This window comes from Sporolactobacillus nakayamae (genome assembly GCF_900113325.1).
Classification (GTDB): domain Bacteria; phylum Bacillota; class Bacilli; order Bacillales; family Sporolactobacillaceae; genus Sporolactobacillus; species Sporolactobacillus nakayamae.
Map to the genome: position 1 here is coordinate 1 of NZ_FOOY01000020.1, position 57,671 is coordinate 57,671.

General features: G+C 41.0%; 57 protein-coding genes, 1 pseudogene and 1 riboswitch (1 of these 59 running past the window's edge). Of the genes and pseudogenes, 28 read left to right on the plus strand and 30 right to left on the minus strand.

What is annotated here, in order from left to right:
* Positions 1–348: 348 nt before the first annotated feature.
* Genes BM003_RS12770 through BM003_RS12785 form a run of 4 tightly spaced genes read right to left on the minus strand, consistent with a single transcriptional unit; the run spans position 349 to position 4,630 of the window.
* Positions 349–936: a cob(I)yrinic acid a,c-diamide adenosyltransferase gene (locus BM003_RS12770; RefSeq protein ID WP_093673687.1), complete on the minus strand. Its 588-nt coding sequence runs from the start codon at positions 934–936 to the stop codon at positions 349–351.
* Between the two features lie 27 nt (positions 937–963).
* Positions 964–1,767: an ethanolamine ammonia-lyase subunit EutC gene (gene eutC, locus BM003_RS12775; protein ID WP_093673689.1), complete on the minus strand. Its 804-nt coding sequence runs from the start codon at positions 1,765–1,767 to the stop codon at positions 964–966.
* Between the two features lie 41 nt (positions 1,768–1,808).
* Positions 1,809–3,173 carry an ethanolamine ammonia-lyase subunit EutB gene (locus BM003_RS12780; RefSeq protein ID WP_093673691.1) on the minus strand — a complete coding sequence of 455 codons (1,365 nt, stop codon included), beginning with the start codon at positions 3,171–3,173 and terminating at the stop codon, positions 1,809–1,811.
* A 17-nt stretch (positions 3,174–3,190) separates the two neighbouring features.
* Positions 3,191–4,630: an ethanolamine ammonia-lyase reactivating factor EutA gene (locus BM003_RS12785; protein WP_093673693.1), complete on the minus strand. Its 1,440-nt coding sequence runs from the start codon at positions 4,628–4,630 to the stop codon at positions 3,191–3,193.
* Between the two features lie 343 nt (positions 4,631–4,973).
* Between BM003_RS12785 and BM003_RS12790 the strand changes: the two genes are divergently transcribed.
* Positions 4,974–6,590, plus strand: coding sequence for an amino acid permease (locus BM003_RS12790; protein WP_093673695.1), 1,617 nt, complete (start codon positions 4,974–4,976; stop codon positions 6,588–6,590).
* An 85-nt stretch (positions 6,591–6,675) separates the two neighbouring features.
* On the opposite strand, the gene BM003_RS12795 is transcribed toward BM003_RS12790, so the two are convergent.
* Genes BM003_RS12795 through BM003_RS12805 form a run of 3 tightly spaced genes read right to left on the minus strand, consistent with a single transcriptional unit; the run spans position 6,676 to position 9,401 of the window.
* On the minus strand, positions 6,676–7,182 hold the full coding sequence (locus tag BM003_RS12795) for an ECF transporter S component (RefSeq protein WP_093673697.1): 507 nt from the start codon (positions 7,180–7,182) through the stop codon (positions 6,676–6,678).
* Between the two features lie 7 nt (positions 7,183–7,189).
* Positions 7,190–7,942 carry a DUF4430 domain-containing protein gene (locus tag BM003_RS12800; RefSeq protein ID WP_093673699.1) on the minus strand — a complete coding sequence of 251 codons (753 nt, stop codon included), beginning with the start codon at positions 7,940–7,942 and terminating at the stop codon, positions 7,190–7,192.
* The gene (locus BM003_RS12805; protein ID WP_093673701.1) at positions 7,932–9,401 is read right to left on the minus strand and encodes a prenyltransferase/squalene oxidase repeat-containing protein; all 1,470 of its coding nucleotides are present in this window, start codon (positions 9,399–9,401) and stop codon (positions 7,932–7,934) included. Before BM003_RS12805 ends, BM003_RS12800 begins: the two co-directional genes overlap by 11 nt.
* 13 nt (positions 9,402–9,414) lie before the next feature.
* A riboswitch (adenosylcobalamin (AdoCbl) riboswitch) is annotated at positions 9,415–9,528 on the minus strand.
* 181 nt (positions 9,529–9,709) lie between these two features.
* Between BM003_RS12805 and BM003_RS12810 the strand changes: the two genes are divergently transcribed.
* The 7 genes from BM003_RS12810 (at position 9,710) to BM003_RS12840 (ending at position 16,354) form a co-directional block, all read left to right on the plus strand.
* A complete protein-coding gene (locus tag BM003_RS12810) occupies positions 9,710–10,498 on the plus strand; it encodes a DeoR/GlpR family DNA-binding transcription regulator (protein ID WP_245734269.1) in 789 nt (262 codons plus the stop codon).
* Between the two features lie 392 nt (positions 10,499–10,890).
* On the plus strand, positions 10,891–11,979 hold the full coding sequence (locus tag BM003_RS12815) for an ABC transporter substrate-binding protein (RefSeq protein ID WP_093673703.1): 1,089 nt from the start codon (positions 10,891–10,893) through the stop codon (positions 11,977–11,979).
* Entirely contained in the window at positions 11,969–12,802 is an 834-nt protein-coding gene (locus BM003_RS12820; protein ID WP_093673705.1) for an alkaline phosphatase family protein, read from the plus strand. Before BM003_RS12815 ends, BM003_RS12820 begins: the two co-directional genes overlap by 11 nt.
* On the plus strand, positions 12,803–13,636 hold the full coding sequence (locus BM003_RS12825) for an ABC transporter permease (protein ID WP_093673707.1): 834 nt from the start codon (positions 12,803–12,805) through the stop codon (positions 13,634–13,636).
* Positions 13,633–14,421 (plus strand): ABC transporter permease, encoded by a 789-nt coding sequence (locus BM003_RS12830; protein WP_093673709.1) that lies wholly within the window; start codon positions 13,633–13,635, stop codon positions 14,419–14,421. The genes BM003_RS12825 and BM003_RS12830 overlap by 4 nt, the downstream gene beginning before the upstream one ends.
* A 59-nt stretch (positions 14,422–14,480) precedes the next feature.
* Positions 14,481–15,497 carry an ABC transporter ATP-binding protein gene (locus BM003_RS12835; RefSeq protein WP_093673711.1) on the plus strand — a complete coding sequence of 339 codons (1,017 nt, stop codon included), beginning with the start codon at positions 14,481–14,483 and terminating at the stop codon, positions 15,495–15,497.
* A 62-nt stretch (positions 15,498–15,559) separates the two neighbouring features.
* Entirely contained in the window at positions 15,560–16,354 is a 795-nt protein-coding gene (locus BM003_RS12840) for a PHP domain-containing protein (protein WP_093673713.1), read from the plus strand.
* Positions 16,355–16,495: 141 nt separating this feature from the next.
* Here BM003_RS12840 and BM003_RS12845 read toward each other — a convergent pair.
* The 3 genes and pseudogenes from BM003_RS12845 to BM003_RS12855 all read right to left on the minus strand — a co-directional run.
* Positions 16,496–16,744: pseudogene (locus BM003_RS12845) on the minus strand (IS3 family transposase); the annotation flags it as partial.
* 208 nt (positions 16,745–16,952) lie between these two features.
* Positions 16,953–17,174, minus strand: coding sequence for a hypothetical protein (locus BM003_RS12850; RefSeq protein ID WP_093673715.1), 222 nt, complete (start codon positions 17,172–17,174; stop codon positions 16,953–16,955).
* The gene (locus tag BM003_RS12855; protein WP_093673717.1) at positions 17,167–18,396 is read right to left on the minus strand and encodes a DUF4062 domain-containing protein; all 1,230 of its coding nucleotides are present in this window, start codon (positions 18,394–18,396) and stop codon (positions 17,167–17,169) included. Before BM003_RS12855 ends, BM003_RS12850 begins: the two co-directional genes overlap by 8 nt.
* Positions 18,397–18,561: 165 nt before the next feature.
* Between BM003_RS12855 and BM003_RS12860 the strand changes: the two genes are divergently transcribed.
* Both BM003_RS12860 and BM003_RS12865 read left to right on the plus strand, forming a co-directional pair.
* Entirely contained in the window at positions 18,562–18,822 is a 261-nt protein-coding gene (locus tag BM003_RS12860) for an AbrB/MazE/SpoVT family DNA-binding domain-containing protein (protein WP_093673719.1), read from the plus strand.
* Positions 18,819–19,220, plus strand: coding sequence for a type II toxin-antitoxin system death-on-curing family toxin (locus BM003_RS12865; protein WP_093673721.1), 402 nt, complete (start codon positions 18,819–18,821; stop codon positions 19,218–19,220). The genes BM003_RS12860 and BM003_RS12865 overlap by 4 nt, the downstream gene beginning before the upstream one ends.
* 286 nt (positions 19,221–19,506) lie before the next feature.
* Here BM003_RS12865 and BM003_RS12870 read toward each other — a convergent pair whose 3' ends face one another.
* Positions 19,507–20,613 carry a hypothetical protein gene (locus BM003_RS12870; protein WP_143128468.1) on the minus strand — a complete coding sequence of 369 codons (1,107 nt, stop codon included), beginning with the start codon at positions 20,611–20,613 and terminating at the stop codon, positions 19,507–19,509.
* A 374-nt stretch (positions 20,614–20,987) separates the two neighbouring features.
* Here BM003_RS12870 and BM003_RS12875 point away from each other — a divergent pair, with 374 nt between their 5' ends.
* Genes BM003_RS12875 through BM003_RS12895 form a run of 5 tightly spaced genes read left to right on the plus strand, consistent with a single transcriptional unit; the run spans position 20,988 to position 25,745 of the window.
* Positions 20,988–22,937, plus strand: a complete 1,950-nt coding sequence (locus BM003_RS12875) for a BglG family transcription antiterminator (RefSeq protein WP_093673725.1) — start codon at positions 20,988–20,990, stop codon at positions 22,935–22,937.
* Between the two features lie 10 nt (positions 22,938–22,947).
* The gene (locus tag BM003_RS12880; RefSeq protein WP_093673727.1) at positions 22,948–23,397 is read left to right on the plus strand and encodes a PTS sugar transporter subunit IIA; all 450 of its coding nucleotides are present in this window, start codon (positions 22,948–22,950) and stop codon (positions 23,395–23,397) included.
* The gene (locus tag BM003_RS12885; RefSeq protein ID WP_093673729.1) at positions 23,398–23,691 is read left to right on the plus strand and encodes a PTS sugar transporter subunit IIB; all 294 of its coding nucleotides are present in this window, start codon (positions 23,398–23,400) and stop codon (positions 23,689–23,691) included.
* A 7-nt stretch (positions 23,692–23,698) separates the two neighbouring features.
* Entirely contained in the window at positions 23,699–24,973 is a 1,275-nt protein-coding gene (locus BM003_RS12890; RefSeq protein WP_093673731.1) for a PTS ascorbate transporter subunit IIC, read from the plus strand.
* Between the two features lie 28 nt (positions 24,974–25,001).
* Entirely contained in the window at positions 25,002–25,745 is a 744-nt protein-coding gene (locus BM003_RS12895) for an SIS domain-containing protein (protein ID WP_093673733.1), read from the plus strand.
* Positions 25,746–26,221: 476 nt separating this feature from the next.
* On the opposite strand, the gene BM003_RS12900 is transcribed toward BM003_RS12895, so the two are convergent.
* Genes BM003_RS12900 through BM003_RS12915 form a run of 4 tightly spaced genes read right to left on the minus strand, consistent with a single transcriptional unit; the run spans position 26,222 to position 30,670 of the window.
* Positions 26,222–27,583: a four-carbon acid sugar kinase family protein gene (locus BM003_RS12900; RefSeq protein WP_093673735.1), complete on the minus strand. Its 1,362-nt coding sequence runs from the start codon at positions 27,581–27,583 to the stop codon at positions 26,222–26,224.
* A gap of 27 nt (positions 27,584–27,610) precedes the next feature.
* The gene (locus BM003_RS12905) at positions 27,611–28,906 is read right to left on the minus strand and encodes an MFS transporter (RefSeq protein ID WP_245734271.1); all 1,296 of its coding nucleotides are present in this window, start codon (positions 28,904–28,906) and stop codon (positions 27,611–27,613) included.
* 42 nt (positions 28,907–28,948) lie between these two features.
* Positions 28,949–29,974, minus strand: coding sequence for a zinc-dependent alcohol dehydrogenase (locus tag BM003_RS12910; protein WP_093673737.1), 1,026 nt, complete (start codon positions 29,972–29,974; stop codon positions 28,949–28,951).
* Between the two features lie 42 nt (positions 29,975–30,016).
* Positions 30,017–30,670: a class II aldolase/adducin family protein gene (locus tag BM003_RS12915; protein WP_093673739.1), complete on the minus strand. Its 654-nt coding sequence runs from the start codon at positions 30,668–30,670 to the stop codon at positions 30,017–30,019.
* 218 nt (positions 30,671–30,888) lie between these two features.
* On the opposite strand from BM003_RS12915, the gene BM003_RS12920 reads away from it, so the two are divergent.
* Positions 30,889–32,811: a sigma 54-interacting transcriptional regulator gene (locus tag BM003_RS12920; protein ID WP_093673741.1), complete on the plus strand. Its 1,923-nt coding sequence runs from the start codon at positions 30,889–30,891 to the stop codon at positions 32,809–32,811.
* A gap of 184 nt (positions 32,812–32,995) precedes the next feature.
* Here BM003_RS12920 and BM003_RS12925 read toward each other — a convergent pair whose 3' ends face one another.
* Complete coding sequence (locus BM003_RS12925; RefSeq protein ID WP_093673743.1) at positions 32,996–38,116, minus strand: phosphodiester glycosidase family protein; 5,121 nt, start codon at positions 38,114–38,116, stop codon at positions 32,996–32,998.
* A 347-nt stretch (positions 38,117–38,463) separates the two neighbouring features.
* On the opposite strand from BM003_RS12925, the gene BM003_RS12930 reads away from it, so the two are divergent.
* Complete coding sequence (locus BM003_RS12930) at positions 38,464–38,760, plus strand: hypothetical protein (protein ID WP_093673745.1); 297 nt, start codon at positions 38,464–38,466, stop codon at positions 38,758–38,760.
* Between the two features lie 96 nt (positions 38,761–38,856).
* Here the strand turns inward: BM003_RS12930 and BM003_RS12935 are convergent, their stop codons facing one another.
* Positions 38,857–39,561, minus strand: coding sequence for a hypothetical protein (locus BM003_RS12935; protein ID WP_093673747.1), 705 nt, complete (start codon positions 39,559–39,561; stop codon positions 38,857–38,859).
* Positions 39,562–39,721: 160 nt separating this feature from the next.
* The gene (locus BM003_RS12940; RefSeq protein ID WP_093673749.1) at positions 39,722–40,816 is read right to left on the minus strand and encodes a glycosyltransferase; all 1,095 of its coding nucleotides are present in this window, start codon (positions 40,814–40,816) and stop codon (positions 39,722–39,724) included.
* A 439-nt stretch (positions 40,817–41,255) separates the two neighbouring features.
* Between BM003_RS12940 and BM003_RS12945 the strand changes: the two genes are divergently transcribed.
* A complete protein-coding gene (locus BM003_RS12945) occupies positions 41,256–41,567 on the plus strand; it encodes a hypothetical protein (protein WP_093673751.1) in 312 nt (103 codons plus the stop codon).
* A 462-nt stretch (positions 41,568–42,029) separates the two neighbouring features.
* Here BM003_RS12945 and BM003_RS12950 read toward each other — a convergent pair whose 3' ends face one another.
* Entirely contained in the window at positions 42,030–42,305 is a 276-nt protein-coding gene (locus BM003_RS12950; RefSeq protein ID WP_143128469.1) for a hypothetical protein, read from the minus strand.
* A 32-nt stretch (positions 42,306–42,337) separates the two neighbouring features.
* On the opposite strand from BM003_RS12950, the gene BM003_RS12955 reads away from it, so the two are divergent.
* Positions 42,338–42,928 carry a sigma-70 family RNA polymerase sigma factor gene (locus BM003_RS12955; RefSeq protein ID WP_093673755.1) on the plus strand — a complete coding sequence of 197 codons (591 nt, stop codon included), beginning with the start codon at positions 42,338–42,340 and terminating at the stop codon, positions 42,926–42,928.
* Positions 42,929–43,401: 473 nt separating this feature from the next.
* Here BM003_RS12955 and BM003_RS12960 read toward each other — a convergent pair whose 3' ends face one another.
* Both BM003_RS12960 and BM003_RS12965 read right to left on the minus strand, forming a co-directional pair.
* Positions 43,402–43,959, minus strand: coding sequence for a hypothetical protein (locus tag BM003_RS12960; protein ID WP_093673757.1), 558 nt, complete (start codon positions 43,957–43,959; stop codon positions 43,402–43,404).
* 4 nt (positions 43,960–43,963) lie between these two features.
* A complete protein-coding gene (locus BM003_RS12965) occupies positions 43,964–44,200 on the minus strand; it encodes a hypothetical protein (RefSeq protein WP_093673759.1) in 237 nt (78 codons plus the stop codon).
* Positions 44,201–44,259: 59 nt separating this feature from the next.
* Here BM003_RS12965 and BM003_RS12970 point away from each other — a divergent pair, with 59 nt between their 5' ends.
* Complete coding sequence (locus tag BM003_RS12970; protein ID WP_093673761.1) at positions 44,260–44,727, plus strand: sigma-70 family RNA polymerase sigma factor; 468 nt, start codon at positions 44,260–44,262, stop codon at positions 44,725–44,727.
* Between the two features lie 162 nt (positions 44,728–44,889).
* Here BM003_RS12970 and BM003_RS17870 read toward each other — a convergent pair whose 3' ends face one another.
* Genes BM003_RS17870 through BM003_RS12980 form a run of 3 tightly spaced genes read right to left on the minus strand, consistent with a single transcriptional unit; the run spans position 44,890 to position 46,866 of the window.
* On the minus strand, positions 44,890–45,150 hold the full coding sequence (locus tag BM003_RS17870) for a hypothetical protein (protein WP_218143263.1): 261 nt from the start codon (positions 45,148–45,150) through the stop codon (positions 44,890–44,892).
* A 30-nt stretch (positions 45,151–45,180) separates the two neighbouring features.
* Positions 45,181–45,546, minus strand: a complete 366-nt coding sequence (locus tag BM003_RS17875; protein WP_218143264.1) for an RloB domain-containing protein — start codon at positions 45,544–45,546, stop codon at positions 45,181–45,183.
* Between the two features lie 3 nt (positions 45,547–45,549).
* Positions 45,550–46,866 (minus strand): AAA family ATPase, encoded by a 1,317-nt coding sequence (locus BM003_RS12980; RefSeq protein ID WP_093673763.1) that lies wholly within the window; start codon positions 46,864–46,866, stop codon positions 45,550–45,552.
* A gap of 168 nt (positions 46,867–47,034) precedes the next feature.
* Here BM003_RS12980 and BM003_RS17405 point away from each other — a divergent pair, with 168 nt between their 5' ends.
* Entirely contained in the window at positions 47,035–47,331 is a 297-nt protein-coding gene (locus tag BM003_RS17405; RefSeq protein WP_143128470.1) for a sigma-70 family RNA polymerase sigma factor, read from the plus strand.
* 189 nt (positions 47,332–47,520) lie between these two features.
* A complete protein-coding gene (locus BM003_RS17710) occupies positions 47,521–47,688 on the plus strand; it encodes a hypothetical protein (protein WP_177184789.1) in 168 nt (55 codons plus the stop codon).
* Positions 47,689–47,947: 259 nt separating this feature from the next.
* Here BM003_RS17710 and BM003_RS12990 read toward each other — a convergent pair whose 3' ends face one another.
* Positions 47,948–48,979 (minus strand): glycosyltransferase, encoded by a 1,032-nt coding sequence (locus BM003_RS12990; protein WP_093673767.1) that lies wholly within the window; start codon positions 48,977–48,979, stop codon positions 47,948–47,950.
* A gap of 173 nt (positions 48,980–49,152) precedes the next feature.
* Positions 49,153–49,656, minus strand: coding sequence for a hypothetical protein (locus BM003_RS12995; RefSeq protein ID WP_093673769.1), 504 nt, complete (start codon positions 49,654–49,656; stop codon positions 49,153–49,155).
* A 460-nt stretch (positions 49,657–50,116) separates the two neighbouring features.
* Here BM003_RS12995 and BM003_RS13000 point away from each other — a divergent pair, with 460 nt between their 5' ends.
* The 6 genes from BM003_RS13000 to BM003_RS13030 all read left to right on the plus strand — a co-directional run bounded on the left by BM003_RS13000 (position 50,117) and on the right by BM003_RS13030 (position 56,059).
* Positions 50,117–50,422, plus strand: coding sequence for a hypothetical protein (locus BM003_RS13000; protein WP_093673771.1), 306 nt, complete (start codon positions 50,117–50,119; stop codon positions 50,420–50,422).
* Between the two features lie 442 nt (positions 50,423–50,864).
* Positions 50,865–51,458 carry a sigma-70 family RNA polymerase sigma factor gene (locus tag BM003_RS13005; RefSeq protein ID WP_093673773.1) on the plus strand — a complete coding sequence of 198 codons (594 nt, stop codon included), beginning with the start codon at positions 50,865–50,867 and terminating at the stop codon, positions 51,456–51,458.
* 1,321 nt (positions 51,459–52,779) lie between these two features.
* On the plus strand, positions 52,780–53,373 hold the full coding sequence (locus BM003_RS13015) for a sigma-70 family RNA polymerase sigma factor (RefSeq protein ID WP_093673777.1): 594 nt from the start codon (positions 52,780–52,782) through the stop codon (positions 53,371–53,373).
* A gap of 295 nt (positions 53,374–53,668) precedes the next feature.
* Positions 53,669–55,159 (plus strand): T7SS effector LXG polymorphic toxin, encoded by a 1,491-nt coding sequence (locus tag BM003_RS13020; protein WP_093673779.1) that lies wholly within the window; start codon positions 53,669–53,671, stop codon positions 55,157–55,159.
* A gap of 17 nt (positions 55,160–55,176) precedes the next feature.
* On the plus strand, positions 55,177–55,707 hold the full coding sequence (locus BM003_RS13025; RefSeq protein ID WP_093673781.1) for a hypothetical protein: 531 nt from the start codon (positions 55,177–55,179) through the stop codon (positions 55,705–55,707).
* 49 nt (positions 55,708–55,756) lie between these two features.
* Positions 55,757–56,059 carry a DUF4176 domain-containing protein gene (locus tag BM003_RS13030; RefSeq protein WP_093673783.1) on the plus strand — a complete coding sequence of 101 codons (303 nt, stop codon included), beginning with the start codon at positions 55,757–55,759 and terminating at the stop codon, positions 56,057–56,059.
* Positions 56,060–56,136: 77 nt separating this feature from the next.
* Here the strand turns inward: BM003_RS13030 and BM003_RS18120 are convergent, their stop codons facing one another.
* From BM003_RS18120 to BM003_RS13045, 4 genes are all read right to left on the minus strand, one after another.
* Positions 56,137–56,268, minus strand: a complete 132-nt coding sequence (locus BM003_RS18120; RefSeq protein WP_281242910.1) for a hypothetical protein — start codon at positions 56,266–56,268, stop codon at positions 56,137–56,139.
* A gap of 66 nt (positions 56,269–56,334) precedes the next feature.
* A complete protein-coding gene (gene hxlB / locus BM003_RS13035; protein ID WP_093673785.1) occupies positions 56,335–56,883 on the minus strand; it encodes a 6-phospho-3-hexuloisomerase in 549 nt (182 codons plus the stop codon).
* A 5-nt stretch (positions 56,884–56,888) separates the two neighbouring features.
* Complete coding sequence (locus BM003_RS13040) at positions 56,889–57,545, minus strand: ribulose-phosphate 3-epimerase (protein ID WP_093673787.1); 657 nt, start codon at positions 57,543–57,545, stop codon at positions 56,889–56,891.
* Positions 57,538–57,671, minus strand: the 3' end of a protein-coding gene (locus BM003_RS13045) for a KpsF/GutQ family sugar-phosphate isomerase (protein WP_093673789.1). Its footprint extends 478 nt past the window's final position; only the last 134 of its 612 coding nucleotides appear in the window; the start codon falls outside the window, past its right edge — the gene reads right to left on this strand; it ends in the stop codon at positions 57,538–57,540. The genes BM003_RS13040 and BM003_RS13045 overlap by 8 nt, the downstream gene beginning before the upstream one ends.

The window sequence follows — 57,671 nt, forward strand, 5'->3', positions numbered from 1 at the left end:
CACCATCACTGGCATGATTGTTCCTGTGGGAAATGCCTTCCCTCTTGTCGGGAACCCTTGTAAGACCTCCCCGGGTAAGAACGACCGCTTTCCTTCCATGTGGCTGCTGCATATACTGTTTGAGATTCGGGCAGTATTGGACTTCACCTTGTTACGCAGGCTTATCCGTCTCTATTCAGCCTTAGTATGCAGTTCTTGTTCATCAGCCCAGAAGTTTGCCTCCGGCTTCCTTCAGATTCCACCTCACGATGGACACCCTTGCCTTTGGCTAACAGTTCCTACTGCCAAGCCTGTAGCGGACTTTCACCGCCTAGCTGTCGTCCATGCCGGGCGCACATAAAAAAAGCTTTAAACTCCAGTCCGGAATTCAAAGCTTAGTTTCCAATTCACAGCCTCCTTATCGTCCTTTTTTATATCTTCAACTTTATTAATCACATTAGCATACCTGGCAGCTGCAAAAAGATAGTCGGATAGTCGATTGACATAAATGAGCACAGCAGGATTGATTGACGATTCTTTTTGCAAGGCAACAATCTGCCGTTCCAGCCGGCGGGTAACCGTTCGTGCAAGATGCAAAACAGCAGCCATTTTACTGCCGCCAGGAAGAATAAATTGCCTGATTTCCGGCGAACGGGCACTGTATAAATCAATTTTCCGCTCCAGCAACTGCACATGTTCCTCAGTAAAAATATAATCAGGATGATTTAGAGCAGTGGACAGATCATGACCGGCATCAAAGAGACATTGCTGAATTTCTTGCAGCTCAGGAACAAAAAATGAATCAAGATCATTGCAGCAAGTGATTGAATAGCCGAGCCACGCATTCAGTTCATCCATCGTCCCATAGGCATCCACTTGCCGGTCAGCTTTTGAACCCCTGCTGCCGCCAACCAATTGCGTCATCCCTTTATCGCCGGTATTCGTGTAGAGTTTGATCTCGGCCCATCCTTTCTCAATCTCGTTTCAATTGCGATTTTCTGCTGCTTTTAAATCGAGACCGGATTTTTTATAGTTCAACATTTTGTAGAGGAGCTCACTAATGTATGCGCCGGCCTCGACGGGGGGAATGCCTTGAGCATGGATGTTTGAAACCACCGTACGTCTCATCTCCGGCATCCCCATGGTCGGCTTGTAAGCAATATACGCACTCATGGACTGCGCAGTGGCCAAGCCAGGTCGTTCGCCAATCAGCATACATACGACATCCGCATTGGTGAGTTCGCCAACCTGATCCATCACGCCGACCCGGCAGTATTTCACAAAGATGTGCTGTGCACAGTCCAAGCCGTAATAATTCAAACCTTGTTTGATCGACGGAATGATTTCCTTAATATTTGCCTCAATTGCGGCGGAGCTGAGCCCATCACCAATGACCAGCTGAATTTTAGGACGATTGGTAATATGCCGCTTAATTTTTTCTTCATATTCCTTTGAAAATCGACGTCCCAAATCCGGGCGTGTCAGATATTCATCCTTCGAACAGCATTTGGTTTGGATGGCAATAAAACGCATTTCTTTTATTAAATCAGGACTCACATAGGAAAAAACAGAATCTTGGGCGGCCGCATGATCTGCTCTGAATCTTAAGATCGATTGCGTTTTATATCTGGGACCACAGCGCCAGAGACCAAGTCTTGCCGGCGTGAATGCCTTCATTTTCATGTACCCCTCCAAATAATGCGGATCCGGTACTAAAAGCTGTTCTCGCAAATTGATTTCTGAGATATCGCTGAATATCCCCCTCGACTGATTACTATCCTTTTCCATAAGCTCATCTCCTCACATTCATTCAAAGTCATCACTTAGAGTCATTCAAGAAAAATAGACGCATCGCCGGCGCGATCTGTTAATTGTCCGTTTTCTAAAATGCCGATTTTTTCCATCCATGTTTCAAATTCTCGAATCGGATGCAGATTGAATAATTCACGAATCGTTGCCGTCTCCTGGAATCCTGTTGATTGATAATTCAGCATCACATCATCGGCATGCGGGACCCCCATGATATAATTGCATCCGGCCGAAGCAAGGAGAACGGTAAGATTTTCGGCATCGTTTTGATCCGCTTTCATATGGTTCGTGTAGCAAACATCGCAACCCATGGAAAGACCTGTCAGCTTACCCATAAAATGATCCTCCAGACCGGCACGAATGACTTGTTTTGCGTCATACAAGTACTCCGGACCAATAAAGCCCACAACCGTATTGACAAGAAAAGGATCAAATTCCCGGGCAAATCCGTAACATCTGGCCTCCATCGTCACTTGATCGGCTCCAAAATTTGCTTCAGAAGACAATTCGGAGCCTTGACCGGTTTCAAAATACATGACATTCGGTCCCCATGCTTGTCCCTGTTCGTTTGCGAGCTGTCTCGCCTCTGCGATCAGGCTATGATTAATACCGAATGCAGTATTGGCTTTTTCAGACCCTGCGATTGATTGAAAGATCAAACCGGCTGGAGCTCCTTGTCTGACCGCTTCCATTTGCGTGGTAATATGGGCGAGCACAGAGGTCTGCGTCGGAATCTCCCATTTGCTTCGAAATTCTTCAAATTTATTTAAAATGTTCCGTACACTTTCTACCGAGTCATTGACGGGATTAAGACCGATCACTGCGTCGCCGGATCCCATACTCAGTCCCTCCATCACCGAAGCCATAATTCCATTGATGTCGTCAGTCGGATGGTTGGGTTGGAGCCGTGAAGAAAAAGTTCCGGCGCGACCGATCGTTGTATTTGCAGTTTTTTCAATATCTATCTTTTTCGCAGCATAAATTAAATCCATATTCGTCATCAGCTTACAGACAGCTGCAACCATCTCAGCAGTCAACCCTCTTGACAGACGTTTGATTTTGATATCCGTTGCGGCGTAAGAGAGCAGCCACTCGCGCAGCTCTTCAACCGTCCAATTCTTAATTGATTGAAAGATTCGCGTATTCACACCATCAATAATTGTCCGTGTAACTTCGTCTTCATCATAGGGGACAACTGGGTTATTATATAGATCATTGAGTGTGAGCTGGGCAAGAACGATTTTCGCTGCAACACGTTCTTGTGCGCTCTGAGCAGCGACACCGGCCAGCTGATCACCGGATTTAACTTCATTTGCTTTTGCTAAAACCTCTTTAATCGAATCGAACGTATACAGCTGCCCCGCCAACATTGTCTTCAAACTCATGAAACGGTCCCTCCTAGTTAATTGAATAAAAGCGTTTTGACACTGACTGGCAAAACGGTCGTACCGGGAACCGGTGCACCAATATCCACATAGTCGCCATGGTTAGCCTTGATTTTATCAATACAAATATATGGATACCCTGGCGGCAGATCGTGGGCTAATTGATGCCCCAACGCCTTGGCAATATCATCTTCCGTAATGACAATCAATGGCAGATGATGCGCGAGTAATTCATGAGCACCGGATACAATTTGTCTCGCACAGTGCTGCAGCTGATGGAAGGTCGGACTTTTTAATCCAGTGATATAAATGGCAACATTCGAGCGTTCTCCATCGGTATGAAAGATATCCATCCGATTTTTTAATTGATCAGTAAACTCAGGAGCGTTGGGATCCTGCTTCTCGATCGTTAATTTTATAATCGGCAAATTTCGAACGGGAAGCGCATCTTTTGTGTAGGAAATCGTACTTCCGCTAACCGTGATTGAATAGGCACCTGCTCCGATTACAGTCGCTCGAATCGTTTCCTGCGCAGGTAGCACATCTTTGTATTGTTCTATTTTTGAATGGCGCAACCGAGATCCCAGCAGTAAACCGATATCTCCATACGCAAATGGCTGCGCGTCATCAGCGTGTCGCATACACTCCGCCACACCGCCAGAGAATGAAACAGATCGAATCTGACCGGCATCAAGTTGAGTGAAATGATGGTTTGTAATGAATAGATCGAAAAAGTCGCTTTTCTCACCTATCCCTATACTGTTTTCCAATACTTGGACAAGGACATCAATAATTGGATTGAGCCCTTCTGCTGATTTCAGAACAGTCCCTTCACTAAGATCGAGATTTAATTGATGAACAAGCTGCTGAATTTTCGGTGCAAGATAGCTGATTTGCAGTGTCTCGGGATCAACTTTAATTAATCGTCCGCCAATATCAAAGCAGGCGGTGTCAAGAACCTGATCACCGTCCAGAGCAGCAAGATTGGTGGTTCCGCCGCCAATATCCAAGTTGATGATCGGGACTTTTCGATCAAATGAATAGTTTCCCGCTCCTGATCCTTTAGCCGCTAGAATCCCTTCCAAGTCCGGTCCGGCGGTCGCCACCACAAAATCGCCGGCGTCTTGACTGAGCGTCTCTATCACGCGATCCGCATTTTCTTTTCTGGCAGTCTCACCCGTGATAATGACCGCGCCTACTCCAATGGATTGCTTACTGATCCCCGCCTTCATATACTGTTTGCGGACAAATTGTGCAATGCCGTTGTAATCAATTTGGTAACCGCGCAAAAGCGGAGTAAAGATGATGTCACTTTGATAAATAATCTCTTTCTTCGAGATGACGATATCGGGTACCGAAAAGAGAGATGCTTTATTTTGGATGGTTAATCTAGAAATAATTAATTGTGTCGTGGATGTCCCAATATCGATACCAACACTCAAAACAGCTCGTTCCAATGCTTGATCATCCTTCTCCCGGTTTCTGAATAAATAGGTTGCAGAAAGATTAAGATGTGCTATGATTTAATACATGTTAGGATTTCTCACTTTTAATGTTCATTTTAACTCTTTTATCTGCTATTGGAACAAATATTAATGATTTTTTTGAAATCAATGTAAGGTGATGCGACAAGAAAACGACTATCGATGCTCATCTCAGCTTTTCTTCTCCGACTTAATCAGTGAAGGATTTCATCTAAGAAATAATTCCACATTTAAAATTCGGAATTTTTCGTATTTTTTCGGTGTTTCTTTGTACTGCAGTGTCATGATTCATTTCATAATAAAGGAGATCATTTTTATGTTGTTACTTGGAATTGTGGTTAACCTACTCCTGCTCATTGTCATGTTCGCCATTATACTTAAAGCGAACCGATCCATCGTCAGCGCTCGATCAAAGAACGCTCCATCAGAAGACCTGAAATCATTCGGCTATAAACAAGAATTATTGCGTGATATGGGCGGTTTTTCAAACTTCGCCGTCTCCTTTTCGATCATTTCTATTCTAACCGGTGCGGTCACACTATATGGCTATGGATTCAATCAAGGCGGACCCGCGATCATGGGTGTCGGTTGGCCGCTGGTCACCCTTTTCGTTCTGTTCATTGCTGCAGCGATGGCGGAACTGACCTCATCCATTCCAACTTCAGGAGCGATTTATCATTGGGCTTCCATCCTTGGTGGCCCGAGATGGGGCTGGTTCACCGGATGGCTGAACATTATTGGTCAGGTAACGATTGTCGCAGGCATTGATTTCGGCTGTGCAGGTTTTGCTTCAGCGCTGCTTTTCGGTAATCCGACCCATGTTCAGACGCTGATCACTTATGCTGTAATCTTAGCGATGCATGCAACGTTTAACCACATCGGGATCAACGTTGTTTCCAAATTAAATTCATTTTCAGCCATTTATCATATTATCGGCGTGTTTATCATCATTGGTGTACTCACCGCATTTGGTCCGCACCACAATGTCGGCTATCTGTTCAATGCTGGTTTTTCAACGGTAACTAGCGGAAGCACCCCTTATTGGTTTGCATTCCTCGTTGGACTTCTGCAAGCACAATGGACGCTCACCGGCTACGATGCATCGGCCCATACCAGTGAGGAAACGATTGATCCGAAAGTCAGAGCACCCTGGGGCGTTTATCTCTCCGTAGCCATTTCTGGAATTTTTGGCTTTATTCTCCTTGCCATTGTTACGATGTCCATTAAAGACCCGTCTGCTGTTGCTCAGGCCGGCAATAATGCGTTTATCGTCGCGATTCAGCAAGCTGTCGGCGGTTGGTTCGGTCAAGCGATGCTTTGGATGATCACGATTGCAATGTGGTTCTGCGGTCTTTCCTCAATCACTTCCTCGTCACGTATGATTTTTGCATTCAGCCGTGATAAAGGATTGCCGTTTTCTCACATCTGGGCTCATGTTTCTAAAAAGTTCTATACACCGAACAATGCAATCTGGCTCGTTGCCTGCATCGCTTTCATCTCTGCAATCTTCAATAATGTTTACGCTGTAATTACTTCATTAAGTGTAATTGGTCTCTACGGTTCCTATTTTATTCCCATCTTTCTTAAACTCCGGGCAAAAATCAAAGGCGCTTGGACCACGAAAGACGACGGACCGTGGAACCTAAAAAGTTGGAGCAACCCAGTGAGCGTGATTGCCTGTATCTGGATTGTTTTTCTCATCGTCTTAATGACCATATCCCCAAGTGATGTGGCCATCACAAACACCTACACACTGCACTATGCAACAGGAAAAATCTTTATTTCCGTGCTTATCCTTCTGACCATTTACTTTTTCGCCTATGCAAAAAATCATTTTGAAGGACCCCATCTCGGTTCCTATGCGGAAATCAGCGAGCGGCTCCGAAAAAAAGAAAACCCTGCTGTTTTCTCTAGAGATACGGTACAACATTAAAGTTCACGTAACGTGAACGAACAAATAAAAAGTCATTCTGCGTGAACATCGTTCACCAGAATGACTTTTTTGTTGAAAATCTAGATTAGATCTTCAATTTTTTCTTTTCCGCTTCCAGCAGTCGAATTAAGACCGGGGACAAAACCAGATAGAACAAAAAGTTGCCGACTGCATGATACGTATCAAAAGGCAGCCCCATCAGCCAATAGGCAATGAAACTAGGCACGCCGCCGATTAAGACGTTCAGTGAGACCAAAAAGCCAAATAAATAGCCGCAAAATCCGGCATACACAGCCATGATCAGCATCGGAACTTTTTTGTGGACGTGGGATAAAAACCCTGATGCTAAACCAATCACACCCCAGGCAAGAATCTGCATAACCGTGAAGAAACCAATGCCCAAGACCAAATCAGAGCCAATTGCCGTAAGAAGAGCTAAAGTAAGACCAAAGCGAGCGCCAAAAACTAGGCCGGTAATAATAATAATGACTGTTGACGGTTGTACATTGGGAATGGCCGTCATATAAATTCTGCCGACAATACTTAGGGCAGCGAGCAGAGAAATCAATGCGATTTTTCTTGTTAACAACATGATCTCTTCACTCCCTGTAAATCCATTTCACAAGATCACCGGCATGCAGTTTAAAAATACCTGCCGACACATTCGGTTCTTTGCCATTCACCTCATAAGTCCATCCACTCTGAGCCGATTGATCACCGGCACGTTGACCATCGATACTCTTAACATACGCAGTGGGACCAAAGCCTGAATAATCGAGTTCGATATGGTTATCGTCCATCAGCTGCTTTAAGGCATCAAATGCCGTCATCCCATCTTTAAAAACAACTTGACCGGAATGACTACGGTGATCATAGCCATTGACTGCTACCGTGACCATTTTCTGCTGGTCGTTTTCCGAATGACTCGGCGTACTCGATGCATCAAGGGAACGCGAATCAGAAGCGTTAGTATTTTTCTGCTCAGATCCCGCGGTAGACTCTGTTGCCGCTATCGCTGCTTTTGACTCCGATCCAGCATTTGAATCACCTTCAAGATCAGATCCATCTTTGGAAACAGACTGCGCGGCGTTAATTGAATCGATTGCAGCATTCACTGATGAAGTGCTGTCTGTACCGCTTTTGGAATTCTTTTCTCTCGAATTCTTATGTTTCGTATCGTTCGTAGGTTGAGCTGGCTTCTGTGCAGTTTGATCTGCTTGCGCCGCGCCATCAGCTTTTTTTACATGAGTAACCGTTACGGTTTGGGTTTGAAAACCACCAGCAATGAATGCAGTGCCAAATATGATCAAACCAATCGAGACGATCAGTACGATGATTTTATTAAATTTCACGACGAACACCGCCTAATCGATAATAGACGTAGAGACCGATCATACCCAGCAAAATGAAACCTGAGCCAAAATAGAGATGAAAAGGGTTCAACTCATGCGTTTGCTTGGTTGTTGTGACCTGCTCTAGTGATTTTTTTGGCTCTGTTTTTGTTTGATGCTGTTTGGGTTGATTCGTTTCTAATTTTTCAGTATCGGTCTTCGATTTACTTTGTGAGACTCGATTAGGAGCATTCGCTTTTGAGCGTTCAGCGTCGGCCTTCGATTCATTCTTCGCAGTCAATTGAGACACCAAGTTTGCCTTTTCCTTAGCTGTGCTTCCCCCTTTTAATTGGTCGCTTGCCGGCTGGACCGTTTCCTTTTTATCCACGGAAGGCCGTGCTGATGATATCGGCTCAGTTGGTGATTCAGTTTGAGCAGTTACGGACTTCGTACTCGTCGAAGAGTCTTGAACAACAGCATCGCTTTTTTGTGACTCCTGGCTTGATGTGTTTTCTTTCGCTGGAATTTTTTCTGCATCCAGATTCAATTCGCCTGCAGAAGTATCGCTACTCGGGATCATGGTTGCTTCTCTAAAATTAAAGAGCTGATCTCCGTTAGCAAATAAAGAATATGCGGCAAGCGCTTGAAGCACTTGTTCATTAGAGAATGGGTCGTCACTCTCGCTGAACGCCGCCCATTTGTATCCGCCGTTTGACTTATATTGATCCAAACTATTGACGGGATTATGCCCATTTTTATCAAAATCACCTGATGTCGGATCAATCCCCAATGAAGAAAGGGCAATAATCACTTGTGCAGCAGAGTTTGAATTCGGAGAATAGTTGATAAATCCACCGTCCGCCTGCTCAGCGCTTCTCAAATAGTTAATCGCTTTGTCAATAGAAGGCTTAGCTTGATCCGGGTAACGGGATAAGGCTGTTAAAACCATGCAAGTGGTGTCCACATCGGGGTCGCCATTAGGATCCCCTGCCCAGCCCCAGCCTCCGGAAATCGTTTGAAGCGGGAGGAGTTTATCAATGAATTGATCAGGAGTCCATAGCGCGTCGCTAGGAATGGTATAGTCATCGCTACCTAGCACCATCAGCGCATAGGTAAAATCCATCAGCGATTTAATGGAGGAATCAGTATAAATTGATTGGATTAGATCATGATTTTGAAAGTTCGTCGGATCTTCGCCAAGGGCTTGAACCACCATCGCGGTTTTATCCAGATCCGTTCCCGACAGCGCTTTAGCACTTACTCGATCCTTCACACTTTCTAAGTAGGCAGAACGTTCGCTGTCCGTCAATTTACCAATCTTCGCTAATGCAATAACATCCCAGTCTGAGTTCAGTTCAGAATCCTGGATATGCTTTGCCAAATTGTCCAGATCACTGTTGACGTCCATTGATGCAAAGGACTGCATCGGAAAAAGTAAAAAAACCATACAAAATAATAAAAGTGCAACGTATCTTCGCATATTCCGTCCTCCCCATCCGCGTGAGTGTTATCCAATCAGAAAGACCTGGCTTAGGACTTCTCCATTACAGTGGCGGGACCGCACAGGATTCTCACCTGTTTCCATCTCATTGGACGTATTCAAATTTGTAATAACTAATTAACTATCTTTTTGATCTAAATTTGTAACTATTATCTTTGATATTTGTAATATCAATTGACAACTTATAATTATTAACATTAAAATTCATTTGAAATACACTAGAAAGCACAACAATCAACATTATAGATTGAATATAGCACAGGTTATTTAAAAATCAAGGTAAGGAAGTGATCATTATATCACTCGCATACGAGGCCCGAAAAAAAAGTATTTTGAAGTACCTTGAAAAAGATGGAAAGATTTATGTTCCGAACATTGCAAAGTTATTGAATGTCTCATCTGAAACGATACGGCGCGATCTCGACAAGCTCGAGCAGGAAGGTCAATTAAAAAAAGTGTATGGCGGCGCCATATTGAATCGCCCGTTATCAGTAGAACCTGCCTTTGAACAGAAGATATCCATGAATACAAAGGCAAAAGAGGCTATTGGGAAGCTTGCGGCTTCGCTTATTTCGGATGGTGACGTCATTATGATTGGGAATGGAACCACCGCATTGAACATTCTCGACCACATTGGTAATAAGAAAAATATAACCCTAATTACTCATTCAACACCAGTGATGTTGAAAGCGATGAAACAATTTAACGGTGAGTTAATCTTTATTGGGGGAAAAGTAGATGTAAGGCAACAATCCACACATGGACCGCTTGCTGAAGTTGAACTGCTTCAATTGAAGGCAAATAAAGCCTTTATTTCTGTCGGCGGGATTTCAGCAACAGATGGGATTACCGACTACGATTTAAATGAGGCAAGTATGTCCCGCCTGCTCATGCAGCGATCAGAGAAATCAATCGTTTTAGCAGACCATAGTAAAGTTGGAACCACAACCTTTGCACATATTAGTGATTTGAAACATATTTCGACACTTGTAACTAATGCCGCATGTCCCACCGGGATGCAACAAGCGCTTAAAGAAAATAACGTACAATTACTTTATCCAAAGCATACGGAATAAAAAAACCAGAATGGACTTCTGGTTTTTGTTTTTTCCAAAAATCAATTTGATGATACAAAAATTCACAAACAAATCATATAAATTCAATTTTAAAACTGTATCTTACAAAAAAATAAATATTTTTTCTAATTCCAATTCAATTTCCCTCTAAATTATTAATTTCAATGTAAGGTTATTTAACAACATTTATTGACTATTAGAAGAAACGGTAATAATCTAGTAATAACATTAAGAAAACACAACATAATTCATAATTAATCAAAATAACACAAAACAACCACATTAGCTTTACAATGCTGATAGACAATAGAATCGTTCTTTATTTATTTAAAGAAGGATTTACATACTATTGTTTGCCGACTTTAATTAACTTTATTGGGAGATGGTTAGGCATGAAGCGATTTAGTTCTTTGGGGATAATTACCGTATTAATCTTGTCACTGGTGTTTTCACTATCAGCATGCAGTCAGTCATCTAGCAAATCAGTTGACACAAATTTAAGTCACAAGGAATTGGTTGCAAAAGCTAAAAAGGAAGGAAAGGTAGTTAGTGTCGGCATGCCGGATTCTTGGGCCAACTGGGTAGAGACTTGGAAAGATATCAAAACGAATTATGGTATCAACCACACCGATACAGATATGTCCAGTGCTGAAGAAATTGCTAAATTCAAGTCAGACGGCAAAAATGGTACAGCAGATATCGGAGACGTCGGCGTCAGCTTTGGACCCGTCGCAGTAAAAGAAAATCTTGTTCTGCCATACAAAACACACTATTGGAACAGCATCCCCTCTTGGGCGAAAGACAAAGACGGAAAATGGGTCGGCGAGTACTATGGAACGATCGCCTTCCTGACAGACAAGAAAAATGTTAAGAATGCACCAAAATCTTGGGCAGACCTGATGAGTGGCAAATATAAGGTCGATGTCTTCGATCCGACAAAGGCAACTGAATCACAGTTTGGTGTTCTTGCGGCCTCCCTTGCCAATGGCGGCAGTGCCAGCAACATAAAACCCGGACTTGCTTACTTCAAGAAGATTGCTCAGCAAGGGCGGCTTTCAAGCAATAAAATTGACGTTTCATCCCTTGAAAAAGGCGAAATTGATGTTGCAGTACTATGGGATTTCAATGCTCTTGGCTATCGTGATCAAGTCGATCGCAGCCGTTTTGAAGTCACGATTCCAAAAGAAGCTTCGGCATCAAGCTGCTATGTATCCGTGATTAACAAAAATGCACCTCATCCATATTCTGCAATGCTTGCACGGGACTATATTCTTTCTGATAAAGGTCAGATTAATCTTGCTAAAGGTTATGCACGCCCCATTCGTTCGGATGTGAAACTCCCGGCAGAGGTAAAGAATAAACTGCTGCCTGCTTCCGAATATAAAACCACAACACATATTACCGACTACAAAGATTGGGACAAGACAGCTGCTGCGCTTCCTCAGCTCTGGCAACAAGAGGTAATGGCAAATGCAAAATAAATTGGTCTTTATGATGATTGACGGGCTAAGGCTCGATAAGGCTCGTGCGCATATGGGCTTCATGGAACATCTCGTGGAGCAAAAAAAATCAGCTTTTTATCAAGTCCACACTCAGCTGCCAAGTCTATCAAGACCGATGTACGAACTGCTGCTTACTGGTGTTGTCCCTGTGGAAAGTCAAATTGTCTCTAATCTTTCCGTACAGGAATCAAAAGAAGAGAGTTTGTTCCATCTGACATCAAAAAATCACTTGGTTAATGCCACCGCTTCTTATTACTGGGTTAGTGAATTGTACGAGCATGCTCCATTCAGAATTTTTCAGGATCGGATTCAGCATCATCCGGATCATCCGATTCAGCACGGTATCTTTTATATGCAGGATGATTATCCTGACTCCCACCTGCTAATGGATGCCAACTATTTGTTTGATACGTATGAACCGGATTTTCTCTATATTCATTCGATGAATGTCGATGACGCAGGGCATAAATATAAACCAGATACTTTTGAGTATTGTAATAAGGTTGCTGAAATTGATAACATCCTTTCGCTTTGTATCCCGAAATGGATCGATGCAGGCTACCAAGTCATAGTTACTGCAGATCATGGTATGAATTCACTAGGATTTCACGGCGGTACTTCTAACGAAGAACGTCAGGTACCCCTCTATCTCATTTCAGATAAAGTAGCAATGGAGGAGCACAGTGATCATTTCATATCACAATTGATGATTGCGCCGCTCGCATGTCATTTGATGCAAATTGAAAAATCGGAAAAGATGCAGGAGCTAACTATCCCTGGTTTAAAAACAGGAGTGAATTAAATGAGATATACACGGTTTAAGAACTTTTTAGTACTGCTTCCATTTATCATCATTTTTGCAGCAGTCCTGCTGATCCCCTTTATTATGATGGCGATCAGCAGTTTTTTTCAAGATAATACCAGTTCATTTTCGTTTTATAACTTTCATTTGATTTTCACCCAGAAATTCTATTATATAGCAATCACAAACAGCATCAATCTTTCTTTATTTTCAAGTATTATCGGTTCATTCTTGGGGCTTTTTGTCACTTATGCCATCACTAAATTGGCTCATCAAACTCAAAACCGATTATTGCTTATTTTAAATGCAACATCTAACTTTGCAGGTGTTCCGCTTGCCTTTGCTTTTATTATTTTGCTCGGCAACAGCGGATTTATCACACTTATGCTCAAGTATGTACACATTCAATTCAATTTGTATACATGGATGGGGCTAATCCTGGTGTATGTTTATTTTCAGCTTCCGCTCGCAATTATGCTCTTCTATCCGGTATTTAACGGGATTGATCAGCGTTGGAAAGAAGCTGCATATTTACTCGGTGCCAGCAACCGCAGATATTGGCTGAAAATTGTGATTCCCTATCTACTTCCAAGCTTCTTTGGTACACTGACCATTTTATTTGCAAATGCTATGGGCGCTTATGCAACGGCTTATGCACTCACAGGCGGAAGCTTTAATCTGATGTCAACCCGAATAGGCGCCCTCACCTCAGGTGATATCAACGTAATGCCGAACTTGGGCAGTGCAATGGCTTTGATTCTTGCGCTGACCATGATTATTGCACTCTTTATTAATCAAATCATTTTGAAGAAGCTGCGGAGGGATATCGGATGAGCGAAGGCAGGAAATGGCCGTTTTATCTAATTGTTATTTTGTTAGCACTCTATCTCATCATTCCGCTCTTTGTAACATTAATTTACTCATTGGCAACCTCATGGTCCACAACGATCCTTCCATCGGGGCTGACATTAAAATGGTATGCAAGTATGTTCGAAGACCCAACCTTCATCAACGCATTAATTCGTACACTACTATTGATCCTTGTATCAATGGCAGTCGTATTAATTGTAATGATTCCAACTGTTGTCATTGTTAGCATGCACTTTCCACGGTTGGAAAAGCTGTTTCAGAGTATTGTATTGCTCCCCTATGCAATGCCAGGCATCATTCTTGCTTCTGGGTTGCTGCAAACATACTCAAGCCTTGAGATTCCGAAACTTATTCTTGTTGGCGGTGCCTATTTTATTGTTGTCATGCCTTATATGTATCAGGGGATTCGTAACAGCCTTCAAAGCGTAAACATGATCCCTATGATCGAGGCAGCTGAGCTGCTCGGGTCAAATCAACTTAAAATATTTTTCAGCATCATCATTCCGAATATTAAAAAAGGTATTCTTGTTTCTTCACTTTTATCATTTTCAATTCTTTTTGGCGAATTTACATTGACTAACCTTGTTGTCGGCGGTAATTATGAAACAATACAAATTTATTTGTTCCGAGTTATGCAAGTCAGCGGTCACATTTCGAGTGCAGTCGTCATCGCGTATCTCTTTGTTCTGTCACTATTAAGCTTACTAATCATTCTGTTTACAAATGGTAAAAAGAAAAAGCAAGTATAACGACAAAGAAAACAAGACCAATTTTTTCCGGAACTATTTTCTTGTAGAGGTGGTTGACCATGAATTACTTAGAAATCCAGAACCTTACTCAATCCTATCAAAACACACAGATACTCAAAAATTTATCGATCAATGTTGAGAAGGGAAAATTTATTAGTTTACTTGGTCCAAGCGGCTGCGGCAAGTCCACGCTGCTGCGTTCGATATGCGGTCTGATTAAAACGGACAGTGGAAAAATACTTGTTGACGGTAAGGACATTACCAACGAAAGTGTACAACAACGGAACATCGGTATGGTGTTTCAGTCCTATGCGCTGTTTCCCAATATGACAGTTTATGAAAATATCGCTTTTGGTTTAAAGGTTAAAAAACTGAAGGCAAATGAGATAAAGAAAAAAGTGATGTACTATCTAGATCTCGTCAGCTTGACCGGCAAAGAAAACCGTTATCCAAACGAACTTTCAGGCGGTCAACAGCAACGTGTCGCTCTCGCTCGAGCAATTGTTACCCAACCAAAGATATTGCTTCTTGACGAACCACTAAGTGCACTGGATGCTCAGATTCGGAGAAGATTAAGAAATCAAATTCGTGAATTACAACAAAAATTAAAAATAACCGTTTTATTCGTTACTCATGATCAAGAAGAAGCCATCGCCATCTCTGATCATATTTTTGTGATGAATAATGGCAAATTCGAACAATCGGACACGCCTGAAAATCTGTACTTGCGACCAAAGACGAAATTTGTCGCTAGTTTCATTGGTCATTATAATGTAGTGTCTGATCAGCAATTAACTCAAATCGTTTCAGACACGAATCAAATTGGAAAAGCAAACTTTTATGCAATTCGTCCGGAAGCATTCATGACCCACCCTGTTCCAGACACAGAATGTTACACGGTCAAAGGTGTTATCGAAAATAAGAAGATCACGGGGAATACCATTCGTTACGCGATTGATGTTCAAAATGTTCCATTGACTTTTGAAGTGCTGCATCAACAAGAATCACATACAGAACCCGGTCAAGGAGCAACGCTTTATCTGCGAAGATCTGACATTCTGCCTCTGACAAATTAATACAATAATTACTTCTAAACACGATCGAAGAACGATCTTATTATTATTCAGGAGACGATAACATGCCGTTTGATACGCACAACCATACAAAATTCTCATTTGATGCTGAAATGGGAATTGAGGAGGCAATCAAACAAGGAAAGAACAATCACTTAAATCTGATTATCACCGATCACTATGATCTGAACGAATTGGATAAAAACGGAGAGACAATTGAATTTCCACTAGACAATTATTTTCAAGAGTATGCAGCTTATAGAAATGATCATCTTCTGATTGGAATTGAATTGGGGCTAGATAATCGTACAAAGTATATTATACGTAACCGCCAAATTATCGAATCTCATCCTTTTGATTTTGTCATTGGTTCCGTACATAACATTCAGGACTATGATATTTTAAATGACCAATCCAAAAACTTTTTATCCAAGCCGGATTTTTTTGCCCGCTATCTTGTTTATGCAGAGCATACGGTGAATAAGAACCCATTTATCGATACATTTGCTCATATTGACTATCCCTGTCGATATCTTGAATACAGTGACAATGTTCTTCGTTATGATGACTTTCCAATGTTAATCGACAATTTCCTTACTGCATTGATCTTGCACGATATCTGTCTCGAAATAAATCTAAGACTGATCGGAAAACAAGCGTTCTATGACGGACTTTCCAGCATTGTTCAAAGATATGCCGAGCTTGGCGGAAAATATGTGACCATCGGCGGAGATAATCATACACCAGATACTATTGGCAACAAGTATTCATTAGGATTGAAAATAGCTCTAGATGCACATCTCACACCTGTCTATTTTAAAAATAGGAGACGAATGATCGATAATACTGTGTATAAATAACGATTACTTCAACTTTAAAATGGCACCTGTAGTTAGGACACTTGAAAAAGAGTGTTTTATCTACAGGTATTTTTATATACACTTGGATTTCAATATAATGAACCCAAGAATTGGTATGTCAACACTAAATCGAACAAATTTTTAAAGGTGTCTCAGCTTGTATTCAGTCGGTGTTAGATAGTCTAGCGAGCCATGGATACGAATATTATTGAACAAGTTAACATAATCGAATAATTCAAGATCAAGAACGTGTTGGTTAGGGAAAATACGTCCGCTAATGAATTCAGTTTTGATGGTCTTAAATGTCGCTTCACGGGCGGCATTATCATGAGGAGTGCCTTTGTGATTCAATGATCGTTTGATTTGAAATAGTGTAAGTTGAGGATCTAGAGGCATGACTTCTTTCAAAAAGCATCGCATCAAAGTTTTTTGAGTAGCAACAAGTTTGTCATGCCTCTCCCCATGTAAAGACGACGCTACAACTGGAAATGAAGTGACCCACTTTTGATACGTATCAGCACATCAATCATCTTCAGATTCAAAGATAACGCACCACTCCCGATCAGCCTATCGAAAATAGGAACGATGAACTTACTGTTTATATTTTAGGGGATTTTACAGCAACAAGTTTTCTTGAAACACCATTTTGTCTTAGTAATCCCTTACGATAAAAAGCACGATCATTTTTCTTAATTGTATCCAGCACAATAGCAGCTGATTCATTCGATTCATCATTATAAAATTTTATCATCTTTTCAAGCTCTCCGTCTTTCCCTAAACCGACGATTTCAATGCCGTCTTTTAATTTAAACTCATCCATCTTTTATCCCACCCAAAACGGATTTTATGAATCCCATAAGCATGACAATATGTTTAGAGCTAATTATATCATTTCTGGCCTCTTCATTACATACAGTAGGCCATAATTGTCCGAGAGGAAAGTGCATGCAAAGCACAAATTCATTAACTTTTAAGGTAATATACATTCGCATCTTCATTCTGTTAACAAAAATGTTCGGTTCTGTTAAATTATTATTGTACGTTAAAACAACATAGTATTCATTTTCAATCAACTGCAACAAAAAATGTTCCTCACTTGCAACCCCCATCGCTGGTTTTATTAACTCCAATGTACTTCCATTTCTTTTATATAGTGTACAACCGTTACAGTGTTCATATCTTCCAATCTTTTCTTGAAGATATTTTCCTCTTCCCTTTAAGACATCCTTTCCCTTCATGTGTCCCATAATTGAGGCGAGGAACCGATGCCAATTCGTGCATGTTTTTATTTCAATACTATCTAAAGTATCCATTACCAGACCCTTATAATCATCAAAAATTTTACTATTAATACTGTTTGACAGTATTTCATTTTCGATCTTCAAATAAGTTAATCCCTTTTGTAAAACTTCACTGAGATGTTGCTTTATGACCTCCCTATAATCAGAAGCAAGGTCCAAATCATTCATCCAAAGACCATTTTGGCATATGTCAAAGAGTAAAACAAAAACATTAGCATCTATATGTTCAAGAATATTCGCAAAATTTTCCTTCTTTTTTAATTTTAATAGTTCGCTTAATATATCTTCTGGCTTTGCTTGATCCCCATTAAAGATTTCTTTTAAGAGAGGCCAAAAATAACTAAAGAAGCATTTTTTCACGTTTTTTTCAACAAAAATAAATATTTCTTTTCGTTCTAGTAACGCTTTAGAAAACTCTAAATGCGTTACTGTACACCCACTTTGCTGTATAAAGTTTCCGCTTTCATTATGAACAAAGAGTATATATATATCTGACTGTTTCACCATATTCAGACACTGCTGAATCGAATCTTTACCTGCAACGCCAAAATTACTTTCGTACATGACTGGGATATGCCCTATCTTAGTCACCATTTTCCCAATCCCTTGACGCACTTCCTTAAGGCTATCCTGTACAGGTGAACTAATAAATATTTTTGTCTGATTGATAGAATACTCTCCGCTCATTTCATCACCATTTACGTTATTATTTCTTTCAACACTAATTATATCACAACGCAAACATGAGTTCCCTTTTTTGCGGAATTATTGAGAACGAAATTGTTGTACAATTGAAACCTGCACTCAATTTGTCCTATTCATTCATAAATATAAATTTTAAAAGATGCAGATTAAATGTATAATAGTTATAACGTTATAATATAATAAAGGAAGAAGGTTGTAAAAATGGAAGTGATTAAAGTGGATAGAAAATTGGTGAAATTGGGTAATAGCATCGGATCAACATTTCCTCCTGCTATTCTGAAACATTTAAACGCAGAACAAGGAGACAGCATTGAATTTGTTATGCAATCGGATGGAACTGTAACTATAAAAAAGCAGCAAAAAGTGACCCTTCCTGATGGAGTGGATGAAGATTTCATTAACTTGGTGAACAAAATTGTTGAGGAAGATGATGCAGTCTTCAAAGGACTGGTCAATCGGTGACAACATATTTAACAAAAGGGCAAATCGTTTATCTAAATGCTTTCCTCATTAAAAGGTATTCTTCAAGTGAGGACATTGGTATTAAAGAACCGAACCTTTTAGACAGTGCCATTAATCGACCAAAACAATCCGCGTTTGGGGAGGAGGCTTATAAAACATTATTTGAAAAGTCAGCAGCTCTTTTTCAGAGCTTGGCACAAAATCATCCCTTTTATAATGCCAATAAGCGAACAGCATACGCAGCATTGAAAGCATTCTTGTTACAAAATGGATATAGTATTGAAGCAGAACAGCAAGAAAAAGAAGATTTTACAGTAAAAATATCCGACCAAGAAAATAAAGTTGGAATTAATGAAATCAGTATTTGGATTGAAAATCATTCTATTTCAAAGAGTTAGTCTGATGATAGAATCCCTAATTCGATTGAATAATATTAAGAATGCCGTACTTACAACATAAGTGCAGCATTCTTTTTACTACTTTATACAATAGGAAATAGCAGTCGGATAAATAGTTATTATGCACCAACAGCATCAGTGAATAATGTTATTGATGCCAAGTGACTAAGAAACGAATTGCAGCATCTGCCCGATCGTAAACTGATCATGTGCGGAATCTTATTCAGTGCCATCTTTGTTTGTGCAATTGAATTTTAGGGAGTAAAGAGATTTTCATAATAAGCTATTAGATAATATCCCCGTAAAATTCATCATGTTCTAGGTAATTGCAGACAAAATATTTTTTGAATTCTGCTCCATTGTATTTCTGTGATAAACAGATACTAAGATTTAATGATTCACGGTAAAAACTGACGTATGCCTCAACAAGGTTATCATGTCCATGTATTACAACAAAGTGTGATTTTGGTTTTACAACATCATTTACCCATTCAATTAACCACTTAGGCATCTTTTTATCAACTTTATAATTAATTAGGTTAATTCCAAATACAATATCTTTTCTAATAGCATCAAACTGGTTTTCTCTAACAAAATCCGCGCCCATATGAAATGCCAATGTATTAAAGGCTGTTTTTACATATATAAATTCAAAACTGTCATCAAGCGCCTTAGATAATATTTTTTCAGAATGATAGATTGCGTTAGTTGCTATTAGTACTGGAATTGAATTAGGCAACGGGACCCGCTCCATCAAATCAAAAAATTTTAGAATAAATTTTTCTGAAAGAGAAGTATTAACAAACCACTTATGATTCTGCAACCCGAGCACAAGATATCTATCATTTACTTTTAGCTCTGAGCGGACAATTTTATAATCTTTTTGAGCAACTTTATTAGATTGAGCTAAAAATGCTTTTAGATCATTTACAAATGATGTAACTGTTTCCTGTGTATTATGTTTGATTGTTCCCGTTACAATTCGAGGCCATTGAAACGACCAATCCGTTCTTATGGGGAAAAGAACTTGTGGAATCATATGGACTTGCCCATAAAATAGAAACCCTAAACGTATCGGAGCATAGAGAGTATCCAATTGATCACTAGCATCAAGTTTTTCAGATTGAACTTTAAATAAATTAATTATGGGACTCCTAACATCTTTGACATTTGGAGAACCACGCTTACCTGGGCCATTATTATTTCGATTAATTGCTAGAATAGTTTCACGTAATGCGATCATTTCCCGTTGAGAGAACAAATGATTGATTTCATCAGAAACAATGCCTCTTGGGAGTTTTCGGATTCCTCCCAATCCCGCCGGAATAATATGTTCCTCTCCCTTATATGTTAGATTCATACCTGAATATTTCTTATAAATACAACTGCCCAACATTGTCCCCTCCTCTCAACCATTCTTCTGTCCTATATAGGACAGAAGAATGGTTTGATCCCCATCATGCGCTGTTCTTACTTGACCAATGAATTTTTTCTCTTTATTATCGATGGTTAAGCTTCTAAAGGTGTGAAAGTTTATTTTTAAACTAATATATACCTTTGTGAAAGAGCGAAAAAGAGTTATCCGCAACCATGAAGAATCCAGAAGAACTGTAATTGGACACATAAACCGGATGCTTTTATCTCTTTCAAGATAGAATAATTTTAATTTTTCATTTATTATTTATTTTTTTGCCATTTGATAGGAAACAGTTAACTATTAAATAGTCAGACTTTATAGATTATACTTTTTTTTGAGGAAGTGATGTGATGATTTCTTTGACTGAGCGGCAAGTCAATATCCTTGGTGAATTGCGAGACACGGATGGGTATGTAACGGTGAAGCGTTTGTCGGATCGATTTCATGTGAGTGAACGGTCCATTCGCTATGATTTGGACTTCATTAAGCGTTTTCTGCATGAACTTGGGGTGACGCTCATTCGCAAGCAAGGCCAGGGAACTATGCTCCAAATGCATCCGAAGCAGGAGTCAGTGATTAGTCAAGTGCTCCAGCAAATGAATCATTTGGTGCTCTCTAGGGAAAATCTCACGTATGCCCTCGCAGCTCAAATTATGATGGATCAGGAGACAACACTTGACCGATTGGGGGAGATCTATGAAACAAGTAAATCGACAATTTTCCATTATCTGTCCGCTGTGGACGACCGATTAAAAAGACACGGAGTAACCATTGAGCGAAAGCGTTCTAAAGGCATCTCAATTACAGGTAATGAGATTGACATTCGATATGCGTTTATCACTTTAATTAATGAGATTACCGAAAACAGCCACATCACGAGACAAAGCTTTATTAAAATCTTCGCTCAGGAACATGTGGATAAAGTGAAAGCATTCATTAAGACTTTTGAAATAAGGACACAGATTCAATTCAGTGACAGTGCATTAAAAGAGCTTACGCTCATCATTTGCTATCAGATGAGTCGGATTGAAAAGGATCATTACGTTGCCTATCCGTTTATTGAAGTGAAAAATCATTTGAATTCATTTGCATTTGAATTGGTTAAAGAACAGTTTCAGAACAATATGACACATCCATTCCCTGATGATGAAGTTGTCTTTACCTTAAAGCAGTTTAAGCTATCCAAGATTAGCTCCGTGCCGATTGGTGAAGATAATTTTGCAGTTGATGATGAGGCCTATCGGGTCAGCCTCTATTTCGCAAGAGAGGCCAGTAAGGCAATTGGCATTAATTTTGCTAAAGATGCCGAGTTCATTCATGCTTTGACCTATCATCTGCAAGTCGCCATGAATCGAATGAAACATCATTTACCGATAAAAAATGCATTGACCGAACAAGTCAAATACAAATTTCGTTTCATTTATGAGATTACTCGTAAAATTGTAATCAAGCTGGAGCAGCATTTAAATATTACTTTCCCGGAAGAAGAAATTGCATTTATTGCCATGCATCTCGGTGCCAGCTATGAACGTCATTCAGCAACCGGGTATATGCCGACTGCCTTAATCGTGTGCGGATCCGGATTAGCAACTTCATCACTACTCGCTAGTCGATTAAAAGTAATGATGCCTGAAATCAAATGTGATGGGCCAATCAACTTATCCAATCTGCAAACTTTTGACCTTTCAACCATTGATTTCATTATATCTACGGTACCCATTAATTTTTCGAAACGAAAGGTGATTGTGGTAAATCCACTGCTTGAATCGGATGATTTGATTCGCTTACGAAAACTGCTTTTTCGCAAAGTCTATCAGAAACAGATGAATGATCTTCTTGAAATTAATCAGCCGACCACAACACTCGGAGCATTGATTCCAAAGGATTACATTCAATTGAATCAGCAGCCCACCGACTGGCGCACTGCCATTACTCGTGCCAGCAGCCCGTTGCTTCGGCATCAGAACATCACAGAAAAATATGTTGATGCCATGATCAAGGCTGTTGAGGAACTTGGACCATATATGGTCTTTATTCCAAATGTCGCAATGGTTCATGCGTCCTATAAAGATGGAGTTAATAAAGACGGAATGAGCCTTTTGACCTTAAAGGAACCCATCATTTTCGGTGATCGGACAGACGTAACTGTGAAAGTGATCATTGTGATGTGTGCTACAAAAGCCGATTCCGATCATTTTATTAAGCTCGTTAAACTATTGGATAACCCAGACAATATGAACACGTTGAAACAAGCAACACAGATTGACGAACTCTTACTCTTAAACAACCGAAACAGTTAGGTGTGATTTAATGGCTCAGTTTATAGAAAGAAGCAATATCAGGTTGCAACAAACGGCGGATAATTGGGAAGATGCGATCCGGCAATCCGGCCTGCTTCTGCTTCAGAATCATAGTATCGATTTCGAGTATATCAACGAGATGGTAAAAGCCGTGAAAACCCTTGGCCCGTACATGGTCATCGTCCCGCATGTTGCACTGGGTCATGCGCGTCCCGGGAAGCACGTAAAAAAGAACGACATCAGTTTATTGACATTAAAGAAACCAATCAACTTTGGCAGTGAACATAACGATCCGGTCAATGTCGTCTTTTCTTTCTGTGCTGAGGGAAATGAAGGACATCTGCAAGTTTTAAAGAAATTAGGCCTACTGCTTGATGATGCACACATCATGCAAATCATACAAGAAAGCAGCGACCTTGATCAGATTGACCGTTTAGTTAACGAGGAGATGGACAAATAAATGAAACGATTAAAAATATTGACAGTATGCGGCTTTGGAGTTGGTTCATCACTTGTATTAAAAATGAAGCTTGATGAACTCTTAAAAGAAGAAGGTATTGATGCACATGTAGAAACGGCTGATGTCGGTTCAGCATCGTCAACGCCATGTGATGTTATTTTCACTTCAAAAGAGCTAAGTGAAAAATTGATCAACTCTGTTCAAGTCCCTGTCATCAGTGTTTCTAATTTCATTGATAAGAATGAAATCAAAGAAGCCGGTTTAGAAAAATTACATGAACTCATTAAGGAGTGAGCAGTTAATGGTCATTATTGATTTTATTGTTAATCAAATTCTCAGACAGCCTGCATTATTTCTTGGGATTATTGCAGCAGCCGGCCTCATCATTCAGCGCAAAAGCTTGTCCGACACTATTAGCGGAACAGCGAAAACCATTATTGGTGTTGTTATCCTGACACAAGGAACGACTATACTTGTCAATTCGATTACACCGCTTTCCGGAGCCTTTAATTTGCTCTATAAGATTCCGGATGCACAAGCCCTGCATCCAATGGGCTCCGACAATCTCATCAAACAATACGGTTCCCAAATCGGACTGACGATGCTTTTCGCGTTCGCCATAAATCTCATCGTTGCACGATTCACTCCTTTGAAAAATGTCTTTTTAACTGGTCATATGTTGTTCTGGTTTCCGTTCATTTTCATTGCCATAGCCATTGAAAGTGGATTAAAAGGTGCTTCTATTATCATTTTTGCGACAATATTTACTGCCGTTTATATGATTTTTGCGCCTGCCTTAATTAAGCCCTTTGTTAAAAAGGTCACGGGTTCGGATTCCTTCACACTTGGCCATCCAACCATAGGTTTATCGCTTTTGTCCGGCTTACTCGGAAAATGGCTGGGTAATAAGAATAAATCAACTGAAGATATAAAGTTTCCAAAACAGCTGGAATTTCTTAGAGAAATAACGATTACATCGTCCATAGTAATGTTCATTGTGTATATCGTCATCGGTCTAATACTCGGAGTTGATCGTTCAAAAGCTGTTTTTGATAAAACACAGAGCCTTGTCACTTTTTCACTGCTTCAGGGAATCACATTTGGTGCAGGGTTAACGATTCTCTTACTTGGTGTACGAATGATGCTTGCTGAAATCATCCCAGCATTTAAAGGCATTTCTGATAAGGTGATTCCGAATGCTATTCCTGCACTCGATTGCCCAATCATTTTCCCATTTGCTCCCAATGCTGTTCTGATTGGATTCATTACATCAATGGTGACTTCATCTATTACATTATTTATTATCGGATCAACAGGATTATTCCCTTATGCAGTCGTTCCATTAACCATTACTTGCTTTTTTGAAATCGGAACAGCAGCAGTCATCGGAAACGGTACAGGTGGACTGCGAGGAGCAGTCATTGGTTCAGGAGTTGCCGGTGTATTAATGATTCTGCTCGTCGGCTTCTCGATTCCTTTCCTGCAACATACGGTTTCAGATTGGATCATCGTATTCGGCGGCAATGACTTTTCACTATGGTCCATAATAGCCGGGACAATTGGAAAACTGTTCTAAAGAAATCATGAACTAGGGAGCGACAGCCATGAGTGATGTAACGACATTATACTTTGAACACGTGAAGCAAATGGCAGACAAAGTCTTGAACACACAGAAAGAACAGATACTTGCCACAGCACATGTTTTCTCCGAAACGATTAAGGATGGAAAAACAATATATGCCTTTGGTGCTTCCCACGCAGGAATCATCACGGAAGAACTGTTTTATCGAACCGGCGGGCTGGCACTCATCAATCCCGTGCTCACACCATCGCTTATGTTGAATACCAAACCAGTCACTTTGACTTCAAAAATGGAACGATTAAGTGGATTTGGTGAAACGGTTTTTTCATCACTACCTGCAACTCAAGGCGATACACTATTAATTCATTCTGTTTCCGGAAGAAACCCTGTCGCTATTGAAATGGCCCTTGCAGCACATGAAAAGGGCGTAAAAACAATTGCACTAACTAATTTGATTTACTCAAAGCAAGTAACATCAAGACACACTAGTGGAAAACGGCTTTTTGAAGTTTGCGACATTGTTATTGATAACTGCGGTGATTTTGAAGATTCATCCATGCAGCTTGATGGATTGGAGCAAAAAGTAGCACCCACTTCCACTGCAATCGGATCGTTGATCGCTAATGCGATTGTACTAGAAACCGTAGAAAACCTTTTGAAGGACGGCATCACGCCACCCGTCTTTCACAGTTCAAATGTCGACGGCGGCGATGCATTCAACGCTAAGATTTTCCAAGAGTATACAGAGCGTATTCATTATATGTAAACTATTCATTGGTAAGCGTCAAATTGATACCGCCCAAAAACTTTAACTATAAACGAGTGGAGAGAAAAGAGTAATCCTTTCTCTCCATTTTTATTGTTCATCCGTATGGATAGCTTCATATTAGTAATAGGATCAAATTTTCATGAGAAGATGTCCATTATTTGATGCTTATCTACCTCATATAAACGATCGGTTCCCCATTCCCCCGATTATTTTGCTGCCCAGTACTGCGTAATAAGTTGAAACCATAACGGGATGAATAAAAAAAACACAAAATACAGTTAAAAAAATCGATCGACGGCATATACATGCTGAGCCGGTCGATTTTTTATTTTCTAGAACAAATCTGCACAATGAATGTCGAATGCAGCATCATTTTGGTCTGAAGAATAGCAATGTCAAACTGATGATCTTAGTTTGTACCACTACACAATAAAATGATGGGATCATCGATTATTGTGACTATTTTACTTAAATTATTTTTCCAACACTTGATTAAAATAATCTTCCTGGCCAAATTGACCGCTTTTTAATGCGAGTTCGAGTCCGTCTAAATCAGGATTTTCAGAGTAGCAGCGACATAATGGGGCACCTGGCGCAACGCTCGCAATCATTTCTAATGCATAGATATCAAGCTGCCGTGTGGCATAGCTTGATGTGTCCCCTCCGGCAATGACCAGTCGTTTAAGTCCTGTTTCCTTTATGATTATTTTTGCGAGATTTCCTAGAAACGTGCCAAGAATCTTACTTGAATCTGAAAGGGGCTGGCCCTTTTTGCGTATCTGTTCCTGATTTTTTTTGATACTCGGGTCATCCGGACCGAGTGCTGTATAAATAATCAAACGCTTACCTTTATTTATTTGATCAATGGCACGCTTTAAGATTGCTGTTTTCATTGTTTGATTATCAGATGCGTTCACTATTTCTTGAAACGAAAGAGAAAGCCCTTCAAAGCCGTGGCTTAGCGCCCATTGAATCTGTTTCTCTGTTACCGGGGAACAGCTCCCCGAAATCACAAGAAGCTGATCGGCACCAGAAGTCTCTGACACCTCATTGTATCGTTTATCGCCTTGATACAGTGACGCAATAGCGCTGCCGACGCCGGACGATCCTATAATGAATCTTGGATCGTTTTTTTCTTTAGAATAGGCAATCAATCGGCCAACTTTTTTCACATGCTCGTTGGTTAAGCTGTCAAAAAGGACAACAGAAGGCTGATTAGAGATCTTATGATCAAGAATAGATAACAATTGATCCTCAGACTGATCAAGATTCAGAACACTAATTAGTTCCATAGAACCCTGCACACCTTGATTTTTAAGTACGAATCTTAAATCCGACTCATTCATCGGGGTAATTGGATGCCGTGACATGGTTGGATGCCGATCTAACCGATAGGTCTCGTGATCGAACGTCGCAAAATGATTGCCAAAAACCGTATAACGATTCAAATCTGGTGCAGCTGCAAAAACAGGAACCCATATTGGATGATTCCAAACTTTTTGGGCCATCTTGTGGACAGTTGCTATATTCCCAATCGATGACGAAGAATCGAATGTCGAACATACTTTGTAATGGACAAAATCACTGCCCAATGCCTTTAACTTAGATAAAATCGAGGGAAGCTCTTGTTCCATTTGCGCAGGCGTCATTGATCTGCTGCTTCCCGCAACTCCAATACATCGTGCATAGGAAAAACGTTCTTTTAATAAGGATGGATCAGGCACATCGAGAAAAAGTACAGTCGGCAGCCCATGAGTCGTCAACGATTCCATCGCGTCCGTGGAACCTGTAAAATCGTCCCCATAAAAGCTTAGTATAATCGAACTATCGTTCATAGTATCCGTCTCCTCAACTTTGATCGTTTACGAAGTCAATTTACGAGAATAGTTGATTGTTACAGATCCTAGTGCCATAATGCCGCCAGCAATGGCAAACATCGTAAATACGCCTGAGAAGCTTGCGGTTTCCTGAACAATCAATCCTACTAATATCGGAGCAAGAATTCCCGCAATATTGCCTGAAAAATTCATCGCTCCTGTTAGCTGTCCAACATGTTTCTTCAGAGCAAGCCTTGCAGGAACACTCCAGTATAATCCTCCCCAACGCAGGAAGAAGTTTGCCAGACTAATCAGCAGAATAGCCTGAGTTGAACTTGAAACCTGGCTGACACATAATATAGCACCAGCTACACCGAGGCCTGCAAATCCAAGCATTGTCCTCATGACACTATTCGCCGAAATTCCAGAACGCATTAATCGATCAGCAAGCTGCCCGGCAAACAGTTCGCCAACAAATCCCGAACCAAAAATGACAAATGTCCAGACCCCGGTCATACCAAAAGATACATGCTGCACTTCACTTACATAGGTAGGCGCCCAAGTCATTAAACCAAAAAGAACTGCGTCATAACCAAAAAATGCTAACAAAAGCATCCAAGGGCTAAGATGTTTAAAGTACTGAAGGACAGATCCTTTTGAAGTTTCTTCTTCCTGCGCTGTTGATTGATCCTGATTAAGATAGTCAATTTCTTCTCTTGAAATCCAAGGATGCTCTGATGGCCGATCCCGAACAAACCACCACGCAATAAAGCCAATAAGCACAGTAAGAATGCCCACAGCAGCAAAAGCGAGTCTCCAGGTTCCAAGCCATACAATAAGTCCGGTTACCAGGATGCCCCCAAAAGCGGTTCCAAGCGGCCCCCCGCCATCAACAAGAGTGCTCCCCCTTGAATGTTCATCTTTTCTCAGCCAATTAATCAATGATGTATTTGCTCCATTCTGTACAGGGCCTTCAAACAAACCTAAAACCATGCGCATTCCGATAAGAGATCCCACACTGTTTACAAAACCCGTCAATCCTTGAATAATTCCCCAGCCGACAAGGCTCATAGATACAATTTTGCGCGGTTTTAATCGATCAACCAGCCATCCGCCTGGGAGCTGCATCAAGGCATAAGTCCAGCCAAATGAACTTAAAATCAGGCCCGTTGTGATCGGATTGATATTCAAATCTTTGCTGATTAGCGGCATGGCAATGGATAGAGAGGCGCGGTCAATGTAATTGATGATCATGACGAAAATGAAGAAAATAAAAATCCACCAACGTAAGTTCGGTACCTCAAACTTCGCGCGTGTTTCAAGGTTATCTTGTAATTTCACAATTTCCGCCTCCTCATTTAAGCGTTTACATTTTGTGCAATTTTAATTAAACGTGATGAGTACCTTTAAAGGCTGATCTTCTTTCTTTTCAACCATCCTAAAACCCTTTGCTGCTTCGGTATAAGGAAGCGTATGCGTGATCACCGCATGACCATTAATTCTGCCTGCGGCCAAAAGAGCAACAGCTGCTGCGACATCGTCATGTGTGTAGCAGAAACAACCGACCAGTTCTTTCTCTTGCCCCTGTAGCTGCATAATATCGAGTGATTGCTCCTTTTGAAACATGGCAATCGTGACAACGCGGCCGTGTCTGCGAATCAGTGACAGCGAATCATTAATGATACCAGGTACACCAACGGCGATCAGCACCCGATCAAAGGAACTGCCAATTAATTTTTTCGCTTCCTCTACCCAGTTCGGCCGATCTTTAATATTCAATGTGTGGGTTGCCCCCATTTGCTGTGCACGTTCCAAACAATAATCGAAAATATCTGTTGCCAGTATCGTTGTTGCGCCTGCTTCTTTTGCAGCAGCTAATGCAAGCAGTCCAATTGGACCTGTGCCAAGAATGGCTACTTTGTCGCCAGGTTTAATAGCCGCCTGCTGCACCGCATGAACACCGACAGCAAGGGGTTCAGCCAATGCAGCGAGATTATAGTCCATATCATCCGGTAATTTAAAGACAATATGCTCAGGCGCAACAAAATTCTCTGCCATTGTTCCATACCAAGGATCAATTCCCGGTGCTTTACGATTCGTGCATTGATTGACTTCACCTCTTAAACAATGGGAACATTTTCCGCATCCGATTTGCGGTTCAACGGCAACGCGATCTCCGACCTTTACGCGCGTTACTGAGTCACCAATTTCAGCAACCAAACCTGAAATCTCATGCCCAATGACAACGGGAGGTATGCGAAATGGATGCAACCCTTTTAGCGCATGAATATCCGATCCGCAGATTCCGGCAGCCTTCACTTGAATGCGAACTTCATCAGACTTTAACGGTGCGTTTTCAATATCGGTCACAATAACATGATGCGGTCGATCAATCATTACTGCTTTCATTCGGTTTCACTCCTTCAATAATTAAATATGGTTTTGAACGATCTATTTAATCTTTTTGCGTTTCTTATAGCTTCCAGATTCAAGAAATTCTTTCACTAGATAGTCGGGTACTCGATCCAGTTGGATACCTGCTGCCCGTGCGGTGACAATCATCCTGCAAGCCATCTCAAGAGTTTCTAACCGCATGAGTGCTTCAGAAATGGAATTCTCGAACAAGATCACACCATGATTTTTAAGCATTATAATGTGTCCTTTGTCCGCCTGCATCCCTACTGATTCTCCAAGTTCTCGAGAACCCGGAGGTTGATAATCGACATAGGCAACATCCTCCAGGTAATACATCGCCTCGATAAACAGCTCAGAAACAATCGGTTCTTTACTTGCAGCAAATAATGTAGTGTAAAAAGGTGATGAATGAAGAACAACGGCTGCATCCTTTCTTGCGTGATAAATAGCCGAATGCATAGGAACTTCTTTGGATGGTTTTCGTTTACCCTCCCAAGCACTCGTCTCAAGATCTACTCGAGTAAATTCATCCATTTGCAGATTACTGATGTTGGTTCCGGAACAAGTAATAATCATGTGAGAAGAATCAATGCGAGCACTTATGTTACCAGAAGTTCCCCAAGTCAGTTGTTGCCTTTTCAGATCGTGGCCCGCTTTGATTAGTTCACTTTTTAATGTTTCCTCATCCATTGAGAATGCCTCCTTTCATAGTTATGCAAGCAATATTTGTGCCACTTTTAATTATTTCGTGATTTTTATCATTGCAATTAATAATAAGTTTATAACAAACAAAATATAAAGCGCTTTCATTTTATCTGTTTATCATGTACATTGATCTTAGCGCTTCTTTTTGTAACATCATGCAACGCATATTTCAATTTGAAACACTTTGCGAGGAGTGATCTATTTTGGAACGCATCGTAATCATTGCTCCGTCTAAGGAATTTGCAGATACTGTTCGATCAGTTGATCAGGCAAAAAAGTTTAAGCTTTACTCCCCCACTGATCATCATGACTTCTCATTCAAGGAAACTGTACCTCTTGCGAAAAAAGAAGAAGCGTTTGGTGCCGAAGTACTCATTACTCGCGGAGGCCAAGCTACCTTATTGCGGAAACTTCTCACCATTCCTGTTGTTGAGGTGAAAATGACTGTTCTGGATATTCTGCGCATCGTTCATTCGTTAAAAAATCAGTATCAAAAAATTGGCCTCGTTGGTGTTGAAAATATCATCTGTGATTACCGAGAACTGGGAATGTATATCAATATTAACATCTATCCTGTTTTTTCCTATGATCAAGATCTTAAAGTCCAAATCAATCAAGCCATTTCTGATCGTGTTCAATATATTGTTGGGGATGGTATGTCTGTTGATTACGCTAAAAAGATGGGGATTCCAGGAATGAAACTCATGCCGTCACAAACCAGCGTCATTGAGGCCATTGAACAAGCAGAGAATCTCGTGCGAGCACGCCGTCAGGAACGGACAAACACGGAACAGCTGCGTATGACATTGGAAACAGCTCAGGATGGAATTCTTCTGATCGACACTGACGAAAAAATCGTTCTTCTCAATAAACGAGCAGCAAATTTTCTAAAATTGGACCGTCAACAAAGTATCGGGGAGAAGATCAATGGTGTCGGAGAGGAGCTCTCGAAGCTGATCCATAAGAAACAAGAATTTGAGGAAGAAGTATTGGAACATCCTCCCTTTATCTTATCTATATCGATGAGAAAAATTATGGTTGTCGAAGAACTTGTAGGCTGGGTCCTTTCAATGCAAGACGTGACGAAGATCCAAAAACTTGAACAAAAAATTAGAAAGAAACTCAAACTGCAAGGGTTTGAAGCCAAGCATGGGATCAATGAAATCATTGCGCATTCATCAGTAATGAAAAATCTCATACAAAAAATTAAATACTTTAGTCAAACAGAATCGACTATCCTGCTGCTTGGTGAAACCGGAACTGGTAAAGAACTGATTGCTCAAAGCATTCACAATAACAGCAATCGAAAAAACAATCCTTTCGTACCCATAAATTGTGGCGCACTGTCTGATACCCTGCTTGAAAGTGAGTTATTCGGATATGAAGGCGGTGCATTTACAGGAGCAAACCGCAATGGCAAAGCAGGCATTTTTGAACTTGCCCATACAGGGACGATTTTTCTTGATGAAATTGGTGAAATCCCTTTAGCATTGCAATCCAGATTGTTACGTGTAATTCAAGAACGGGAGATCATGCGAATCGGCGGCAGTGCCATCATTCCTATTGACGTTCGAATCATTGCTGCCACTCATCGCAATCTGATCTCTGATGTGAAGAGCGGCAAATTTCGTGCAGATTTATTTTATCGCTTGAATGTGCTTACACTCAGAATTCCACCTTTGCGTGAACGACAGGAAGATCTTCCTGCTTTAATCGAATTTCTTCTTTTTAAGATTTGTAACCATTATCATTTTGATCCAATCAAGTTACCAAATGACATGCTTCCAAAGCTGGCCGCCTATCCATGGCCGGGAAATATTCGTGAACTTGAGAATTTACTTGAACGGGTCACCGTTCTGTTCCACTCCGATATTCCTAAAGCCATTGTTTTACAGGAAGTTGAAGAAGAAATTTCTAAAAATCAAAGCGTTATGCAAGATGAAAGTAATGATAGAACTCCTTTTTCTTATCAAACACAAACATTACAGCAAATTGAGAATGATGTCATTGACCTTCGATTGCAGCACTTTAATGGGAATAAAGAACGTACTGCGCAAAGTTTAGGAATGAGCAGAGCAACACTTTGGAGAAAATTGAATGATATTAAAAATCACAACAAAAATTAGGAAACAGAAACTTTTAACTCCCAAAAATGAACTTCGGAGTTTTTTGCTTCGCACCTACGCACTCAATGAACTAAAAATCCGTAAGAAAAATGCCCCTCAGATCAGCAGATGTTATCATGCATCTGCTTTCTATGGGGCAGAAATATAAGCTAGTGTTGATCACTTGCCTGAAACAGGATATTGATCAGTTCTCTTTTTTTCTCATCACAATACCTGTTGCGATGAGAATCAAGATGACTCCGAATGATACGGTCCAGACGTTAAATACATCACCGGTTTTGGGTAATAAGGATGATGCCTTGGCACCTTTATCCTGCTTTTGGATATTCTTCGCGTTACTATGCTTTTCCGCTGTGGAAGAAGAATCAGTGGACGCATTGGAACGATCTGAGCTTCCTGCAGCTTTTTCTCCTGCTTGATCACTCTGCCCATTACTTGTGCCGGTGTTCTCATTATTATTCCCGTTCGTTTGGCTGTCCTTACCGGCATTTGAGTCCGGCTTGTTCGTTTCACTTGTATTCTTATTTTCCTGGCTATTATTCGAATTAACATGAATCGCTTTAAGTCGCGTGGTCAAAGCTGATTTATCCGAACTGTTAGGCAGGGCATTGACTAATTTTACTGCTGCGTCAACATCTTTCTGAGCTCGACTTTGTTCCGCACTCTGAACTGCTTGTTCAGCCTTGGAAATGTCATTCTCATTCGAAGGATCCGAAGTACCATCATCTTTAGACTCATCAATGAGCTGCAGATCAGCGATTGCCTGATTCAATGCATCAATCGTCGTTTGAACTTGCTTCTGATCATCTACACTCAATGCATTGTTGTCATACGTTGCGATGGCATCTTGTAACTTGGTCTTGAATGCGTCCTTGCCAACGTCTTTGTATTTTGACAAATCAAGTTTATTTGCCTTTGCAATGGCAGCTTCCAGAGCTGTTTTATTCGCCGACTTCTTCAGGGCGTCCTGAGCCTTCGATAAGTCATCCAGCGCTGAAATGACATCCTGAGGAATCGCATCTGCATTATCCAAAACTTTTTGCGCATGGCTCATCGCTGAGGCAAAATCATTCTGGCCGATAATCGAAAAATCGTTCAGGTTCAATGCTTTTGCTGATTTTACTGCTGCTTCAAGTTGTGTCTTATCAGCCGGATGTGCGGTCAGTGTGACATCATCCACAACACTGCCATCCGGATGTTCGGCGATCAGTTCCATCTTATTGCCATTCACATGGGCAGTAAGATAAACGACTTCATTCTTATCTTTCTGGATAACTTCGAATACAGACGGGTCATTCGGTTCAATGTCATATGTTTTGTCGCCTGTATGTCCGGTCGCAATATAGACCGTTCCCACACTTGCCTTTGTGTTGGCCACGAGTGGATAGGTACGTCCATAGGAATGATCATGGCCATTGAAGACAAGGTCAATACCGAGTTCGTCGCAAACCGGAACAAGCATGTCATGGAACATGGTCGCTTGGGCATCTGCAGGATTCTTGTTATAGGCCGGTTGATGTGTGGCGATGATCTTCCAGGTCTGATTCGTCGCCTTCATGTCACTGCGCAGCCAGTCCATTTCCTTCTTCATCGTATCCACATTGTCCGTCCAGCCAATCACCGCAATGTGCATGTTCCCATAATCGACCGAATAGGTACCCGTTTTGTTGGACTCAGTTCCATTCGAGTTCGGCATGGCCAGCATTGAGGCAGACTTAACTCCGTTATCCCCTTGATATTCATGATTACCTAGCACGTGGATCATATCCAGCGAATCAAATGCCGGATGCTTGTTAAACATCTCTGCAGTCATGTCTGCTTCACCAAAGATTGTCTGGTCATCAGTAAAATCTCCAACATGAATAGCGAAGTCTGATTGAACAGAAGCATTTTCAATACGTGTGAGAATCTTATCAAAGTCTTCTAAACCGCTAGGCTCAGTTACTTGGGTATCCCCAAATACATTGAATGTCATCTGGTCGCTGTCCGTTAGCGTTTTAAATTCGCGAATATCCGACCAGTTCTTCCCGTCTCCAACTCTAAAAACATATAGTGTCCCCGGCTTTAATCCGATTGCCTTCGCACTGTTGAGTTCAATTGCGCTGCTGTCTAGGGAATAGGTGACTAATTTTTTAGTTCCCGTAAAGTTTTGGAAAGCCTGATCCCCTTGATCAGTATAATCCGCCCTTGTAGCTACCTGCATGATTGACCTATCTTCACTCTGAAGCGGATTGGTCATCCAGGTCACTGACTTTTCTGTTTTCGGATTCTGAGTAGCGCCAACAAGAATATTAGACGGTTCTGCTGTTTTCTGTGCATTGTACGACTGATCAGATACTGCAAAACTATAATCATTACCCTTCTGTGCAATTAACTTAAATTTCTGCGCGCTCGCCGTCGGCAGAGGGCTGGCTAGTTTCCCTTGAGTATCGGTCTTGCCAAGTGATTGAGTCTTACCGTCTGCCAAAGTCATGCTGACCTCTGCTCCTGAGACTGGTTGACCATCCTGGGTTTGTACCTGTACGATGCCGTCTGAACCGACAACCATGCGCTCTACCTGGATTTGATAAGCAGCTGCAATGGATACTTCACTTGGGGTGGTCGAGAAAGACGCATTAAACGTAGTTCCCTGTGCATGAGCAAAGGTTACCTTACCCTCGGTTACACTATATGGAATTTTTGTGCCCTCTTCGGCAGTCGCCGGGACAGAAACCATAATCGTTGCCAGATCACCCGCTTGTTTCGATGCCCCATCATTTTGGATTGTCAGGTTCAGATCGCCGGTTGTCGGATCGTAAGTATAGGTACTACCGGCAGCACTCTCGGCAAAAGAAACGCCTTTTACCGGAAAACCCTTGCCCAGATTGATCGTGGCAGTCACTTCTTTCACATTGGAAAGGTCGTCTGCCGACAGTGCCAGCGAATAAGTACCACCAAGAGACGCGTCTTTCCCCTTTGGATTGAGACTCAGTTTCGTCCCGTTTCCGGTATTCACTGTGAAGTACGCGTCCTTAACAGTTTCATTGCCGAAGTTATCCTGAATCGAGACATGAACATGGTGCACGCCATCAGCCCATTGATAACCGGAAAGTGTAAAGGTTCCATCCTTATCGTAAGAATAGTGTCCCTTTGCATCGGTATATTCAGTTCCGTCTACCCAAATACGGTTACGGTCCCAATTGATCCCAGTCGCATGAGCATCGCTGGTATCCTCGTGGATCGCAGTTGTCACGTTCACCTGAGCATTGGTATATGTTTTTCCATCCACACTGATCGAATCAATAACCGGCGACTTAAGGTCATCTGAAGTGTTTCCGTCGTATACAAATCGGAAATTATCAAAATACAGGCTGCCTTTGGTCATAGGATCACCGTTGGGCAACCCGGATTTTAGACAAAGGATTCCAACTGCATGACCGTCTGTGCGAAGTTTATATGGAGCTTTGTATCCAGACGGTATCGGAAAAGACACATACCTCCAGCCAAGCCAGTCAATTGAACCCATTTGGCCTGACTGCCCATCAACAGGAGGCATATAAATACCAAAATTTTTCCCATCAGCGTCGCTAAGACCTGTCCAAAGCTGCAACCCCTGTGCTTCAGGCGTGCCATAGATCCACATACCTACAGAAGTTGGCGTACCAGGGGCATAGCTTCCATGCGTCGGACCTGCATAGACAAGAAGTGTACTTGCTTTTTGACCGGTCGTAAAGTCAAAATTGACCTTTGCTGCATGATTTCCAAAGCGTACGGGGCTGTTTGGGTAACCGCTGCTCGAAACCGAAACGCTCTCACCACGTTTACCTGCTGAACTTGACCAGTTGCTTGTCACCGCTGCATCATCAGTCAGCTCTTCAGCGTCCTCCACTACAACAGGATCCTGTCCGATCTGCAATTGAATATTGACAGACAGATTCGTATTTTTGAATTTCACTTCAACATTTCCTTGTGTTTTTCCAGAAGTGGCATGAAATACATTGGAGTTGTCTACACTGCCAAGGCCATCAGAAATCTGCCAATCTAGATCTTCCCGAGAAAACTGTACGTATCGACCTTGATAGGTAGCGGTCAATCCTAGATTACTTGATGCTCCTGGCTGTAGTGTCTGGTTCGAATTAGTTGTCCAAAAGGTATCCGGAACCGCAATTTCTACATGGGTACTGCCAACAGTCTTCCCGTTATATGAAAGATTGACCGTTACAGTCCCTTGCTTGCCATTCGATTGAAATACACCTGTATTCGTGTCAATCTGGCCGAAAGCAGGATCAGAAAGACTCCAGTTGAGGCCGCTTGTCGGTAATGGTGCTGAATAACCCGCCGCATCTTTACCCTTTGCCGTGAACGTGATCTTTGAATTTGGTGAATAGGTCTTATCTGCCGGAGAAACAGCCGCTGATGCAAACGCGTGATCAGCAGGGGCATTTGATGTGATGAGCCAGGAGTTAGCTACCAGACGTTCATTTCCATCAGAGGGACGGTTTTTTAAACTTAGTTCATCTTCTCCGGGCGTCCTGGAAATATAAGTTGTCGAACCACCTCCATCAAGGTTCACTGCCTGAACCGCACCCATATCACGCATCAATTGTGCCAAGTCAGGCATCGAAATTCCATTCGAATATGGAGCTTGCCGCCCATCAATAACGACAAAAAACACCGTGTTGTCACTCTTGATCCCTACTGCTGTTCTTGGCTCAATATCTGCGCCAATTGCTGATGTATTACCGATCTTTCCATCTTTCACTAAAATATTTTTTGCGCCTAAGGCCTGTTTCAGATTTGCTTTAATTTGGTTATACTTTGTTTGGTCACCAATAACCGGCGTACCATCTTTTAAAACACCGAAGAAGGTTTCATCGCTTCTACTGGCTTGATGAATTTCAATGCCATTTTTCACAACGTTTCCTTCAGGCTCACCAGTCGCCATATTGAAAAAGTTGGCATTAACCCCGCTTACAACATTTTTCCCATTCTTAATTGCGGCATTTGCCTCATCACGGACCGATTGCATACCGTAATCCTGTCCATCGTTTGGAGTGCCAGGGTACAATGCCGTGTTCTTGTCTTTCAGGTTAACATTTACAGCAAAAAGCTCCGTTCTGTCGCCGGCCGCATTTTTGTATGTAATATGCTTTTCCTCAATCCCCGAGGCTAATTGTGTTCCGGTTTCACTAATGATTTGTTTCATTACCGAAGATGAAACATCTGTTTGATCCAATGCGTGTGCAGGAATGCTTGAACTGAATTGTACGAACAACAAACAAGTAGCCAGAATAATAGAAACGATCGATTTACTACAAGTTTTCACGTTCTTTACTTCCTCCCCATTTTTCAAACATTGTTCATTCAGGAAGTCTACCTATCTTTTTCTCAAGTCTTCCATTCACAAACAGTTGAATTATATAGTTTGGAAATTGATTACATATGGGGAAATGGTAACGATACTGTAAAAAATTAATAAATAAACGAGAATGGGCTTACTTCTTTATTCCACCTTTCTCAGTGATTGGATATCGAATTGCATCTACTATCTATTTGGCAGATTAAAATGAGTAAAAATTGGAGATTATGTTTAGAATCAATATCAGCAGATGGCCAAGCAATAGGGAATTAAATATGACGCATATCATTGAAGCTAAGGGAAGGTGAAAGGCAATGAACTGGAAAATAGAAAATATGCCTGAAAAATACGCAGCTCTTTCTCAAAAAACATATAAAGCAGCATATCTGTTTATAAGTTTTTGCAAGCTGGAGAAGATACTGCTATCCCATTCTGAAATCTCACGTCCATGGTTTCTGAAATGGATTATGAAACAGGAAATCTGCTACTATAACCAGCTCATTACGTCTTTTGCTGAAGAAATGAATTGGAAAAACAGGGAGCACACACTGACCCTGGAACCACCAGAATTATTTATCAGTCTAAAAAGGGCGGCAATGAATACAGAATAATATCCAACGGATCAACGAAATTAATCTCTTTCACTTTTTGTATTGGACATATTTTCGGGTTTATGAGCTTATGGAATATGGACTAATGAATAATGACTATTTAACCTTAGCTTGATTTAACAGAACCTTAACCATCTGTTGCTTTGCTAGCTCCATGAGATCTTTATCCGTTTGCCATCTTCTGGGATGGGAAAACCATCCTTGCCTGTCTATGACATATACGGCATTATGAACATTTTGAGAATATTCCATCAACTTTTTGGCTTCTTTTTGAAACACATTGTGAACAAAGCCTACAATGATAAAATCCAAATTTCTGCTTTCGGCTTGTAGTCTTTCCTCTGATGCTAAAAATCCTTCAGAAAGTAACAGTTCCTGGTGCGTTGCTTTCAATAAGTGTTGTGCTCTTAAATGATATGCCTCGGCTGATTTGCCTTTCGGTTGTACTATAGCCGATATATTCACAATCCTCACTATACCATCGGGTAAAATATGTCCAGTTTCCTGATAGCCAAACCTAACGGCATCTATTATCTTTTGCATGGTTAGGTCAGCATACCCAGTACCGGAAATGAGATGTTCGCCTTCATAATTACAATTCTTCGAGAATTCATTCCAAGTTGGCAATCTATTAAAGCCGTATGAACCTGGGTTGGTCATAATTGCCATCCCTATTACCTTTTGACTTTTACTGAAATGAATCTCAGTGTTTCTTCTTATTAACAGGACCTCATGACTACTCGCATCCAACACTCTCTGCATCGTTGCAGTTACAATTTCTGGATACTTTCGGCTATACATAATCATCTGCCACCTTTACCTTTTACTATGGACAAATCTTATCTACAACTCTAAATCACATCCTGTACTAAAAGTACAGCTTTTTTATGAATTATCATCTCATTCATTGCCTCTGATGACGTTTCCATCAACCATCCGGCAAAATTAATTGCCAACACCGCTACCCGCACAAAACCCCGCATATCTCCTCAACAATGGCATTTATAACATCCTCTGAATCCACACCCGCGCTTTGTTTCTGTTTCTTCATCCTCTCTAACACTTCCGCTGTGATCTCAAACTCGTTCATCGCTTCCCACTCAACCAATTCACAGCCGCTGTTATTCTTTAGATACTCAATCGTATTTTTGTCTTCTTGCATCTTTTGACGGGTAACTAGAATTAATGGTTTGTTAAATGATATGGCCTCGGACACTGTGCCCCAGCCTGGCTTTGAGATGACGATGTCGCTTGCCTCAATATAGTTCTGTGATTCCGTGTCTTCAATGGGGATTTTATAGATATTGTCCCCTTCTATGTTCGTGTTGCTTGAGACAAGAAAAACACAATTCCGGCTGCTCCACAGTTTGTATGCAGCGAGATTTCCTGCATCAATTTTCATGCCTAGTCCAAAGAAGACGATGATTTTGTCACCGGTTGGATTCACATTCTTCCTTATTTTATGGACGGCTTCAACCTGCGGGCTGCGTGAAAAGAAACCGAATGATTTGCTGCCCATTCTTCCCCATGCCCGCTCACGGCTTCCCGCTAGAGCAAAGAAGTAATCCATACTCGTATAGCAATCATACAGAGGCTGGAGATCTGTGTCGGGTAAAAGTTCTTTATAGGCTGTATACCAAGTAAAATTGGATACCCCAATTGATGGAATAGATAGTGACAGCGCAGCTTTAAATGGGGCTGGGGGAATATCACCGATCACAAGATTTACATGTTGATCGCTAAGAAATTTCGCCTCTCTTTGGATAGCGAATGGGAGTTTACCAATAAATTTTTGATAGCTTATTTTGAATTGGTCACAATCCGGGGTGAGTGAATGAGGCTGCAAGACATAACCTATGTCATTGCTTATCTTTCGAAGTGTGACTTTGTCTGATGCAATCAAATCATTCAATGATTGATTTAAAAAATCATAGGCAAAAGCATTGCAAACAATAATCCGAAATTCGATCTTCTCGCATAGCCTTCTGATCACTGCAATACTTCTTGTCGCATGACCGAACCCATACTCCGATAGGTAATAAGCGATTGTTTTCAAGAAAGCACATCCTTCATGAACCTTAAAACTTCATTGTAGTAGGTTTCTCATATATCCGTTACTCGCATTCATTAAATCGGAAATAATCTTCTTCCTATTATAGTCGTAGTTTATTCTAGGGTCTCTAATAGGAACTATCAAATTCTGTTAATGAGTTATCTTTAATAAATCGGCGGTCTCTTAATTTATGCCACCACAACCCCCTCTCCCATTCCACCATTTTTCTAAGATTTTGTTCACAATTAAATCGTTATTCACTGTATTTTCATATTTTTCTCATATTTAGTGATTGTATCTTGCTTATTTTCCTGCATAATAAGAATATGGATGATGAATCTACCCCCGGGGAAATTGGGAAATAGTACATCAGCTCTAGTGTTTGATCAGATACACAGTCTGGTGCGAGCATGACAAATCTACTATTATTGGAGGCGTATTGATGAACAATGGCAAGAGAACTTTTTTGAATGCGTGCATGGAGGCCATTTGTCAATGTGACACGAGCAATACCCACTATTTGTTTGAATTGAAAACCGGAGAACATGTCTATCGCGCGCAGCCCAGCCACCTTTCTATTTATAATAAGGACGGTTCCCTTGCCCAATTAATCGGCATGTTAAATCCAGCTTTTATTCGTACGTACCATGATTACATCAGCAACCATGCAGAGCATGGACGAATTTGGCTCCACCAAGAGTTACAAAACTTTTTGAAGGCGTTCAACAATAAAGACGAAGAATACGGCTTCTAAGCTCAGCTATAGCTGAACGGAAATCACAGTCTAATGAAATCCCCTTTAACGCCGTGATCGCATGCGAATTGGCATGTCGACGAACGGTATTCCAATCCAGACTTGCTTTTCTTTTAGTCGAACAATCCAATACTGATGCAAGAAGGACATCTCCGTGTCAATTCCATTGCACGACTAAGAGATGTCCTTTTCATTTCTGAATCAACGGTTACGACTCCTTCTGACTCTGCGCTCCCCTATTTCCTTAACAATTCTGATGTAATCTTAAAATCTATTATTTTATTTACAAATTTTTTCAATCCTCCACACCATTTCCGAACCATGCCTCCTATATAGAAAACATAGAGCAAGAATACACCAAGAACTGCTTTATCCCCCGTCACCGCCCTTTAATACTCGTAACACACATTCAGCTGCACCAAAAAAACTGAATCCCCAAAAGGAGTCCCACATTTATGCCATTTACTGACTATTTTGCCGCCCCGTTCGAACCTGAGTGCTATGCCTTCGAGAGACTGATGTGCAGGGGATTTGGTTAGCTACCTGCCATCCATCCCAAATCAACAGATTTGCCACCAAGCAAGCAAAAAAACCTTCTACAAATTTTTTCAATCTCCCCCACCATTTCCGAACCATGCCTCCTATATAGAAAACATAGGGCAAAAACACATCAAGATCTGCATCATCCCCTGTCACCGCCTCTTTCATCCACGTGCCACACAATTCAGCTTCAACCAAAAAACTGAATCCCCAAAAGGAGCTCCACATTTATGCCATTTACCGACTATTTTGCTGCCCCATTCGAACCTGAGTGCTATGCCTTCGAGAGACTGATGAAAAAGTATGAACCGAAGATCCGAAAAACCGTTAAACACTACAGAGACATGTACAAGCAGTATTTGTGTTCCGCCGATTATGATGATCTGCTACAAATCGCGCAGTATGCATTCTCAGAAGCCAATGACAAATTCGACATCACAAAAGTCGCCTCGGACAAAAATGCGGAACATGTCTTCATCGCCTTCGCTGCTCGAACGATGGAAGGCCGACTCTCCGACTACCTCCGAAAACACTACAAGAACAAAAGTCGCGAAGTATACGATCGCGAAGGCTCCGCCTATGGCATTCCTGATGAATCAGCCAAGTCACTGAACATGCAAATGCTGCGCATCCTCCAAGATCAGCTCCCCACCCTCACTCCCCGCGAAGCCCTCTACATCAAGCTTTCCGTCTTTCATGATTGGAGCACCCAACAAATTGCCGAAGCCGCCCTTGTCTCCGAACACACAGTCCGCTCCTGGAAAAAAAGCTTACGTAAAAAGTTGGGACCGTTAAGAGATGAATTGAAAAAACGCAAATAAGCAATTAAGAAAATCGATCGGCAGCACAAAAAACTGCTTGGTCGTTTTTTTGTGTGCATTCAAATAATTACAAATGAAACTTTCAGTATATGCAATGTATCTTTCACGAAGATCAATGCATTAGATTTTCATGTTGATCCCCACAGACCCAAGGCTTTTAGATATGGGTAACCCAAATCCTGACCTTACATTGTTATAAGTATCATTTTAACAAGCAAATTGAACGATACTAAGAAGAAATTGAATTTCTCAATTGAACAGCATATTTTTCCATAACCATTGGTAAACAAATACTTTGAAAGGAGAAAACACAACATAAACGGTTACTTATCGGAAGGTTCATTCATCTGAAGAATGAATAGAGAGAGGAAAACTGAACTAGTCATTTTGTATTGCTAAGACTATATACGATACCGAGTTTTAATCAAAGTAGCCAAAACTCATGCCGAACACGATGATACGCAGCGGAATATTTATTCGTTTGTGATTCTTAGATAGGATAATGTCAACCCATTTTCCTTTGTCTGAACATCAGAAAATCCATGTCGCATATAGAATTTTCTTAGCCATTCTTTACGAGATTTATACTCTAGGCAAAAATGATTAAGGCCACATGAATCGAAAATATTTTTTGCACTGATTTTTGCTGCATCAATAATGTCATTTCCGCAAAAGATTTCTTTGGGGCACTTTTCGTAAAAGTCATTTTTTGCTAACTGAGCAAGCAGTATAGCTCTAAAGTAATGTGATTCTCTATCCCCAGTAATTTGATCGATTATTTCTTCGTTAATACTTTTAGAAAATCTAATATTATTCTTAAACAAGATGGTGAAAAATCCTGCAATTTTTTGATGACGTTCATCAATGAAAAGTTTAGTTCTCGCTCTATGCGCTAATTCATCATCAAATGCTCGTTCGCGAATATATGCCTGAACGTCATCATCCTCGTGACAGCAAAAAGAAGAAAGGGATCGATGCGTGTCCCTCTCTCCAAACAAATGAATATAATCTTCAAGATTTAATATTTTCATTGTGTTATCTCTTTTCTGCCCACGATTTATGAATTTTTTCCAGCTCATCTTTTCTTTCTTGTCCACTCAAACCACTGACATCAACAAAACGACTTTTGGGAATAGAAGAAACGGAGATCGGTTTTGATGCGATAATTTTTCTAGTTGTTTCTTCATCAAGAACAAATTCATCATCTGCCTTAGCGATCGTTGGCATAGGATCATCTTCCTTCTCTGATAAATTTTTATATTTATCACTCAATTTTATCACCCCCTGTCTATATTTACTAGCATCATTGCCAACTTAGAAGGGGAGAAAACATGTGCTTACCTACTTTGCTTCGACATCAACCGCTCCGTCAGCATGTTCCACCGCGTTTTGCTGCAAAACGTGCATCTTTTATGAAGCGAACCAAACTCTTGGTCTCCGTCTTCATTACATTCATCGCCTTTGCCAATCGAACGATGGAGGGCCGACTCTCCGACTATCTCCGAAAACACTACAAGAACAAAAGTCGCGAAGAATACGATCGCGAGGGCTCGGACTATGGCATCCCCGATGAATCAGCCGAGTCACTGAACAGGCAAATGCTGCGCATTCTCCAAGATCAGCTCCCCACCCTCACTCCCCGCGAAGCCCTCTACATCAAACTTTCCGTCTTTCATGATTGGAGCACCCAACAAATTGCCGAAGCCGCCCAAGTCTCCGAACACACAGTCCGCTCCTGGAAAAAAAGTTTACGTAAAAAGTTGGCACCGTTGAGAGATGAATTGAAAAAACGTAAATAAGCAGTTAAAAAAATCGATCGGAAGCATAAACATTGCTGAGCCGGTCGATTTTTTATGCGTTCAAAAAGCTGAAACATCATATTGCGCAAAAAGAAACATCAGCGCATTGCCAATTGTTTTTTTAGATTATCCATTACTTATCATTTTCAAGGTACATAAAATTTAAATTAAGCCACAATCTGTGACTATTTCTTCTATTGCTACCCAAATCATTAACGATGGGTTTTCCTCATAGTATTCATATCCCTTATATTGTTTCAGCACAAATCTATTTTCTTGATTTGATTGCATGATCAGTTTTGACCTTCTAATAGCCGAAATCACATCAGATAATGATATTTTTTCAAGTACCTTATTGAAATTGTCTTTTTGTTTATATTGACCTAGATTTTCAAAATTTTCATTGAATGCTCTGTTGATCAAACGAAGATAATTTCTTCGATGTTCTAAGGATCAACCACAATTTTGCCTGTGAAGTACCATCCATAATTCAAAGGTAAGGTTGCTATAACCTGAGCGATACTTAATCTGTTTCAATTTTGATGCTTCTTTTAGCGAATCTAAAGTTCTTAAAAATTGGGTTTTATGACTCGCGCTATTACTCTCATAATCAAATAAGTGAGTAATTTTTATTTTTGAAATGTTGCTCATTGACTTGACTCGTTTTACTGGGCTTTTTTCAACTTTACTGTCGATGAATACCTTATATTTTGCATCAGGATTGCTATTTATTTGCTTTTGTAACCATTCCAAATACCATTTCTCTGTTTCGCCTTCAACTGTAAAATAAAAAGTATTAGTGAGTTTCCTAGCAGTCATGAGTTACACCTCATTTTCGTCATGCAAGAGTTGCTCAAAAATGGGCGTAAAATCTACATTTTTAATTGCACCATATCGATTAATGAAATAGTTTTTTAAATAGTCATCGTTTTTCCTCACACCATTTTGGCCCGCAGTACCAAAATCGGATAGAGAATAATGAATACTGCAATGTGTCTCGTCATCCCGCTCCACAAACTTGATTTCATCGCGCCTAAAGAGATTTGCGTTAAGAAAAATAGGATTATGTGTGTTAAAAATTAATTGAGCATTTTTCTTATTTATATCATCATTGTGAAAAAGATTAACAATATTCATAAGTGCCATAGGATGAAGAGAAGCATCAAATTCATCGATAACCAAAGTTGCCCCGTTAAGAAGAGCTCTCATGACAAGGGGAAACATCTGAACGAAACGTATTGTCCCGTAAGATTCAAATGCTTCAGCAGCCAGTGCAGTATGTCTATCGTTGAAAATCGAACATAATTTAGCCTCCGTACCATCCTCCGGTACAATATAGCCGATTGCATTTGAATTAATCCCGAAGATACCTGCAGCATCATTCAACGTTTTTTCAATATAAACCGTTTGCTTTTTAGGATCGGTAAATTTAGTTGTCGTATTCAGTGCGTCTGCTCGATAGATGACCATAAATTTGTTTTTCATCCAATCGCTGATCAAACTCACTATTTTTGAGCTAAACATTGTTTTAAAACCATTCATTAGAAATAATTCTTCATCATGGAGATTATTTTTAGCTAATGTAACCGCGCCCTTCATGTTCTCTTCAAGTTCATTAGCCAAATAATCCTTAATAACCGATAAATCGCCAAATTTGAGAATCGTATTTCTTGAGAAAATAACTTTTTCGTTAACCATTAACTTTTCATTTAATATTTTGCGGTTGTAATCACGCTCTAGAAAGTCGCCTAAATCAAGCGAAAGAAAATAATCAATCAAAAGCCCTTTTTCAGTGAACTGAATGGAAAAATCAACAGAACTCTTTTTCTTGTTTGTACTATTAGGTATTAATTCCAAATTAGTGACCGCTGTATTCGGTGTTGTGTGATCGCTCGTATTAGAAATAGTTCCGCGCAGAATAATTGCTTTAAAAACCTCCATAGCACTTATTATATTTGTTTTTCCGGAAGCATTTGGCCCATAAATAACAGCGGAACACAGACCTTTGATCTTTTTCGATGCAATTTTTTCGTTCAGAATACTATAGTCTAATCCTTTCTGTTTTGGAGCAGGTTCCATTGAAAAAATAAATTCATTGTTAAATGATTTGAAATTTTTTGCCGTAAATTTGAGAAGCATTCCCACACCTCCGATTTTGTGAATTTATTGCAATACATAAGGTCATTATACAATTAATCATGCACATGTGATCAATAATTTATTCTATTTTGTTAAAAATGCGTAAAATGAGCTTCATTAATATCTGATCATCATGGTTCGTTCCATACTAAAAATCGATGTATTACTGTGATTCAAGTGAAAGAAGCAAGAAAAAGTAAATCCTACTTTCGCAACTCTGCCTATGACATCCCCGATGAAGCTACCGCACCCCTGAACATGCAAATGCTGCGCATCCTCAAAGATCATCTCCCTACCCTTACCCCGCGTGAGCCCCTCTATATCAAGCTTTCCGTCTTTCGTGATTGGAGCACTGGGCAAATCGCCGAAGCAGCCCATGTCTCCGAACACACCGTTCCCTCCTGGGGAAAAAGTTTGCGTAAAAAGTTGGCCCCGTTGAGAGATGAATTGAAAAAACGCAAATAAGCAGTTAAAAAAATCGACCGGAAGCATAAACAATGCTGAGCCGGTCGATTTTTTTGATCTTCTTCTCTCTCGTTTTATCCACACATCCTGATATCCAATATTGCATCGTATAAACAAAAATACCTATAGATCATCGTCCCTGATCATCCATTTGGTATTTCAATAATTTTTGAAAAGAGGTGATGAATCATGGCTGGTAATACAGGCAAGGGCTATCGAAAAGGCGCTGTTGACAACAGGTCTCAATTCAAAGGACCGAATGGTAACTATGTCAAACGAAATGCTGACACCGGAAAATTCATGGATCAGAAAACGACATCAGGTAAATTCAAAGGAGTTCGTACCGAAAATAAATGAGTTATATACTATTAGCATAATGGTAAACAGCCTTATGCTCTTTTTATATAAAAAGAAAAGCACCTCAGTTTGATGTGACCCCCAAAAGTTGGACATAGTTTTAAGCTGCTTGCTCGTTGGTTGAAATCCGATAGTCAATCGGACTTTTACCGCCGATTTTTTCTTTAATCCTATATTCATTACAATACTTGATCCAAGCATGCAAAGCGCATTCGATGACAATCACACCAATAATCCGTCACATCAGATGCCAATACCACTACTCGCACAAAACCCCGCATACCTCTTCAACAATCACATTTAAAACTTCCTCTGAATCCACACCTGCCCTTTGCTTCTGTTTATTCAGCTTCTCTAACACGTCCGCCGTAACTTCAAACTCTTTCAACGATTCCCAGTCCACCAACTCACATCCGACGTTAGTCTTCAGATACTCAATCGTATTTCTGTCTTCTTGCATCTTTTGGCGGGTAACCAGTATCAAGGGTTTGTTAAATGATACAGCTTCTGACACTGTTCCCCAACCAGGTTTTGAGATGACGACGTCACTTGCAGCAATATAGTTCTGTGATTCCGTATCATCAGCAGGAATCTTATGAATGATGTCCCCTTCTATGTTTGTGTTGCTTGAGACAAGAAAAACACAGTTCCGGCTGCTCCACAGTTTGTATGCAGCGAGATTGCCTGCATCTATCTTCATGCCTAATCCAAAAAAGACAATGGTTTTGTCGCCGGTTGGATTAAGAGCCTTTCTTATTTTATCTACTGCTTCATCCTGCGGGTTGCGTGAAAAAAAACCAAATGATCTGTTGCCCTTTCTTCCCCATGCTTCTTCACTGCTTCCCGCTAGAGCAAAGAAGTAATCCATGCTCGAGTAGCATTCGTATACGGGCTGCAGGTCAGCAACGGGCAAAAGATCTTTATAGGCTGTATACCATGTAAAATTGGATATGCCGACCGATGGAATAGACATTGCCCGCGCAGCTTTAAAGGGGGCTGGGGGAATATCACCGATCACAAGATCCACATGATGATCCTTCAGGAATTTCTCTTCCCTTTGGACAGTAAATGGGAGTTCACTAATAAACTTTCGATACTTTATTTTGAATTGATCACAATCCGGGGTGAGTGAACGAGGTTGCAGGACATAGCCTATATCATTACTTATCTTTCGAAGCGTAACTCTTTCTGCTGCAATCAGATCATTCAATGATTGATTCAAAAAATCATAAGCAAAAGCGTTGCAAACAATAATTCGAATTTCATTCTTCTCGCACAATCTTTTGATCACCGCAGTACTCCTTGATGCATGACCAAATCCATACTCCGATATGTAATAAGCGATTGTTTTCAAGAAATCACTTCTTTCGTACTTTCATTGCCTTTGATACACGTCAATGTCACTCATATGTGCGAGCTCTCGTTACCAAATAATAAAGAAATGAAATTGATCGAGGATTTTAATCATCCTCTATTCTCACACAAATCCAAAAGCAGTTTCTTTTCCTTTTCCGTAATTACTTTTGGAGTCAATGTTTTGTCCTTAATGGCTTTAAGTTCACTGTCTCCACTAGCTGCTTTGGTCGCAAAATAGCCTTCATCTGCACCGTATGAAGTTATTTTCTGCAATAATGCTTGATTAAAGATAAGTGGTGCAGTCAAAATCTTAGAAAAATTTCTGCTTCCAATAACGATCACTTCGTCGGATTGGGCGCTGCAATGCAGTCCCTTTATTTCATCAAAATCTTTCTCTTTCTCCAATAGTTTTTCCACATAGAAATATGATGTGATGTACCGGCTGTTCCCAATACGCGTATTGAAAAAAAGGTAAGACCCGGGCGTTAGATGTTTTTTCAAAATGTTTCCGTGTTGATTACTATCCCCGTAAACCAGCTTTGTGAAATCAGGATCAACATGACCTGTTTGTGCCTTTTCACTGCTATACGTAATGATAATATGTTCTAGCATTTGCAAAACCCTCCTCTAACTTCTAATCGCATTGGCAGAATCATTCATTGATTCCTTTAGAGCTGATTAGATTAAGTATCTTATTCTACAATACAAGACAATATCCTGTTAAAATTCTTATTTTCATTGATTTTTTTACCCTCTGTATGTCGACGATTGTACCAATGAACAACAAGCCCATTCACAACTCAAGTCCCCTAGCTAAACCATGAGCACCTCTCCTATTTCACCCTTTTTCTGAGCGTTTCGTTCACAGATAAGTAATCATTCACTATCTTTTCACATTTTTCTTATATTTAGTAATTGTATCTTGCTTATTTCCCTGCATAATAGATTTATAGGCGGTTCGGCATAGACGAAGCTTAAGAAGGCAGCGGAGATGTGAACAAGCTTATGCGCGGTCGGAGGCGTAATGTTCCGCCGCAAGCATGATCAATCTTATTCTATTGGAGGCGTAATGATGAACAATGGCAAAGAAGCATTTATGCATGCATGTGCAGAGGCGATTTCGGCTTTGGACACGAGCAGTACGCACTATCTGTTTGAGCTGAAAAACGGTGAGCAGGTTTATCAGGCAAAAACGGATCACCTGTCCATGGTCAATGAAGACGGATCGTCGGCAAAGTTAATCGGAATGCTGCCGCCGGTATTCATCCGCAGCTACCACGCAGCTATGCATCACCATTCCGACCACGCAGAAAACTGGATTCACCAAGAATTGGAAAAATTCCTGACAGCCTTCAATGACCCAAATTACTGTTTCTGAATTCAGCGCGCAGCACAGAACCTTTCTTCACGCGTTACCTCATTCATCAAGTCACCAGTACAGGAAAACAAAACATTTAATCAAACACCGTCACGATCATTCGATGCAAACCGCACATTGATGCAAAATCATTGTTGAAAAAGTTGAAAAAGGTATCTTTGTATTCCTATCAAATCCCCTGCACCTTTTCGATGGTGCAGGGGATTTCGTTAGCACCATCCATGCATTCCAACTCATCAGCTTCGCCGCTAAGCGAACAAAAATATCTTCTCCATATTTTTTTCGATCCTCCCCACCATTTTTCACCCTTGCTCCCTATTTAAATAACATAGAGCAAGAAACACCACGAACTGCTTCATCCCTCGCCACTTCCTCTTACTCCACGTAACACTACATTCAGCTTCAACCCAAAAACTGAATCCCCGAAAGGAGCCCCACATTTATGCCGTTTACCGACTATTTTGCTGCCCCGTTCGAACCTGAGTGCTATGCCTTCGAAAGACTGATGCGAAAGTATGAACCGAAGATCCTGAAAACCACCAGCCAATATGCCAACAGGTATGCCCGCTACCTCTACTGCTACGCAGATCGCGAAGATTTACTGCAAATCGCGAGCTATGCATTCTCGGAAGCCAATAACAAATTCGATATCACAAAAGTCGACGCGGGCAAAGATCCGGAACATGTGTTCATCGCCTTCGCTGCTCGAACCATGGAAGGCCGACTCTCCGATTACCTCCGAAAACACTACAAAAACGCAAGCCGCGAATCCTACGATAGCAACGACTCATCCTATGACATCCCCGATGAAGCTACCGAACCACTGAACATACAAATGCTGCGTATTCTCAAAGATCACCTCCCAACCCTCACTCCACGCGAAGCCCTCTACATCAAGCTCTCCGTCTTCCATGATTGGAGCACTGGGCAAATTGCCGAAGCCGCCCATGTCTCCGAACACACTGTTCGCTCCTGGAAAAAGAGTTTACGTAAAAAGTTGGAACCTTTAAAGGATGAATTGAAGAAACGCAAATAAGCAGTTTAAAAAAATCGACCGGAAGCATAAACATTGCTGAGTCGGTCGATTTTTTATGCGTTGAGCCCCTTAGTACTAACGGCAGGGTATTTGAAGTCGAATGGTGTCGACCATTCACTTTCCAGCAAAATCTCCATGCTTTTTTAGGAGTTTCGGCTGTGTTCATCAATTGGTCACATTTTGTACACTAGAAACAAACCACAAGACTTTCCAGTGGCCGAATTCATCTATAAATAAGTCTTCTCTTAAAGATACAGTAAAAAACAACCATTATGTTGTCTGGATTTCTTATGACCAAATGCATCCATACAAGTAATTATATAGACCTAGTATTATCGCATTATTTTGTCAAATTTGTGAACAGGCAGGTATTAACTATCTAATTTTTCAAAATAAATATTCCTATTTATAGAATAATTTAGTATTATGAAAACAAGGAGGTGAGTGAAGCATTAACGTGATAAAGTCGTAAGAAACCCTCAGTGAATCATAAGGCGCTTGATTCACTAGCACATCCTCGCATGGTCAAAGCATGTCCTCGTAAAAACTAAGCAATTCCTTGCATGAATGGTCGGCGGATCCCAGCTGCTGATCCTGCCCGCTTCCTCGAAGCGCCAACCGCGCACCTTACCGGACAGGGAAACATAGAACAAGTCCACATCGATTTTTCTCACCTAGTCAGTCACACCGCACACCTGCATTGTCGCACTTCTCAACAGATTCGATACCAAAGATTTAATCAAAACGTACGCACGTCACGCATGTCTCAAGCGAACATTTCGTTCGACTGATCGATAATAGTAGAGCAGCCGTCCCTTGTTATGAGACGACTGCTCATTTTTTAGTCCACCCACTTTGCTACAAAACATTTAATACATAATTGATCGGATCTACAATCAGACTGAATCCCCCCACTCACCTGCTCCGTGACCAAACAGGAACAGGTGAATCAATGAACAATACCCCAACCCAGAAGAATCCTTTCGCAACACCTTTCTTTTAATCACAACTCCTATGTATTTATCGGACATCTCCGTGTCAATCAGATTGCGCGATAAAGAGATGCCCCTTTTTTAACTTCTCGATTAGTCGCTTGAACTCATGTCCTAAGGACAATACATTCGGCAATGACCGGACAGATGTAACCACTACATATTTTTTTCGATCTTCCTCACCATTTTTAAACCATGCCCCTATATAGAAAACATAGAGAAAAAATACACTACGAACTGCTTCATCCCCCTTCACCGCCTCTTTAATCCTCGTAACACACATTCAGCTTCGCCAAAAAAACTGAATCCCCGAAAGGAGCCCCACAATTATGCCATTTACCGACTATTTTGCTGCCCCGTTCGAACCTGAGTGCTATGCCTTCGAAAGACTGATGCGAAAGTATGAACCAAAGATCCTGAAAACCACCGCTCAATATGCCAACCGGTATGCCCGCTATCTCTACTGCCACGCAGATCGCGAAGACTTGCTGCAAATCGCGCGTTATGCATTCTCGGAAGCCAACGACAAATTCGACATCACAAAAGTCGATGCGGGCAAAGATCCAGAACATGTGTTCATCGCCTTCGCTGCTCGAACCATGGAAGGCCGACTCTCCGACTACCTCCGAAAACACTACAAAAACGCAAGTCGTGAATCCTACGACAGCAGCGACTCCTCCTATGACATCCCCGATGAAGCAACCGAACCAATGAACATGCAAATGCTGCACATTCTCCAAGACCATCTCCCTACCCTTACTCCACGCGAGGCCCTCTACATCAAACTTTCCGTCTTTCATGATTGGAGTACTGGGCAAATTGCCGAAGCCGCCCATGTCTCCGAGCACACCGTTCGTTCCTGGAAAAAGAGTTTGCGTAAAAAATTGGAACCATTAAAAGATGAATTGAAAAGACGCAAGTAAGCAGTAAAAAAAATCGACCGTTCAGCAGAAACAATGCTGAGCCGGTCGATTTTTTATGTGTTGAGATCTCTAGTCCTAACGGCAGGGTATTTGAAGTCGAATGGTGTCGATAATTCACTTTCCAGTAAAATCCCCATATTTTTTTAGGAGTTTCGGCCGTGTTCATCAATTGGTCACATTTTGTATACTAGGTACAAACCAATAGACTTTCCCCCTGTTCCTTCCGGAAACACATTATATTTTTGCGTTCTCTTATAAAGCTCCATTGAATGTCTCTTATTCTGAAGGTGATAAAATGATAATAAACATGGTTGGCTCAGGCTCTGCCGGCGATACACAAACCTACGATGCCGAATCGCTGATCACAGCCGCAAAAGCACATGCCAAACATTACCAAACACTCAGAGACCAATTCCATACACTGCGCCAAGCCTTCCAACAAATCTCAGGACTCGGCCCTGATTTTCAGGGGAAGGGCGCAGAGGCCATCAAAAGGTTCTATGCCGCGCAGGTGAATGTCGTCGACGCATGGATACGGCTGATTGATAAGAAAATCGCCTATTTTCAGGGTATTTCCGGAACAATCCAAGATAAAAATCTTGGCGGTGACACGCAAATTCATATCCCCTTCTTGAACGATGATTTGTCCATGGGCTACGCGCGTTCCAAAGAAATGGTACGCGAGCAGCGAGATGACATCGCTAAGATTCTGAGCAGTATTTCTGATCTTGTACCAATCAATATCTTTTCGAACCACGATGTCGATCAGGAGCTTGATACCGCAGATAAAAAACGCGCGAAGATGGTGCTCGACGTTCAGGATCTCGATCAGTCCTTGACCAATGAATACCGTCAAATCACAGAGGATCTGCCGCATATCCAAGCGCTGTACGAAGAACTGATTCACTCGACTCGCCAAGGTGCAAATGTTCAGCCCATGCATTTTAACGCTGACGTATATCATCACAGCAATGCTTATCAACTTGAAGAACAAAGAATAAAGAAGGATCATCTTTATCTGGGTTTAAATGCACAGCAAAAAGAAAAGCTCCAGATGACAGTTGGGACATCTTCACTCATAGATCGTCTAACAACAAAGAAGCTGGAACCAAAATTAAGACTTTACGTGAATAAAGCAAAAGAAGATTTTAAGAAGGGTTTAATCAGCAAGAAAATGCTTGATTCCATTATGTCCGGAATCCTTAATACAGGGACCGCTTTTATACAAAATTCTATAGAAACAAAACTAACCGATGAAGCTTCAAAACAAATTGCTTCTTCTGTAATCACATGGATACAGAAGAATACCACTCATTTTGTAGATCGTGGATTGGTTGGTGCCACAATTTCTGGCGGATCCACCACTATCCGTGAGGCACCAACCTTATTAAGTAGTGCAATTAGAACTGGTGCTACTTATGGAATTCCAATTGTGGGTTCTGCAATCGATTTTAGTGTGCAAATGTATCGAGGAGAAGATGCCAAGGATGCCGCAATCAAGACTGGTGGGCATCTTGGAGCGGGGATGGTTGGTGCTGCGATCGGATCATTAGTTCCTGCTCCTGGAGTTGGAACAGTTATTGGATTCGCTGTCGGTGTCGCTGGTTCTATGGCTTTCGATTGGGTTTATGATCATAAAGATGAAATTGCTCATCAATTCATAAAAATAGGTGAAGGCGCTGCCCATATGGAAAAGAGTATTGTACACTCAGTAATGGAAAACCACAAAGAAATTGGTGAAGCAGTTTCCGGTTTCTTCGGAAATTTAGGATCTGCTTTCAATTGAAAACAGGAAGTGAAAAAATGACTCGTCGACTTATACCTTTTTATAGAGAAATGGACAAAAACAATCCGGGATTCACACTTTTTTGGGATAAAAACTCAGGCAGAGTTTACAAGGCTTATCATAAAAAAGTGAATCAACTAATCTATTGGATAAGCTTTGCACTGGTTCTTGCTGTGCTGAGAAGCATCCAATCACTGGATCTCCCCCTGGGCTCTCCGGTTATTTTGACCCTCCTGCTTCTTTTGGAATTAATTGCAAGTTTTTTCATTGGTAGAAAATTTTATAAAACTTATTACTTTAAAGAATTAAAAGAAATATTTGTTGATAAAGCGATGTTTCAGGACTATCTCACTTCAGGTAAGACTATGCTTAAGACGGATTTAATTGTTACCGTTAGTTTACTTGTCGTTTTTGCACTCGCTTTAGTTTTGTTTTTACTCACCTATTGGATTATTTGGTACTTATTATCATTCCTAATGCTTGTACTTACTGATCATATGTTATGCAGCTTCTCTCGAGACAGATTCAAGCTTTACAAACATGAGTAACTAGTTATCCGCACCAATGGTTAACTAATTTGAAAGGGGAAATCACGATATGAATGTGCTGCCTATCGGAAGTGTCGTTCGTCTGAAGAATGGCGATGTCAAACTAATGATTTTAAATCGTGCCCCACTATACAATAAAAATGGGATCATCGGATACTTTGATTATTCAGCTTGTATCTATCCAACCGGTAAAGTCGAAGAACAGGTCTACTTCTTTAATCATGAAAATATAGAAGAAATATATTTTGAGGGCTATATAGATGAAGAAGAGGAATTATTTCAAAAACAGTATCAGTTAAAAATGAAAGATATCCCTTATGAAAGATTTAAAATAGAGGTAAGTGTCAAGTAGGTGTGGTTGACTCCGTTCGGTTTTCCATTTTTAATCCAAATCGAAGACGCGCATCCTGTCTCTCCTATCTTTGAAAATCAGAGAAGTGTGTACGCCGTGATTTCTTTATGTGCCTGACGCTGCTGGATGGACAGATCATCCAACAGCCAGTTGACTGCCTTAAACAGTGAAGCCGCTTTACTATGGCCTGCAATGAAAAAAAACGCCACTTAGCAGAATGCTGTGGCGTAACGATAGTGATCTTCCTATGAGGAAGTATTGAAACAAGCAAATTCCTATTCAATATTGGCGTGGTGAGCTTCCATAAAATTTTCGTCTCTGCCAAGGGTTTGAGTTAACGACAATACAGCTGTTTCAAGTGTGATAAATGCCGTCTGTTCAAAAAGTGCACCCATTGGTTGTTTTGAGGTGCGTTCCTTGGAAAACTTCGTATCCGTTGGGATGAGCACGCTGATGTCTGTTTCCTGAGCAAGTTTCGAGTTTATATTGGTGGTGACAACAGCTGTTTTCCCGCCAAGTTTGTGGACCTTCCTAAGGTTTTCCAGTAATGCGGAACTATTGCCAGAACCAGATATTATGAGATAAAGATCTCCCGTCTGGATAGGCGGGCAGCTGATTTCACCAATCACATGGGGTTTTAAGCCCAAATGCAACAACCGGTTGGCAAATATCTTTGCTACGAGTCTTGAACGCCCGCGACCATCAAGAAATATTGCATCTACCTCTTGGATCGCAGAGAGCAGTTTCTGTAGTGCGATAGAGTCCAATTGGACATCCGAGATCTCACTCAGAATGAGTTTGAAATTCTGACTTGGATTATTCACGTTTCTCAGACCCCCAGTAAAGACAAAATATTTTGTTCTGGGTTTTCAGCTTTGACAATATAACCACCAGAGACATACTCATCAACATGTGCACTAGCTTCTTTCAATTTTCTCAACGTCTGATCCGTAATGCCGCCGTCTATTTCGATTTCGAACTGCAAGTCGTGCTCCTGACGAATATTATTAAGTTCTTCGACTTTTTCAGCCATCCCCAACAGAAAGTGAGAGGCACGGTGACCTGGAGCGGTCGTCATCACCAAGACACGATCCAAATGCGGAAGAATTGGCATAATACTTGATACGCCTCTCGATGGGCTGAGTGCCACACCGAATTGAACACCAGCCTCATCAAGCTGCTGCGCAATATAGAATAGATCTCCATGTGCATCTGAGTGTACTGTCACGCTTGACGCACCGGCTTTAATAACGGTGTCTAGCAGAGCTTCAGGCTGTGTTACCATCAAATGAACATCTAAAAAGAAGTTGGTGTTGGCGTGTAGCCATGAGAGCAGACGATCGTTTAAGCCCATATCCGGCACGTAATGACCATCCATCATGTCAATGTGCAATCCGTTAATATTTGTTTTTTTAAACAAGTCTAGTAGACTCATCATCTTGTCTGGGGTTGCATCAAGGATTGATGGATAGATGGTATTACTCATGTGTTGTTGTCTCCTTTCGAAGTTTCTCACCAACTGCTCCAGAAGGATGATTCAAGAGAAAGTCCTTTCGTGAATAGTCCGTGTTTTCCATGACCAAAGACGCCACCACGTCAAAGATCGAGATGA

What these genes read in the sequence shown, in the direction of transcription:
- eutC (WP_093673689.1), bottom strand. Translation starts at nt 1,767, where the DNA reads ATGGAAAAGGATAGTAATCAGTCGAGGGGGATATTCAGCGATATCTCA.
- BM003_RS12780 (WP_093673691.1), bottom strand. Translation starts at nt 3,173, where the DNA reads ATGAGTTTGAAGACAATGTTGGCGGGGCAGCTGTATACGTTCGATTCG.
- BM003_RS12790 (WP_093673695.1), top strand. Translation starts at nt 4,974, where the DNA reads ATGTTGTTACTTGGAATTGTGGTTAACCTACTCCTGCTCATTGTCATG.
- BM003_RS12795 (WP_093673697.1), bottom strand. Translation starts at nt 7,182, where the DNA reads ATGTTGTTAACAAGAAAAATCGCATTGATTTCTCTGCTCGCTGCCCTA.
- BM003_RS12805 (WP_093673701.1), bottom strand. Translation starts at nt 9,401, where the DNA reads ATGCGAAGATACGTTGCACTTTTATTATTTTGTATGGTTTTTTTACTT.
- BM003_RS12815 (WP_093673703.1), top strand. Translation starts at nt 10,891, where the DNA reads ATGAAGCGATTTAGTTCTTTGGGGATAATTACCGTATTAATCTTGTCA.
- BM003_RS12820 (WP_093673705.1), top strand. Translation starts at nt 11,969, where the DNA reads ATGCAAAATAAATTGGTCTTTATGATGATTGACGGGCTAAGGCTCGAT.
- BM003_RS12825 (WP_093673707.1), top strand. Translation starts at nt 12,803, where the DNA reads ATGAGATATACACGGTTTAAGAACTTTTTAGTACTGCTTCCATTTATC.
- BM003_RS12830 (WP_093673709.1), top strand. Translation starts at nt 13,633, where the DNA reads ATGAGCGAAGGCAGGAAATGGCCGTTTTATCTAATTGTTATTTTGTTA.
- BM003_RS12835 (WP_093673711.1), top strand. Translation starts at nt 14,481, where the DNA reads ATGAATTACTTAGAAATCCAGAACCTTACTCAATCCTATCAAAACACA.
- BM003_RS12840 (WP_093673713.1), top strand. Translation starts at nt 15,560, where the DNA reads ATGCCGTTTGATACGCACAACCATACAAAATTCTCATTTGATGCTGAA.
- BM003_RS12850 (WP_093673715.1), bottom strand. Translation starts at nt 17,174, where the DNA reads ATGGATGAGTTTAAATTAAAAGACGGCATTGAAATCGTCGGTTTAGGG.
- BM003_RS12860 (WP_093673719.1), top strand. Translation starts at nt 18,562, where the DNA reads ATGGAAGTGATTAAAGTGGATAGAAAATTGGTGAAATTGGGTAATAGC.
- BM003_RS12875 (WP_093673725.1), top strand. Translation starts at nt 20,988, where the DNA reads ATGATTTCTTTGACTGAGCGGCAAGTCAATATCCTTGGTGAATTGCGA.
- BM003_RS12880 (WP_093673727.1), top strand. Translation starts at nt 22,948, where the DNA reads ATGGCTCAGTTTATAGAAAGAAGCAATATCAGGTTGCAACAAACGGCG.
- BM003_RS12885 (WP_093673729.1), top strand. Translation starts at nt 23,398, where the DNA reads ATGAAACGATTAAAAATATTGACAGTATGCGGCTTTGGAGTTGGTTCA.
- BM003_RS12890 (WP_093673731.1), top strand. Translation starts at nt 23,699, where the DNA reads ATGGTCATTATTGATTTTATTGTTAATCAAATTCTCAGACAGCCTGCA.
- BM003_RS12895 (WP_093673733.1), top strand. Translation starts at nt 25,002, where the DNA reads ATGAGTGATGTAACGACATTATACTTTGAACACGTGAAGCAAATGGCA.
- BM003_RS12900 (WP_093673735.1), bottom strand. Translation starts at nt 27,583, where the DNA reads ATGAACGATAGTTCGATTATACTAAGCTTTTATGGGGACGATTTTACA.
- BM003_RS12910 (WP_093673737.1), bottom strand. Translation starts at nt 29,974, where the DNA reads ATGAAAGCAGTAATGATTGATCGACCGCATCATGTTATTGTGACCGAT.
- BM003_RS12915 (WP_093673739.1), bottom strand. Translation starts at nt 30,670, where the DNA reads ATGGATGAGGAAACATTAAAAAGTGAACTAATCAAAGCGGGCCACGAT.
- BM003_RS12930 (WP_093673745.1), top strand. Translation starts at nt 38,464, where the DNA reads ATGAACTGGAAAATAGAAAATATGCCTGAAAAATACGCAGCTCTTTCT.
- BM003_RS12935 (WP_093673747.1), bottom strand. Translation starts at nt 39,561, where the DNA reads ATGTATAGCCGAAAGTATCCAGAAATTGTAACTGCAACGATGCAGAGA.
- BM003_RS12945 (WP_093673751.1), top strand. Translation starts at nt 41,256, where the DNA reads ATGAACAATGGCAAGAGAACTTTTTTGAATGCGTGCATGGAGGCCATT.
- BM003_RS12955 (WP_093673755.1), top strand. Translation starts at nt 42,338, where the DNA reads ATGCCATTTACCGACTATTTTGCTGCCCCATTCGAACCTGAGTGCTAT.
- BM003_RS12960 (WP_093673757.1), bottom strand. Translation starts at nt 43,959, where the DNA reads ATGAAAATATTAAATCTTGAAGATTATATTCATTTGTTTGGAGAGAGG.
- BM003_RS12970 (WP_093673761.1), top strand. Translation starts at nt 44,260, where the DNA reads ATGTGCTTACCTACTTTGCTTCGACATCAACCGCTCCGTCAGCATGTT.
- BM003_RS17875 (WP_218143264.1), bottom strand. Translation starts at nt 45,546, where the DNA reads ATGACTGCTAGGAAACTCACTAATACTTTTTATTTTACAGTTGAAGGC.
- BM003_RS12980 (WP_093673763.1), bottom strand. Translation starts at nt 46,866, where the DNA reads ATGCTTCTCAAATTTACGGCAAAAAATTTCAAATCATTTAACAATGAA.
- BM003_RS17710 (WP_177184789.1), top strand. Translation starts at nt 47,521, where the DNA reads ATGGCTGGTAATACAGGCAAGGGCTATCGAAAAGGCGCTGTTGACAAC.
- BM003_RS12995 (WP_093673769.1), bottom strand. Translation starts at nt 49,656, where the DNA reads ATGCTAGAACATATTATCATTACGTATAGCAGTGAAAAGGCACAAACA.
- BM003_RS13000 (WP_093673771.1), top strand. Translation starts at nt 50,117, where the DNA reads ATGAACAATGGCAAAGAAGCATTTATGCATGCATGTGCAGAGGCGATT.
- BM003_RS13005 (WP_093673773.1), top strand. Translation starts at nt 50,865, where the DNA reads ATGCCGTTTACCGACTATTTTGCTGCCCCGTTCGAACCTGAGTGCTAT.
- BM003_RS13015 (WP_093673777.1), top strand. Translation starts at nt 52,780, where the DNA reads ATGCCATTTACCGACTATTTTGCTGCCCCGTTCGAACCTGAGTGCTAT.
- BM003_RS13020 (WP_093673779.1), top strand. Translation starts at nt 53,669, where the DNA reads ATGATAATAAACATGGTTGGCTCAGGCTCTGCCGGCGATACACAAACC.
- BM003_RS13025 (WP_093673781.1), top strand. Translation starts at nt 55,177, where the DNA reads ATGACTCGTCGACTTATACCTTTTTATAGAGAAATGGACAAAAACAAT.
- BM003_RS13030 (WP_093673783.1), top strand. Translation starts at nt 55,757, where the DNA reads ATGAATGTGCTGCCTATCGGAAGTGTCGTTCGTCTGAAGAATGGCGAT.
- BM003_RS13040 (WP_093673787.1), bottom strand. Translation starts at nt 57,545, where the DNA reads ATGAGTAATACCATCTATCCATCAATCCTTGATGCAACCCCAGACAAG.